Origin of the sequence: Duganella sp. 1224, from assembly GCF_013408245.1 — a bacterium.
In the GTDB taxonomy this organism is placed as follows: Bacteria; Pseudomonadota; Gammaproteobacteria; order Burkholderiales; family Burkholderiaceae_D; genus Rugamonas.
In genome coordinates this window covers 2,394,686-2,449,733 of sequence record NZ_JACBYS010000001.1, presented here as the reverse complement: position 1 = coordinate 2,449,733, position 55,048 = coordinate 2,394,686, and the positions used below count along the sequence as shown (strand labels likewise).

Here is a 55,048-nt window from a genome sequence, read left to right as displayed (position 1 = left end):
ATCAAGGGCCCGGCCATCTTCCTGGCGCAATTCATGGGCGATGACGTCCCGTTCGACAACCTGGCCAACCTCGTCGGCTGGGCGGCCGGGCTGGGCTACAAGGGCATCCAGCTGCCATGCGATCCGCGCCTGTTCGACCTGGAGCTGGCGGCCGACAGCCAGGCCTATTGCGACGACATCCGCGGCCTGCTGGCCTCGCACGGCTTGCAGGTTTCCGAGCTGTCCACGCATTTGCAGGGGCAACTGGTGGCGGTGCATCCGGCCTACGACGCGCTGTTCGACGGCTTCGCCGCGCCGCGGGTGCGCGGCAACCCGGCAGCGCGCCAGGCCTGGGCCACCGACCAGCTACAACGCGCCGCGCGCGCTTCGCGCCGTTTGGGACTGACGGCGCACGCCAGCTTTTCCGGTGCGCTGGCCTGGCCTTATTTATATCCGTGGCCGCAGCGCCCGGCCGGCCTGGTGGAGGAGGCGTTTGCCGAACTGGCCCGCCGTTGGCTGCCGATCCTCAACGCCTTCGAGGATGCCGGCATTGATCTGTGCTACGAACTGCATCCGGGCGAAGACCTGCACGATGGCGTCACGTTCGAACGTTTTCTCGACGCGGTCGGCGGCCATCCGCGCGCCAGCATCCTGTACGACCCCAGCCACTTCGTGCTGCAGCAGCTGGATTACCTGGCCTTTATCGACATCTACCACGCGCGCATCAAGGCCTTCCACGTCAAGGACGCGGAGTTCCGGCCGGACGGGCGGCAGGGGGTGTACGGCGGCTACCAGGGCTGGACCCAGCGGGCAGGGCGCTTCCGCTCGCTGGGCGACGGCCAGATCGACTTCAAGGCAATCTTCTCGAAGATGGCGCAATACGATTATCCGGGCTGGGCGGTGCTGGAATGGGAATGCGCGCTCAAGCATCCCGAGGATGGCGCGCGCGAGGGCGCCGACTTCATCCGCAGCCACATCATCCGCGTGGCCGAGCGCGCGTTTGACGATTTCGCCGGCAGCGGCGCCAACCTGCGCCAGGTGCGCGCGCTGATGGGACTGGAGAACTGAGATGGCCACACCACGACGACTGAGACTGGGCATGGTGGGCGGCGGCGAAGGCGCTTTCATCGGTGCCGTGCACCGCATCGCCGGCCGGCTGGACGATTGCTACGAACTGGTGGCGGCCAACCTGTCCGGCAACGCCGAGCGGGCGGCGGCCAGCGCCGCCGGCCTGCGGCTGGACCCGGCGCGCAGCTATGCCGACTACCAGACCATGGCGCGCGCCGAAGCGCAACGGCCGGACGGCATCGACGTGGTGGCCATCGTCACGCCCAACTACCTGCACGCGCCGATGGCGACCGCCTTCCTGGACGCCGGCATCCACGTCATCTGCGACAAGCCGCTGGCCATTTCGCTGGCCGAGGGCGAGACGCTGGCGGCACTGGCGCGTCACCATAACAAGGTATTCGCGCTAACCCACGTCTACGCCGGCTATCCGATGGTGCGCCACGCGCGCGCCATGGTGGCGGCCGGCGAGATCGGCGAGGTGCGGCTGGTGCAGGTCGAATACGCGCAGGACTGGCTGGCCGAACCCGCCAACCAAAGCGCGGAATTCCAGCGCACCAACTGGCACAACGATCCGCGCCGCGCCGGCCCCAACGGCTGCCTGGGCGATATCGGCAGCCATGCCTACCATCTGGCCGGCTACGTCAGCGGCATGCTGCCGGACGAAGTGCTGGCCGAACTGCACGCTTTCACGCCCGGCCGCGTGCTGGACGACCACGTGCAGGTCATGCTGCGCTACCCCAACGGCGCGCGCGGCATGCTGTGGAGCAGCCAGATGGCAACCGGCTGCGAAAACGGCCTGCGCCTGCGCGTGTTCGGCAGCAAGGCCAGCCTGGCGTTTTCACAGGAGGAGCCGAACGAGCTGTGGCTGACGCCGCAGGGCGGTTGCGCCCAGCGGCTGACGCGCGGCCGGGTGCGCAGCGAGGCCGCGCTGGCGGCCACCCGCGTGCCGTCCGGCCATCCGGAAGGCTACCTGGAGGCGTTCGCGCAGCTGTACCGCGACGCCGCCGCGCACATCCACGCGCTGGACGCCGGCCAGGCGCCGCCCGCGCTGGCCTGCGCCATGCCGGACGTGAACGATGGCGTCGCCGGCCTGCGCTTCATGGCGGCCGTGATGGAAAGCCATCGCCAGGGCTCGCGCTGGCTGCGGTTTGCGTAAGCCAGGCATTTGCAATTTTTGTCAACCCCGGCCAGCCGTGCGACAATAGACATCTTTTGTCCAACTTTCTCACGGCAGTCATGAGCAATCCCGAATACATCCTGACTCTCTCTTGCCTGGATCAGCGCGGCATCGTGCATCGCGTGTCGGGCTTCCTCGCCGACCACGGTTGCAACATCATCGACTCGGCCCAGTTTGGCGACAGCGAATCGAAGCTGTTCTTCATGCGCGTGCATTTCGCGGCCGAAGACCAGAACATCAACGATGATCTGCTGCGCGCCGACTTCAGCCTGCTGGCCGCCGACATGAAGCTGGACTGGGAACTGCGCGACGCCCACTACAAGCCGCGCGTGATGCTGATGGTGTCCAGGATCGGCCACTGCCTGAACGACCTGCTGTTCCGCTACAAGAGCGGGCTGCTGCCGGTGGAGATTCCGGCGATCGTGTCGAACCACATGGACTTCTACCAGCTGGCTGCCAGCTACAACATCCCGTTCCACCACCTGCCGCTGGCCGCCGGCGCGCCGCTGCAGGACAAGCTGGCGCAGGAAGCCAAAATCATTGAGCTGATGAACACGCACAAGATCGACCTGGTGGTGCTGGCGCGCTACATGCAGATCCTGTCGCCGGGCCTGTGCGCGGCGCTGAAGGGCAAGGCGATCAATATCCACCACTCGTTCCTGCCGAGTTTCAAGGGCGCCAAGCCGTACGCGCAGGCGCACCAGCGCGGCGTCAAGCTGATCGGCGCCACCGCGCACTTCGTCACCGGCGACCTGGATGAAGGCCCGATCATCGAGCAGGACGTCGAGCGCGTCGATCACGCGATGGACGCGGAAACCCTGTCGGCGATCGGCCGCGACGTCGAGTGCGTGGTGCTGGCGCGCGCGGTCAAATGGTTTGTCGAACACCGCATTTTGCAGAACGGCGAGAAAACCGTCGTATTCAAGTAATTCAAGAGATTCACATGGCACTCAAAGCAACCATCTACAAAGCAGAACTGTCGATTGCGGACATGGACCGCAATTACTACGAAACGCATCAGCTGACGCTGGCGCGCCATCCGTCCGAAACCGACGAGCGCATGATGGTGCGCCTGCTGGCCTTCGCCATTCACGCCAACGAGGCGCTGACGTTCACCAAGGGCCTGTTCGATGTCGAAGAGCCGGACCTGTGGCAGAAAGACCTGACCGGCGCCATCGAACTGTCGATCGAAGTCGGCCAGCCGGATGAGAAAGTGATCCTGAAAGCCTGCGGCCGCTCCGAGCACGTCTACGTGTACAGCTACGCCGCCACCAGCCACATCTGGTGGAAGGGCCTGGCCAACAAGGTCGAGCGCTGCAAGAACCTGACCGTGGTGGACCTGGACGCCGCCGCCACCGAGCAACTGGCCGCCATGGCGCAACGCACGATGCAGCTGCAATGCACCATCCAGGACGGCCAGATCTGGCTGACGGACGGCGCCAGCACCGTCGAAATCGCCCGCACCGTGCTCAAAGCTGAGCGTTAACGAAGCGTTTTCAATTATCGTGATTTTTCGTTAGTTTTCCCCAAGGAACTTTGGTTATAATCATCTCAAGTTTCTTTTGGGGAATAATGAGGATTATGGCAAAGGCGCTCACTGAAGGCAAAATTATGGCGGCCCTCGATTGGGCTTACGATAAGGCGGTCAACGGCGTAGCCGGTCTGGATTCGGCCGACGAGCTGGCGAACGATTATCTAAAACAGGACGGCACGCTGGAGGATCAGGTTAATTCGCTGATCCGCTGGCAAAACACCAAGGCCGGAACCTCCGGCTTCCTCAGCGGTCTTGGCGGCGTGCTCACCATGCCAATCACCATCCCTGCCAATATCACCAGCGTTATGTATGTCCAGATTCGCATGATCGCCGCCATCGCCAAGATGGGCGGGCACGATCTGCAGCAAGACCAGGTTAAGTCGCTGGTCTATGTCTGCCTGCTTGGGAATGGCGCCAAGGATGTGTTGAAGGATATCGGCATTGTGGTAGGGCGCAAGCTGACCGAAAACGCGATCAAGAATATCAGCGGCAAGACTATTACCGCGATCAACCAGAAAGTCGGCTTCCGGCTGTTAACCAAGTTCGGGGAGAAGGGGGCCATCAACTTGGGCAAAGCGGTCCCGTTGTTGGGCGGCCTGATCGGCGCCACGTTCGACTCGGTTACCACCAACACCATCGGTAATGTTGCGCGTAATACGTTCATTCCATCTCACCCTGCGGAAACCATCAAATGAAAAAAGATTCGATCAATATTCTTGAGCTGTTGCAAGAGCTAGACAGTGGCTTCACAGACGAACAGAAAAAACGCATCGAGAAAAAAATCGACGAGCTGCTCTCGTATACCCCTCGTATCGGTGTGTTCGGCAAGACGGGCGTAGGCAAGTCTTCCTTGTGCAACGCGCTATTTGGCGAGGACATCTGTGAGGTGTCGGACGTCGAGGCTTGCACGCGTAGCACACAGGACGTGATCCTGAAGATGGGTAAGGGGAAGGGCATCACGCTGATTGATGTGCCAGGCGTCGGCGAAGATCAGCGACGCGACGAGGAATATTCGGCGCTCTACCAGAAATTGCTGCCAGAGCTGGATGCCGTGCTGTGGGTGCTAAAAGCGGACGACCGCGCCAATTCGGTTGATCTTGAGTTCTACAACAATGTTGTCAAACCTCAGTTACAACAAGGTAAGCCCTTTATCGTGGTGCTGAATCAGGTCGATAAAATAGAACCGTTCCGTGAGTGGGATGAAGCAGCGCGGCGCCCTGGTCCCAAGCAGGCTAGCAATATAGACGCCAAGATCTCGGTGGTGGCGGCCAATTTTGGCTTGAAAAAATCGCAGATCATGGCCGTCTCGGCCGAAGAGAAATTTGGTTTGAGTGGCCTAGTCGATGAAATTATCTTCTCGCTGCCAGACGATAAGAAGCTGGCGGTGGCGCGCGAGGTAGCGGCTGAAAACCTGTCAGCAGCTGCGCGCGCGGAAGTTAAAGAATCCACCACCAAGGTAATTGGCCGGGTGATTTCCGGTGCGACCAAGGGGGCGGCCCTCGGTGCCAAATTTGGCGTCCCCGGCGCCATCGTCGGCGGCCTGATCGGCGGTATTGGCGGATTCTTCGGTATCTGGTGATGAAGCCCGCGCTGGCGTGCACCGTCAAGCTTATCCGTTCGATTGACGACCTGGTGTCCCACTGCGACGCCTTCAATTTTTTGCAGGACGGGCTGCCGATGCCGGCCTCTGCGTCTCGATGGCGTCGCGGCCGCGAAGTGTCGGAAGATCTGCAGGTGATCGTGATGGGTAAATCCGGCTATGGCAAGTCGACCACACTCAATAGTCTGATTGGCGAGGTTGCCTTTGATACCAGCGATACCGAGGGCTGTACCCGCATCATGCAGTCGGTGGAATTCAAATTCCCCTCTGCTGTGGGCCTGCATTATTTTTCGTTGGCCGATTTGCCCGGTATCGGAGAGAATCCGCAGCTCGACGCGGAATACATTGAACTCTATCGCGCCGCGCTGGAGAAAGCCCATGCGGTGATTTACTTTATGCGGGCCGACCAGCGCGACTACGCTGTCGACGAGTGGGTTTTCGGCGAACTGTTTCAACAGCGCGCTGAACGCGCCAAAGTGATCGTCGCGTTGAACGCGATCGACAAAGTCGAGCCGTTGAATCGTCGGCAACCTGTGGAAATCAGCGTGGATCAGTGGAACAACGTCGACCTGCGCATCGCCGGTATCAGCAAGAAGCTGAAACTGGCGACGACAGCGATTGTTCCTATCTCGGCAACAGCACAGATCAATACGCACCGGCTCGTGGCAAGGTTAAGTAAATTGTTGCTGCCGCACATGCAGCCCGGGTAACGCTACTTACTTCACCACCGCGCCGCCCTTCATCACCCACTGGACCTGTTCCAGTGCGCGCACATCCTTCAGCGGCTCGCCGTCCACGGCGATGAGGTCGGCGTACTTGCCGGCCTCGATGCTGCCCACCTTGTCGCTCCAGCCCAGCAGATCGGCCGCGTTGACGGTGGCGGTGCGGATCGCCTGCGCCGGTGTCATGCCCAGTTTGACCAGCACGGCGAATTCGCGCGCGTTGAGGCCGTGCGGGTAGACGGCGGCGTCGGTGCCGAAGGCGATCGGCACGCCGGCCTTGATGGCCTTGCCGATGTTGATGCGCGCCTGCGGCAGCACCACCTTGGCCTTGTCCAGCAGCGGCTTGGGCAGCTTGATCGCCTCGGCGTTGTCGATCAGCCAGTCGCCCAGGTACAGCGTGGGCACCAGGTAGGTCTTGTGTTCCTTCATCAGCTTGATGCCTTCGTCGTCGATGTAAGAGCCGTGCTCGATCGAGTCGATGCCGGCCAGCACCGACAGGCGGATGCCGTCGCCGCCGTGCGCGTGGGCGGCGGCCTTGCGGCCGAGGCGGTGGGCGTCGCCGATGATGGCTTTCAGTTCTTCCAGCGTGTATTGCGAGGTGCGCGGGTCGTCGCCGAAGGACAGCACGCCGCCGGTGGCGCAGATCTTGATGACGTCGGCGCCGTACTTGATGTTGCGGCGCGTGACCTTGAGCGCCTCGTCAACGCCGTCGGCCACGCCGAGCGCGCTGGTCTTGTATTCCGGCGCATGCATGGTGTCGTCGCAGTGGCCGCCGGTGATGCCGAGCGGCGGGCCGGAGGCGAGGATGCGCGGGCCGGGCACCTCGCCGTCGTTGATGGCGTCGCGCAGGCCGATGTCGGTATAGCCGTCGGCGCCGACGTCGCGGATGGTGGTGAAGCCGGCGCGCAGCGTGGTCAGGGCGTTGTGGGCGCCGGTCAGCGTGATGCGCGGGATCGATTTGGCGATGATGCCGTAGCCGGCATCTTCCGGGCGGCCGGTGATGTGGGTGTGGCTGTCGATCAGGCCGGGCAGCAGGGTCTTGTTGCCGAGGTCGATGATGGTGGCGCCGGCCGGGATGGCGAGGTTGCCACCGGCGGCGGTGATGCGCTCGCCGTCGATCAGCACCACGGCGTTGTCGATCAACGTGCCGTTGCGCACGTCGACCATGTGCGCGGCCTTGACGGCGGTGATGCCGGCGGCGCTGGCCGTGGCGGCGCAGGCGAACAGGAGGACGGATGAAACGATCGCTTTCAAGTGTATTTCTCCTTCTTGTGAGGTTTTGTTGAGGAGCGCCAAACCAGGCCCGTCACCAAGCGTACTCGGCAACGGGGGCGAAAGCTAGAATATTTTTCATGAACGCCCGCGCCGACAATCTGTACAAGCAGTTATTCGCCCATCCGGAAATCGTGCGCGACCTGGTGGCCGGTTTTCTCAGCGCAGATTGGGCGCGGGGCTTGACGGTGGAGGCGCTGGAACGCGTCAACGCCAGCTATGCCAGCGATCACGGCCAGGCGCGCCATGACGATGTGGTGTGGCGGGCGCGGATTGGCGGCGAGTGGGTGTATGTCTACATTCTGCTGGAATTCCAGGCGCGGCCGGATAAGTGGATGGCCTTGCGCATGCAGGTCTACGTGGGCTTGCTCTACCAGGATCTGGTGGCGCAGCATAAGCTCAGCAAGCATGGCAAGCTGCCGCCGGTGCTGCCGCTCGTGCTGTATCACGGCCGCAGTCCCTGGCGCGCCGCCACCAGCTTGACCTCGCTGATGTTGCCGGCGCCATTTGGGCTGGAGCGCTTTCAGCCGGGCCAGCAATATCTGCTGATCGACCAGCACCACGGTACCGCGCGGGCCGATGTCGTCAGCCTGTTGTTCCGCTTGCTGGATGCCGCCACGGATCCGGAACTGCGCGAGGCGCTGGATCTGCTGGCGGAGCGCATACGGGAGCGTGACATGGACGCGGTCCGTGACCGCCTGACGCGCTGGATTCAGTTCACCTTGCAGGACGCCGCAGTGGAGACTAGCATGGATCTTGAGGAGGCATTCACCATGAAAATGCGCAGAAAATTCTCATACGACGAAATGTTCGACCCCGGAATGTTTGAACGTCCGATCGCCAAGGCACGCGAAAAAGCAATTGTGGAAGGACTGCAGCAAGGGCGGGAAGAGGGATTGAAGCAGGGACTGCAGGAAGGCCTGGAGCAAGGCTTGGAGCAAGGCTTGGAGCAAGGCCTGCAACAAGGTTTGGAGCAAGGCCTGCAACAAGGTTTGGAGCAAGGTCTGGAACGTGGCCTGGAGCAGGGGCTTGAACGTGGCCTGGAGCAGGGACGCCGCGAAGGGCAGCGGCTGGCGCTGCGGAGTTTGGTGTGTAGCTTGATTGGTGACGCGATGCCACCCGAAGTGGCGTCGCGTGTTGCAGTCGCCGATGTGGATCAGCTGAACCGCTGGATCAGGGCGCTATTTGATGGCGCCAGCCCCCGGCAGTTGTTTGCCGAGGGCTGAGACAAAAGCTTACACGCCCAGCAGCGATACCGACTTGGTGTTCAGATACGCTTCCAGCGCCTCCGGGCCGCCTTCCGAGCCATAGCCCGAATCCTTCACGCCGCCAAACGGCATCTCGGCGCTCGGGGTGGCGGGCTGGTTCAGCCACAGCATGCCCACCTCCACATTGTGCATCAGCTGATGCGCGTTCTTGATCGACCGGGTGAACGCATAGCCGGCCAGGCCAAACGGCAACCGGTTGGACTCGGCAATCGCCTCATCCAGCGTATCGAAACCGCGTATCGCCGCCACCGGGCCAAACGGCTCGTCGTTGAACACGCTGGCGTTCAGCGGCACATCGGCCAGAATGGTCGGCGCGAAGAAGTTGCCCTCGCTGCCCACGCGCAAACCACCGGTCGCCACATTGGCGCCCTTGGCGCGCGCATCCTCCACGAACTGCGTCATGGCCGCCACGCGGCGCGGATTGGCCAGCGGCCCCAGCGTCGTGCCTTCCACCAGGCCGTTGCCCAACTGCAGACGCTCGGCGTGCGCCACCATCGCGCGGGTGAATTCCTCCTTGATGCTGTTATGCACCAGGAAGCGGGTCGGCGAGATGCACACCTGGCCGGCATTGCGGAACTTGGCGCCGCCGGCTGCTTCCACCGCCAGCGCCACGTCGGCGTCTTCCGCCACGATCACCGGCGCGTGGCCGCCCAGCTCCATCGTCACGCGCTTCATGTGCGCGCCGGCCAGCGCGGCCAGCTGCTTGCCCACCGGCGTCGAACCGGTGAAGGTCACCTTGCGGATCACCGGGTGCGGAATCAGGTAGTTGGAAATCTCGGCCGGATTGCCGAACACCAGGCCTACCGTGCCGGCCGGCACGCCGGCATCGATGAAGCACTGGAACAGCGCGGCCGGCGAGGCCGGGGTTTCCTCCGGCGCCTTGCACAGGAAGGAGCAGCCGGTGGTCAGCGCCGCGGCCAGCTTGCGCACCACCTGGTTGATCGGGAAGTTCCACGGCGTGAACGCCGCCACCGGGCCGACCGGCTCCTTCAGCACCAGCTGCTGCGCCGCCGGATTACGCGACGGCACGATGCGGCCATAGACGCGCATGCCCTCGGCCGCGAACCAGTCGATGATGTCGGCGCCAGCCATCGCCTCGGCGCGCGCCTGGGCCAGCGGCTTGCCCTGTTCCTGGGTCAGCAGGCGGGCGATCTCGTCGGCGCGGTCGCGCAGCAGGGCCGCGGCGCGGCGCAGCGTGGCGGTGCGCTCGAAGGCCGGCACCTTGCGCCAGGCCTCGAAACCTTTCTGCGCCGCGGCCAACGCGCGGTCCAGGTCGGCGATGCTGGCGTGCGCCACGGTGCCGATTTCCTTGCCGGTGGCCGGATTGACGACCGGAAGGGTCTTGCCGCCGACGGCGTCGGTCCACTCGTTGGCGATCAGGAGGCGGACGTTAGGGTAGTTGGTCGTAGTCATGCGAAATCTCCGGTAATGTCTGTCAAGGGCGCCCGTGCCGGCGCCGAATACCCGCTACTTTGCCAGAAAAACGATTACCCCGTGCGACCGCAGCCAATTTCCCTCTTCGCAATGATATATTTCATGCCATGAAAAAACATCTGTTCCAGGCCTGTGTGGCCCTTGCCATGCTGGCCGGCGCTGGCGCCCGCGCTGAACCGCCGGCCGGCCAAAATGCCCTGGCCGGGCCGCAAGTGCGGGTTGACGTCGGCGGCCGCAAGCTCAACCTGTATTGCACCGGCAAAGGATCGCCGACCGTGTTGTTCGAGGCCGATGCTGGCCGCGCTGGCTGGGACTGGTCGGCGGTGCTGCCAGCGGTGGCGGCGCGCACCCGCGCCTGCGTCTACGACCGCGCCGGCCTGGGCGCCAGCGATCCCATCATCCGCGCCGCCACGGTCGCCAACGCCAGCAAGGACTTGAGTTTTCTGGTCAGGAACACCCACCTGGAGGCGCCGTTCGTGCTGGTGGGCGCCGGCTATGGCGCGCTGGTGGCGCAGCAGTTCACCTGGCGCGCGCGCGGCGCGGTGGCCGGCCTGGTGCTGGTCGACCCGCTGCATGAAGACGCGCTGCCGGCCGACCGTGCCGCCCGCCTGGCGGGCGTGCTGGCCTGCCTGAACGCGGTGGAACAGGGCCAGACCGCCGACGGCTGCGCCTATCCGGCCAGCGGCATCAACGGCGAGATCGGCGCGGCGCTGGCGGCGGCCCAAGCCGCGCAAGCGCGCAAGCCCACCTACTGGCGCGCCCGCGCTTCCGAACTGGACAGTCTGGACACCAGCGCGGCCCAGGTGCGCAGCGCCCGCAAGCCGTTTGGCGATTTGCCGGTGGTGGAAGTGGCGCAAGCGCAAGCGCAAGCGGCGGCGATTACCGCCGCCGTGCAGCAATTGCTCGACAAGCTCAACTGATCAGAGCGGGGCGCCACCCAGGCGCTGGATGCTGCCGGAGCCCATGACGCTCTTGCTGATCTGCGGGTCGCCGTAGTAATGGATGTCGCCGGAACCGGCCACGCTCAGGTTCAGCGATTTTTTGGCCCACACGGTGGCCTGGCCGGAGCCGCCGATGCTGACCACGGCGTCGCGCGACTGCAGCTGGCCGACCTGCACCTTGCCCGAGCCGCCGATCGACACCTGCAGGCGCTCGGTGTTGCCGGCCGCCTTCAGGCTGCCGCTGCCGCCCAGTGCGATGGACACCGATTCGCTGTCCATCTGACCGATGTTGACCGAGCCCGAGCCGCCGACGTCGATGGTCAGCTTTTCGCCGCGCAGCTTGTCGGCGCTGACGTTGCCGGAGCCGCCGATGGACAGCTTGTCCAGCGTGCGCGCCATGACGATGATCTTCATGTTGCGGGTGTCGACCCGCAGGTTGTTCTTCGCCGGGCGGATCCGCAGCGTGCCGTCCTCGACCCGGGTTTCGATCAGCGGCTGGAGGTTGTCGTCGGTTTCAACGATCACGCCTTCGGTGTTGCCGAGGCGGATGTCGACGTCGCTGCTGATGCCGATCGACAGCGCGCTGAAGTGGCCGACCTCGCGGTTCTGCTTGACGATCTTGCCGCTGCCTTGCACGCGCTCGCCGCCGCCGAGCCAACTGAGCGGTCCGGCCTGGGCGACCATGACGGGGGCGGCGGCCAGCAGGCCGGCGGAGAGCAGCAGGGAAGTCAGGATGCGGCGGCGGATCATGGTGTTTCTCCTCAAAATCAGTTGTCTTGAGTATGCATGGTACGCAGCCGTGCCGGCGCGCGACACCGCGCTGCGACGGATTGCAGCCTGCGCGGCGCAGAATGCATGCAGCCGGGCCTGGGCTGCGCATGAGGTATCATTCGGCCTATGCTTACCATCACCATCAAACAGGGCAAGGAAAAACGCCTGCTGGCCGGCGACCTGCTGGTCTACGCCACCGCCATCGAGCGCGTCGACGGCCGCCCGCAAGAAAAGAACCAGCCCGGCGCCACCGCCGTGCTCCAGACCTCGTCGCGCCAGTTCATCGCGCGCGCCGCCTGGAACCCGAAATCCGACATCCGCGCGCGCGTCTGGAGCTACCAGCAGGACGAGCCGGTCGACCACGCGATGATGAAGCGCCGCGTGCGCGCCGCCATCGCCAAGCGCGCCGGCAGCGTGCGCGCCGCCGCCCCGACCGACCTGGTGCCGGTGATCCGCGGCGACGAGGACGGCCTGCCGGGCCTGCTGGTGGACAGCTGGGGCGGCACCGCCGGCTACCTGATCTGCCAGTTCCAGTCGGCCGGCGTCGACGCCTGGAAGGTGCCGATCGTGCAGGCCCTGCTGGCCGACACCGGCTGCCCCAACGTCTACGAGCGCTGCGACGAGCTGGTGCGCAAGGCCGAGGGCCTGCCGGTGTTCTACCGGCCACTGGCGGGCGAGGAACCGCCCGAGCATGTGCTGGTCACCGCCAACGGCGAACGCTTCAGTATGGATTTGCGCAACGGTTTCCGCTATCCCAAGCGGCGGGACTGAAAAAGTTTCGGTGTTGCAAGTTTTTCTCTTATAATCATCCGGCATCCACGGAGATTTGAGCAGAGATGGAACACTACCAATCGTCGCAAATTCGCACCCTGAGCTATATCGAGAACGAAGACCATCCGGTGTTCGGCACGCTCGTCGAGCAGATCCTGCACCTGCTGAACTCCAAGCTGATTTTCAGCGATATCCTGATCCACCAGAACAGCCCGTTGATGCTGCGCCAGCCCAAGGGGCTGGTGGCCGTCACCGACTCGCCCATCACGCGCGAGGAGTTGCAGGAATTCTTCGAGGTGGTGGAACCGAACTGGGCGGAGCGCATCCAGGACCGCGCCTTCGACCGCGCGGTCGACCTGCACACGGCGCGCATCCGCGCCAACTGCTTCAGCTTCCAGGGCCGCAAGCGGCTCGGTTGCGTGATCCGCCGCTTCCCCAAGGAACCGATGCCGCTGGCCAAGCTGGGCCTGGGTCAGCACGAGCAGAACTTCGCCAAGCTGACCAGTGGGCTGGTGCTGATCATCGGCGACACCTGCCAGGGCAAGTCGACCACCATCGCCTCCATGCTGGACGAGATCAACAAGCACCGCTCCGGCCACATCATCACCATCGAGGACCCGGTGGAAACCCTGATCCCGCAGCGCCAGTGCGTGATCACCCAGCGCGAGGTGGGCGCCGACGGCGACGTCGAGAGCTTTTATCTGGGCGCGCTGGATGCGCTGCGCGAGCGGCCGGACGTGATCGTCATCGGCGAAATCCGCGACGCCCAGACCGCGCAGGAGGCGCTGGCGCTGGCCGAAGCCGGTCCCCTGGTGCTGGCCTCGCTGCACGCGCGCTCGACCGAGCTGGGCTTGCAGAAGATGTTGCGCCTGCTGGGCAACACCGAGGCGCAGGCCCAGGCGCTGGCCCACGCGCTGCGCGGGGTGCTGTGCCAGGCGCTGCTGCCGGCCGTCAAGGGCGAGCGCTACTACCTGGCCACCGAGTGCCTGACCAATAATCCGCAGGTGACCGAGATGATCGCCAATGGCAAGATTTCCAACCTGCGCATCTGGATGGAAGACCAGCCGGGCGAGGGCTGCCACACGATGAACACGGCGCTGCACGCGTTGCTGGCCGAGGGCAAGATCTCGGTGCAGGACGCGCGCAACGCCACCACCGACCGCATCGGCTTCGTCGAGCCTTAATCGAGCGGCACGGCGCGGTAGCGGTTGACGTCTTTGCCGCTGACCGGCGGCGCATTGTTGCCCCACGCGCTGCGCAGGTAGGAGACGATCTGCGCCACTTCGGTGTCGTTCAGCGCGTGGCCGAACGGCGGCATGCTGTGCGGACGCGGATTGCCGGCGGTGGCGGGCGCGAAGCCGCCATTCAGCACGATGCGGATCGGATTGACGGCGTTGGTCATGGTCAGCGCCTGGTTGCCGGCCAGCGGCGGGTCGACCGGCGGCTTGCCGGCGCCGTCCGCGCCGTGGCATGCGGCGCAATGCTTTTCATACAGCTTGCCGCCGGCGGCCAGGAAGCCCACCGCTTCCGGCGCGCTGTCGCGCTCGAATGTCGCCGGCCTGGGCGCGGCCGGCAGCGCTTTCAGGTAGACGGTGATGGCGTGGATGTCGCTGTCGTCCAGGTATTGCAGGCTCTCCCTCACCACTTCCGCCATCGGCCCGAACACCGCCGCGCGCGGCGAGACGCCGGTTTTCAGCAGCGCGGCCAGATGGACTGGCTCCCAGTCGGCGCGCGTGTTGAGCGCCGGCGCGTACCAGCCTTGCGCCGGGATCATGCCGCCGGACAGGGTTTCACCCTCGGTCGCGCCGAGCGGGTTGCGCGCGCTGTGGCAGGCGCTGCAATGTCCCAGCCCTTGCACCAGGTAGGCACCGCGATTCCAGTCCAGCGATTGGCCGGTTTCGGGCAGGAACACTGCCGGCTTGAAGTACAGCACGCGCCAGGCGGCCAGCGCGATTTGCAGGTTGTAGGGGAAGCGCAGCTGGTGCGGCTGGTTGGCCTGGATGACGGCGGGCACCGTTTGCAAATAGGCGTAGAGGGCGTCGGCGTCGTCGCGCGTGATACGGGTGTAGTTGGTGTAGGGGAAGGCCGGGTACAGCAGGCGGCCGTCGCGCGACTGGCCATGGTGCAGGGCGCGCCAGAAGTCGTCGCGGGTCCAGGCGCCGATGCCGGTGTGCTGGTCGGCGGTGATGTTGGGGGCGATGACGGCGCCAAACGGCGTCTGCAGCGCGCGGCCGCCGGCGTAGGGCTGGCCGCCGCGCGCCGTATGGCAGCTCATGCAGTCGCCGGCCTTGGCCAGGTAGGCGCCACGGGCGATGCGCTCGTCGGCCGGGAGCGCGGCGGTGGCGGCCGACGGCGTGCTGGCGGGCGGGCGGCGGAACTGCAGGGCCAGCAGAACGAGGGCGGCGGCGGCGGCGAGCAGCGCGGCGGCAACAACGGCATAAACGATTTTCCTCATTTCGCGCCCCCGCTTGCGTCTCCGCGGGCGCCCGGTGCGCCGGTGGCGGGTGGGTAGCTGCCGCAGGCGATCGGCAGCGGCGTGGGGATGGTGGCGGCGGGGCGGGCGTTGGCGTCCGGGATCTGCTTGCTGAGCCAGGCGGAGAGGGCGGCCACGTCGCTGTCGCTCAGGCGCGCGGCGATGGTGGCCATGCAGTCAGGCGCGGTGGCGCGGCGCGTCTTGTTCTTCCAGTTGCCGAACTGGGCGTTGATGTAGTCGCTGGGCAGGCCCAGCAGGCCAGGTAGCGCCGGCTCGACGCCGGTCAGCGCCGCGCCATGGCAGCTGACGCACGCGGGAATCTGCCGCGCCGCGTCGCCCTGATGCACCAGCAGGTCGCCGCGCGCCACCTGCGCCGCCGACGCGCTGCTGCCGCTGCCGGGCGGTGGCGGCGGATAGGGCGGATGCTGCGCCGCGAAGTAGTCGGCAATCTCGCGCAGATAATCGTCCGACAGGTTGGCGACCATGTAGGTCATCATCGGATAATGCCGGTGGCCGTCACGGAAATGGCGCAACTGGTTGTACAGATAGCCGGCCGGCTTGCCGGCGATGCGCGGAAAGTAGGCGTCGCCGCGCTCCTTGACGCCATGGCAGGACAGGCAGGCGGCGATGCGCTGCGCCAGCGTGTCTGGCGGTGGCGGTGGCGGCGGCGGCGTGGCGGCCAGCGCAGCGGCGAGACCCAGTGCGGCAAAAATCGGCATACCCCTCCTTGTGCAGGCGGCGCATGGCGGCCGCTTGCCTAGGATATACCGGTTTTAGGCGGCTTTGGTAATTTGACAGCCTTGAGTGGCGGCAACTTGTTGCCCTGGCCTATCCAGTGGCGATAGACGCGCAAGGCCACCTGGGCATCGTCGGCCGCGTACAGGATCTGCTTTTCGTTCAGGCGCGGCAGCGCCCAGTTGGTGGTCGAAATCTTCTTTGACTTCTGCAGCTTGAGGCCGAAGAACTTGGCCACTGCTGTTTTCGCGCCCAGGTCGTTGCGCTGGCCCGGCGTGCGCAGCGCCACCGACATGTCGACGATGCCGGCGCAGCGGATATCCAGCTTGGCGTGCAGGCGCTTGACGTCGTCCGACAGGCCAAAGCCAATCTTCAGCGGCAGCGGCCGCTCCAGCACGGCGATCAGCATGGCGCGGATGTGCGGCTCGGTGCTGTCGCCGATCTGCAGCAGGTAGGCCTGCCTGTCGGTGGCGAACTGGATCAGGTGTGGCCCGGTCGAGGTTTCGCCGCGGGTGAAGGTGGGCTTGGATTCGGTATCGAAGCCGATGGCGTCGCACGCCAGCAGGGCGTCGCGCGCGGCGACGGCCTGTTCCGGCGTGACCACCATGCGCACGTCGGCGATGTCGATGCCGATGTACGGCGGCAGATCGTCTTCTGCCGCTGCCGCGGGCTGACGATCCAACTCAGCCCTTCTTGGAGAACTTCGCGGCCAGCTGGTTCAGCTTGTCGGCGCGCACGCGCGCGGCTTCCTCGGCGGCCTTGGCCTCGCGCTCGGCCTTCTTGCGCTCGGCTTCTTTCTTGAAACGCTCCTGCAGCACCTGGGTGGCGTGGGCGCGGTGGGTGTCGGTGACTTCGGCGCCCGGTTTGCCGTCGAGGTCGTGGCGCACCTTGGCTTTTTCCATGACTTTCAGATAACGCAGCGACCCGGTGTGGATGCCCAGCGCGGTGCGCATGGTTTTGCGGTCCAGGTCGGGCATGACCGCCAGCAGCTGCTTGTCGATCCCGATGGCCAGTGGCAGGAAATCGCGGAAAGCAGGGAACTGGGTTTGCAATTGTTTCAGCAGGCTGCGCGGGGTGTGGGCGGCAGGTGCCGGCGCGGAGGCAGCGGTAGCTGGCTCGTCGGCCGGAGGCTGGGGGGTAAGGCTAGTGTTCATCGACTTCATAGGTTAAGCAACAACCGTCAGCATATCATGCGGCCCATCGGATTGCAGTGCCTTTTAGACCACTGTAGCACTTTGCTCATGCTTAGGAAGGGGTTAAGCGCACGCGCGGACGTGCGTCGGCGGCGCAAAACGTGTATAATGCTCGACGCACCAACGGCAGGACGGTGTAATTCAGTTTGGTACAGGATGCGATTCGGATGGTCTGAACTAGGGCTTAGGCCCTTCTCATTTGCCCTTCTCATTCTTCCCTGAAAAGAGAAACAAGCCCGTGGCTGGATGCGGGCTTTTTTTATTCCGCAGAAATTCGTCAGCTAAATTACAACATTTCCACCCATGCGCACCGCTCGCGGTCGGCGCGGGGCGCGCTTTTTTGTCATTTTCCTGACGTATAGCATTGAGAGATTTCTAATGACAAAACCGAAAACTTTAACGTTGTCCGTCAAAAAGCCCGCCGCCCGCGCCAGCGCCGCGCCACTGGTGGTGCCGAAGACGACTCTATCTTATGTGATCGATAATGAAGAGGCAGCGAGCAAAGTTACGGTAGTCAAAAAGAAAACCCGTCTGAGCGCCGCCGCCGACGCCGCCGTGGCCGACGTGCAGAGCGCCGAGCTGGCCGACGCGCCGGCCAAGGCCGTCAAGGTGGCGCGCAAGAGCGCCGCCAGCGCCGTCGCCGACGAGGCGCCGGCGGTGACCGTCAAGGCCGCGCCGAAGTCCAAGCTGGTCAAGGCCAAGGCCGAGCCGGCGCCGGTGCTCGTCACCACCGCGCCGGCCGCGCCGGCCGTCAGCCAGGTGACCGACGCCGCCGCGCTGGCCGCGATCGACACCTCGGGCTACCTGCTGCCGGGCGTCAAGGTGCCGGGCCGCCGCGGCCGCAAGCCGTCCGAATTCACGCCGGAAAACGATGAGGTGGCGGCGCTGAACGCGGTCGAGCGCGCCGAGCTGAAGGCGGTGTCCAAGGCGCGCGAGCGCAAGGCCAAGGGCGACATCCTGGGCATCGATCCGAAGGCCAGCGCCGAGGAGCTGGAGAAGCGCCGTGCCCAGATCAAGAACCTGATCAACATGGGCAAGGAGCGCGGCTTCCTGACCTATGCCGAGATCAACGACCAGCTGCCGGAAAACATCATCGATCCGGAAGCGATCGAAGGCATCATCGCCACCTTCAACGACATGGGCATCGCCATCTACGAGCGCGCGCCGGACGCCGAGGCGCTGCTGCTGAGCGATAACGTGGCCACCGTGACCTCGGACGACGAGGTTGAGGCCGCCGCCGCCACCGCGCTGTCGACCGTCGATTCGGACTTTGGCCGCACCACCGACCCGGTCCGCATGTACATGCGCGAGATGGGCGCCGTGGCGCTGCTGACGCGCGAGGGCGAGATCGAGATCGCCAAGCGCATCGAGGAAGGCCTGAAGGACATGATCCAGGCGATTTCCGCCTGCCCGACCACCATCGCTGAAATCATCGCGCTGGCGGACAAGATCGAATCCGACGAAATGAAGGTCGACGACGTGGTCGACGGCTTTGTCGATCCGAACGAGGCCGCCGCCGCGCCGGCCGTCAGCGCCGCCGCCGAGGACGAGGACGAAGAGGACGTCGAGGACGAGGTCGAGGAAGAAGACGGCGACGCCGGCGGCGGCGCGGCCGGCTACTCGACCGAGCAACTGGCGCAGCTGAAAATCGCCGCGCTGGACAAGTTCGCCTTCATCTCGGCCCAGTTCGAAAAAATGCGCAAGGCCAGCGGCGGCTACGGCTCCAAGGCCTACGTGGCCGCGCAGGAAGCCATCTCGGCCGAACTGCTGGGCATCCGCTTCACCGCCAAGGTGGTCGAGAAGCTGTGCGACACGCTGCGCGGCCAGATGGAAGAAGTGCGTTCGATCGAACGCGCGGTGCTGGACCTGTGCGTCAACCGCTGCGGCATGCCGCGCGCCCACTTCATCAAGGTGTTCCCGGGCAACGAGACGGACCTGGACTGGGTCGATGGCGAAGTCGACGCCGGTTACCCGTACAGCACCGTGCTGGGCCGTAACGTGCCGGCCGTGAAAGAGCTGCAGCGCAAGATGATCGACCTGCAGGTGCGCGTGGCGCTGCCGCTGGCCGACCTGCGCAAGATCAACAAGCAGATGGCGGCCGGCGAGAAGCGCGCCCGCCAGGCCAAGCGCGAGATGACGGTGGCCAACCTGCGCCTGGTGATCTCGATCGCCAAGAAGTACATCAACCGCGGCCTGCAGTTCCTCGATCTGATCCAGGAAGGCAATATCGGTCTGCTGAAGGCGGTGGACAAGTTCGAATACCGTCGCGGCTACAAGTTCTCGACCTACGCGACGTGGTGGATCCGCCAGGCCATTACCCGTTCGATCGCCGACATGGCGCGCACCATCCGCGTGCCGGTGCACATGATCGAGACGATCAACAAGATGAACCGCATCTCGCGCCAGATCATGCAGGAAACCGGCAGCGAGCCGGACCTGGCGACCTTGGCGGTCAAGATGGAAATGCCGGAGAACAAGGTCCGCGAAATCATGAAGATCGCCAAGGAGCCGATCTCGATGGAAACGCCGATGGGCGAGGATGGCGATTCGCAGCTGGGCGACTTCATCGAAGACAACACCACGCTGGCGCCGCTGGACGCCGCGCTGCACGCCTCGATGCGCAACGTCATCAAGGAAGTGCTGGACTCGCTGACGCCGCGCGAAGCCAAGGTGCTGCGCATGCGCTACGGCGTGGAGATGTCGAACGACCACACGCTGGAAGAAGTGGGCAAGCAGTTCGACGTGACGCGCGAGCGTATCCGCCAGATCGAAGCCAAGGCGATGAGCAAGCTGCGCCAGCCGTCGCGCTCGGACAAGCTGAAAACCTTCCTGACGCAGAACTAAGGTGCAGCGAAGTTAAACGAAGCGAAAGGGAGGCCACGTGCCTCCCTTTTTTTCGTGTTAATATTGTAAAATTTAAAACTTTCCATGGCGGAATAATGGATGAGCCACAAGCGCCGCAGCCGCGTCACCGACGCATCCGCGCTGGCGTCATGAGGCGCGTATTGCTGGCGCTGTGCCTGTTGGCGCCGCTGCGCGCCCTGTGCGCGGACGACGCTTGTGCGCGCGGCGAGTCGGCGCCGGTGTTCGGCGAGCGCCAGCAGGGCGTTCAGCATCATCGTTTCACGCGCATTTCCAGCCACGAGGCGCGGGAGACATTGCAACTGACGTCGGGCGAGGCGCTGGAGATCCTGCACGGCGGGTGCGAGTACCTGGTGACAACGTTCCGCTTCAGCGGCGCGGCCGTTCTGGACAAGGGGGCCTCGCGCAAGGAGGCGTACGTGATGGCCGGCCGGTTGATGCGCAGGCTCATCCAACTGAAGGCGGCATCCTGCTTCGATCTTGCGCTGACGGCGCGGGCGCTCGACAACGCCGACGTCCCGTACGAAGCGTCGCTCGATGTGGCGGGCGATGGCGCCGATTTCCTGCTGACACAAGTGCAAGTCAACGCCGCCCGGCGCGGCTTCATCGAAGTGATGTTGTTCAAGGGGCCGCTATGACGATATTAATCGATCAGGAGAGCATGATGAGCGACAGTGGAGAGTTGCACGGAAGCTGCTTATGCGGTGGTATCCGCTATCGGGCGGCGTTGCCGGTCTTGCACGCGAGTCACTGCTATTGCACCATGTGCCAAAAGCAGCATGGCGCCGGGGCGGGCTCGTATGCCAACGTGGCCAGCGCCGGCTTCGTGATTGAGCAAGGCGCGGACCTGGTCACCGAGTATGCCTCTTCAGATGAGGGGCGTCGTGGTTTCTGCCGCGTGTGCGGCTCGAATATCTTCTGGCGCAGCACGCGCGCGCCCGACCGCATCGCCGTCACGCTCGGCACGTTGGAGCCGGAATACGCCGGCCACGTGGAGCGTGAACTGTACACCGACACCAAACCCGCCTGGCTGCCGCACGCATGAGCAACTGCGCCAGTGCGTGGTCGCTGAAGCGAGCGGTGCCGGCACCAGTTTAAGTCGGGAGCTGAATTTCCAGTGTGCCGTCGCGGAAGGCGAGTTCGCCGTTGATGGCGGCCAGGTGCGCACGCATCGGCGTCAGGTCGGGCGGGGCGCCGCGGTGGCCGCTGTGGATGGCGACCGTGGTGCGCGGGTGGCGCAAGTCGAGCGTGATGGCCAGCAGGCTGGCGCTGTCCTTGAGCTGGCTCAGCGCCGCCTGCACGGCGTGAAACAGCGCCGACGTGCGGGGCGCATCGAGCGTGGCGCTGTCGTTCAGTATCCGCAACTGGTAGGGCAGGCCATGACGCTGCTTGATTTGCTGCAGTTGCCATTCGATGGCGGCCGCCAGGCCCAATTCCAGCGTGGCCGGATGCAATTCGTTGATGACCTCGCGCACGGCGGCGATGCTGGTGTTGAGCGTCTCCAGCGCCTGCGCCGCGCGCGCGTGCAGCCGCGGCTGGTGGGCGCGGGTGCGGCCGTGCAGCAGGTCGATGTCCAGCTTGAGGGCCAGCAGGTTCTGCGCCAGGTCGTTCTGGATGCCGAGGGCGATGCGGCGGTGCTGGTGGGTGGTGGCGTCCTGCTGCTGCAGCACGGCCGCCAGGGCGGTTTCGCTGCGCTTGCGCCCGGTGATGTCGATGCAGCTGGCGATCAGCAGGTGCGGCCGGCCGTGCGCGTCATAAGTCGGCCGCTTGTGGATCAGCAGCCAGCGCATTTCCGCGCGCCCGCAGTTCCACACCTGCGCCTCGTCGATCCGCGTGGCGCCGTCGCTGAACGCTTGCCGGTCATGTTCGCGCAGCATCGCGACCTGATCGTCCGGCAGCTTGCCGCTGCCATCGGTGCCGGCCACGTCGGCAAAGCGCACGCCCCACAAGGCCTCACAGGCCGGATTCATCATCACCAGCTGTGAACGGGCATTCTTGATGAACAGCGGATGCGGCATCAACGCGATGATGTTGCGCAGTTCGGCCTCGCCGCTCAGCAACGGCTCGCCGGTTTCGGCCTGCAGCCAGCCCATGACCTGGCTAATCTCGACGTACGGTGGGAACGCAAACGGATTCATTTCCGAATTGTAATGTAATTTTGCTACGTGTTGCAATTTTTAAAATAAAACGCCCCGGCGTCCTTGCGGAGGCCGGGGCGTTGGTACAGGGCGGTGTAGCTTAACCGGTGTTGCGCAAGCCGGCCGCCACGCCGTTGATCGACAGGTGGATGCCGCGGTGGACACGCTCGTCGGCCTTGCTTTCCGCCGATAGCGCGCGGTGGCGCTTGATCAGTTCGACCTGCAGGTGGTTCAGCGGATCCAGGTACGCAAAGCGGTTCTGGATCGAGCGCGCCAGCAGCGGATTGCCGGCCAGGCGCTCGCTGGCGCCGGTGATGCTTTGCAGGATCTCCAGCGTGTTGGCATGCTCCTCGGTGATGCGCTTGAAGATGCGCTCGCGCAGTTCCTTGTCCTGCACCAGCTCGGCGTAGCGCGAGGCGATTGCCAGGTCGGTCTTGGCCAGCACCATGTCCATATTGGACAGCAGCGTGGCGAACAGCGGCCAGTGCTGGAACATGGCTTGCAGCTGCGCCAGGCGCGCGGCCTGGTCGCCATCCGCGATCCAGCCGCCGATGGCGCTGGCGAAGCCGTACCAGCCCGGCAGCAGCAATCGGCACTGGCCCCACGAGAAGCCCCAGGGAATCGCGCGCAGGTCTTCGATCCGCTTGGTCGACTTGCGCGAGGCCGGGCGCGAACCCAGGTTCAGCTCGGCGATCTCGGCAATCGGCGTGGCGGTGAAGAAGTAGTCGGTGAAGCCGGGCGTTTCATAGACCAGGTTGCGGTAGGCCTTGTAGGCGCGGTCCGAAATCTCGGCCATGATGGTCTCGAACTGGTGCAGTTGCTTGCTGTGTTCGGCGTCTTCCGGCTGCGGCAGCAGGCTGGCTTCCAGCGTGGCCGCGACCAGCAGTTCCAGGTTGCGGCGGCCGATGTCCTTGTTGGAGAACTTGGAGGCGATGATCTCGCCCTGTTCGGTCAGGCGGATCTGGCCGTTCACGGTGCCGTGCGGCTGCGCCAGGATGGCGTCGTACGACGGACCGCCGCCGCGGCCGACCGTGCCGCCGCGGCCGTGGAACAGGCGCAGCTTGACGCCGGCTTTTTCAAACACCTTGACCAGGTTGGTTTCGGCCTTGTACAGCTCCCAGTTGGAGGTGAGGAAGCCGCCGTCCTTGTTGGAGTCCGAATAGCCGAGCATGACTTCCTGGATCTGGCCCTGCTTGCCGATCAGTTCCTTCACCAGCGGAATCGCCATCACCGCTTCCATGATGCCGGCGGCGCGCTGCAGGTCGGGAATGGTTTCGAACAGCGGGATCACCATCAGGTCCAGCTCCGGGCCGGCGTCGCCGGCGGCGATGCGCAGCAGGCCCAGCTCTTTTTGCAGCAGCAGCACTTCCAGCAGGTCGGACACGGTTTCGGTGTGCGAGATGATGTAGTTGCGGATGGCGCGCGCGCCGTAGCGGGCGCGGATCTCGCGCGCGGCGCGCAGCACGCCCAGTTCGGACACGGTTTCGTCCGAGTAGGTCACGTACGGCGAATTCAGCAGGCGCGGCTGGGCCAGTTCGCTCAGCAGCAGCCGCACCTTGGCGTCCTCGTCCAGCGCGGCGTAGTCGGCCTGCACGCCGGACTTGGCGAACAGCTCGGCCAGCACGCGCTCGTGGATGTCGGACGACTGGCGCATGTCCAGCGAGGCCAGGTGGAAGCCGAAGATGTCGGCCGCGCGCTTCAGCGTGGACAGGCGCGGCTGCACCAGCACCGCGCCGTGGTGGGCGTTGAGGGAGTCGATCAGCACCTGCAGGTCGGCCGAGAAGGCGCGGGCGTCGGCGTACGGCTCGGCGTGGCCGACTTCCTTGCGCAGGATGTTGGTGGCGCCCAGCGCGCGCGCGGTCGCGGCCAGGCGGGCGTAGATGCCGATCAGCGCGCGGCGGTACGGCTCGTCGGCGCGGTGGTCGGAGGTGTCGGGCGACTGGTCGGCCAGCGCTTGCAGTTCGGGCGTGCAGGCCACCATCAGGGTCGAGATCGACAGTTCGGCGCCCAGCGTGTGCGCCTCCTCCAGGTAGAAGTCGAGGATGGTGGTGGCCTGGCGCGTCAGCGCGTGCGACATGGTGTTGCCGTTGACATTGGGATTGCCGTCGCGGTCGCCGCCGATCCAGCTGCCCATCTGCACATACGGCGCGTCGATCGGCACCTGCTGGCCGTAGTGGTGGGCGATGTCCTGCTCGATGTCGTCGTACAAGCCCGGCAGTTCGCGCAGGAAGGTGATGCGGTAGTAGGACAGGGCGTTCTCGATTTCGTCGGCCACGGTCAGCTTGGTGTAACGCAGCATGCGGGTCTGCCACAGCGTGGCGATGCGGGCGCGCAGCAGGTGCAGGTTGGCGGCGCGTTCCTTGGGCGTCAGCGGCAGGTCGCGTTCGGCCAGCAGGCGGGCGATGTCGTGCTCGGCGTCGAGGATGGACTTGCGCTGCACCTCGGTCGGGTGGGCGGTCAGCACCGGCGAAATCAGCGCTTCCTGGAAGAAGGTTGACACCGTTTCCTGGGCGACGCCGGCCTCCTTCAGCTTGCACAGCGCGTAGTCGACGCTGCCGCGCTGCGGCCTGGAGCCGGCCAGCAGGTGGGCGCGGCGGCGGCGGATGTGGTGCTGGTCCTCGGCGATGTTGGCCAGGTGCGAGAAGTAGGAAAAGGCGCGCACCACCGAAATGGTCTGCTCCTTGGTCAGGATCTTCAGCATGCCGTCCAGTTCCTTGGCGGCGCCGGCGTCGGCCTCGCGGCGGAAGCGCACGGCGGTCTGGCGGATGGTTTCGACCACGGCGTAGACTTCCTCGCCCTCCTGGTCGCGCAGCACGTCGCCCAGCAGGCGGCCTAATAAGCGTATGTCTTCCTTCAGCGGCGCGTCTTTGTCGGCGCCCGGTTGTTCAGCAGCTTGTTCGTTCAATGCACTAGATGGATTGGCCATGTGTTTTAAGTCACGAAAGGGTGAAATATGTGGTGCATGGGCTTATGGCCCGGTTCTGCGAGAAGGTGAGCATGCTAAAATTTGTGATCTTAAACACGCGCGTGGTACTGGCTTGCGCCGGTTAGCGTCAGCTACAGCGAAAGAACTGGTTTTGAAAACATCCGAATTGGTACAAAACTCCCCGTCCAGATTGGTCATTGCGTCGCGCGAGAGCCGTCTGGCCATGTGGCAAGCCGAGCACGTCCGCGATCGCTTGGCATTATTATATCCTCAGTGCGATGTCAAAATTGTGGGAATGACGACCCGTGGCGATCAAATTTTGGATCGCACCCTGTCCAAGGTCGGTGGCAAGGGCCTGTTCGTGAAAGAACTGGAAGTGGCGATGGCCGAGGGCCGCGCCGACCTGGCGGTGCACTGCCTGAAGGATATGCCGATGGAGTTGCCGGAAGGCTTCAGCATGGCCGCCGTGCTGGAGCGCGAGGACGCGCGCGACGCCTTCGTCTCCAACGACTATGCGTCGCTGGCCGACCTGCCGGCCGGCGCCATTGTCGGCACCAGCAGCCTGCGCCGCCAGGCGCTGATCGCCGCGCGCTATCCGCACCTGGTGATCAAGCCGCTGCGCGGCAACCTGGATACCCGCCTGGCCAAGCTGGACCGCGGCGAGTACGCCGCCATCATCCTGGCCGCCGCCGGTCTCAAGCGCCTGGGCCTGGCGTCGCGCATCCGCGCCGTGCTGGATGCCGACCTCAGCCTGCCGGCGCCGGGGCAGGGCACGCTGGCGCTGGAAATCCCCCAGCGTGACGACGGCCTCGACCTGGCCTCGGTCCTGGCGCCGCTGCACCACGAGCCGAGCGCGCTGGTGTCGATCGCCGAACGCAAGGTGTCGCAGGTGTTTGGCGGCAGCTGCCAGGTGCCGCTGGCGTCGTACGCCACCATTACCGGCGACCAGATGCATCTGCGCGCGCTGGTGGCCACGCCGGACGGCACGCGCATGATCAGCGCCGAGGCGCGCGGCGCGGCCGCCGACGCCGAGGCGCTGGGCGTGCAAGTGGCCGAGCTGCTGCGCGCGCAGGACGCCGAGGGCATCCTGGCCGCCTGCCTGAGCGAGGCGGCGCAGGCCGACGACGACGCGCGCTCGGCCGAACTGGCCGCCAGCGCCCACGGCAAGCCTGCCGCCTGATAGACGGATGGCCGGCGCCGTCGTCATCACCCGTCCGCTGGCGCAGGCTGCGCCGCTGGCGGCCCGCGTGGCCGCCCTGGGCCGCGCGGTCGAAGTGCTGCCGCTGCTGGAAATCGCGCCGCTGGCCGACCCGCGCGCGCTGCAAGCGACGCTGGCGCGGCTGGACGAGTATGCGCTGGTGGCCTTCGTCTCGCCCAACGCCATCGACGCCGCCTTCGCCCACATCGCTGCGTGGCCGCCGCGGGTGGCCCTGGCCGTGGTGGGCGAGGGCAGCCGCGGCGCGCTGGCCGCGCACGGCGTCACGCCCGAGCGCTACCGCATTGCCTGTCCGCCGGACCACGTGCCAAGCGACTCCGAACACCTGCTGCAAGCGCTCGACCTGGCCGCACTGAAAGGCCGGCGCGTCTTGATCATCCGCGGCGAAAGCGGTCGCGAGCTGATGGCCGATGGCCTGCGCGACGCTGGCGCCGTGGTTGACGTGCAGCCGGCCTACCGCCGCTCGGTGCCGGCGCTGACGCCGGCGCTGGCCGCCACGCTGCGCCGTTTGCTGGCGCAGCAAAACGACTGGATCATCACCAGTTCCGAGGCCCTGCGCGGCCTGTGCGGCCTGCTCGCGCAAATGGACTTGCGGCACCCTGACGCGATGCAGCACAATAGCGTTGTAGCAATGCAACAACAGCATCTGATCGTGCCCCATGCCCGGATTGCCGAAACGGCAAATAATTTAGGATTTTCCAAGCTGACGCTCACAGGATCAGGCGACGAACGCCTTCTGGCCGCGTTACAATCATGCCCATGAACGATTTGCCTACTTTACCTGACCCAGCCGTCTCGTCCGCCAAGGCCGGCGAGACCCCGCCGCCGGCCACCCCGCCCGTGCAGTCCGAACCGAGCCTGCTCGACACCCTGCAACAGCCGCAAATGCTGGCCGTGGGGATCATCGTGCTGGCCATCCTGCTGGCCGGCCAGACCTGGTCGTCGCATGCGCGGGTCAACAAGCTGCGCGAGGAAATGGCGCTGCGCCTGCAAAAGGGCGACGCCGTCAACGCCGACACCGGCAACCTGGTGCGCAGCGTGCAGGAAAGCACCAAGGAGCTGCAGGCCAAGGTGGCGCTGCTGGAAAGCAAACAGCAGGAGGCGCAGAGCCAGCAACTGGCGCTGGAGCAGCTGTACCAGGATCTGTCCAAGAACCGCGACGAATGGGCGCTGACCGAGATCGAGCAGGTGCTGTCGACGGCGTCGCAGCAGCTGCAGCTGGCCGGCAATGTGCCGGGCGCGCTGATCGCGCTGCAGAACGCCGACCGCAGCCTGTCGCGCTCGGACAAGCCGCAATTCATCACCATCCGCCGCGCCATCGCGCGTGACACCGACAAGCTGAAGGCGCTGCCAAGCGTCGATTCGGTTGGCGTGGCGCTGCGCCTGGACAACGCCATCGCGCAGATCGACACGCTGCCGATGCTGGCCGACGAAAAGCCGGCGCTGCCGGCGGCGCCGGAGAAGAAGGTCAAGACCAAGGTCGTGCATGGCAAGGACGGCAAGCCGGTGGTGGTCGAGCAGACCACCAGCCCGTGGCTGCAGGCGCTGCAGGACGGCTGGAACGGCTGGAGCAGCGAGATGTGGACCGACGTGCGCCAGCTGGTGCGGGTGCGCAACGTCGACACGCCGGACGCGCTGATGCTGTCGCCGACCCAGGCCTATTTCCTGCGCGAGAACCTCAAGCTGCGCCTGCTGAACGCGCGCATGGCGCTGCTGTCGCGTAACGAAGGCGCCTTCCGCGCCGACCTGATCGCGGCGCAGGACGCGCTGGTCAAGTATTTCGACACCCGCGCCCGTTCCACCCAGACTGTGCAGGCGCTGCTGCGCCAGGTCCAGAGCAGCAATCTCGCGATCGAGATGCCGACGCTGGCCGACAGCCTGAACGCCGTGCGCAACTACAAAGCGAAGCCATAGTCATGCGTTTATTCCTCTGGTTAGTCGCCATGATGGCCGCCGCCATCGGCATTGCCGTGACGGCGCGGTTCAATCCGGGCAATGTGGTGCTGTTCTACCCGCCGCACCGCATCGACCTGTCGCTGAACTTCTTCGTGGTGCTGGAAGTGGCGCTGTTTGCCTTCCTGTACATCGTCATCCGCGCCTTCCGCGCCACGGTCAAGATGCCGGGCAAGGTGGCCGCCTACCGCCAGCAAAAGCGCGAGCGCGACGGCAACAAGGGCCTGCGCGAGGCGCTGAAAGCGCTGTTCGAAGGCCGCTTCGGCCACGCGGAAAAGGCCGCGCTGCGCGCCGCCGAGTTGGCGGAAAACGCCGGCGTGGCAGCGCTGATCGGCGCCCGCGCCGCGCACCGCATGCGGCAGTCGGCGCGCCGCGACCAGTGGCTGAACAAGCTGGTCGACGACAACACGATGAAAACCGCGCGCCTGATGACCATGACCGAACTGCTGGTCGACGACCATCAGCCGGAGGCGGCGCTGGAAGCGGTGCGCGAGCTCAACGCCAGCGGCACGCGGCACATCCACGCGCTGCAGATGTCGCTGAAAGCGCAGCAGCAGGCCAAGAACTGGCCGGAAGTGCTGCGCCTGGTGCGCTCGCTGGACAAGCACCGCGCGCTGCATCCGGCGCTGTCATCGCGCCTGCGCGAGCTGGCCTACGACGACCTGCTGTCCGACCCCACGCACGACGCCGAATCGCTGCTGCGCGTGTGGTCGACGGTACCGACCGCCGACCGCATCAAGCCCTACGTGGCGTGCCGCGCCGCCAGCGCGCTGAACGCGCGCGGCCTGCACGACGAAGCGCGCCTGGTGGCGGAGGAATCGCTGGCGGCCGACTGGGACGACCGCGTGGTGCGCACCTACCGCGAAGCCGCCGCGCCGGCCGGCTCGGCCGCGCTGCTGATGCAGATCGAGCATTGCGAGAACTGGGCCAACGCCCGCCCGACCGACGCCGAACTGGCGCTGACGCTGGGTTCCCTGTGCCTGAAGCAGAAACTGTGGGGCAAGGCGCAGCGCTACCTGGAGCAGGCGTTGTCGGACGCCGGCGATCCGCGCATGGTGCGTGAATCGCACCTCAAACTGGCGCAGATGCACGAAGCGCTGGGCCAGGAAGCGGAAGCCGCCAACCACTACCGCCAGTGCGCACTGGCAACAATCCTCTAAACCCAACACCGGGGTCAGTGCCGACATTCGGACATTTCGCGCGCGAAATGTCCGAATGTCGGCACTGACCCCGGTGTTTTTTTCAGGCGGGGTCGCACTCGGCGGGGAGGCCTTCGAGTTTCCAGCGCAGCATGCCGCCGGCCAGGTTGGCGACTTTGCCGAAGCCGGCCTTGGTCAGCAGTACGCTGGCCTGGGCCGAGCGCACGCCGGAGCGGCAGACGGCGACGATCGGCCGCTCGCGGTCGAACTCGTCCACGCGGCCGGTCAGCTGCGATAGCGGCACCAGCGTGGCGCCCGGCAGGTGGCCCAGCTGGTCGATGAATTCCGGCGCCTCGCGCACGTCGACGATCTGGACCTTGCCCAGCCGCTCCAGCAGCGCCATCGGTTCGATTTCCCACACGCCGCTGAAACGCAGCGTCAGCGGCGCCCAGCCCGGGGTGTCGGTCGGCACGTCGCCGTCGGGCTTGCCGCAGCGCAGGTTGGCCGGCACCGCCACCGCCATCAGCTTCGGATGCGGCAGGTTGAGGTTGTTCATGTGGCCGGTGAAATCGCCGACGTCGACGTCGCCGCCCAGGCGCGGGTTGTAGCGCCGCTCTTCCGCCACGCTGGTGACGGTGATGCCGCGATAGTCGTGCGCCGGATACAGCAGGCAGCCGGCCGGCAGGCTGAGGATCTGCTCGTGCACCGACGCGAATAGTTGCTGCGGGCTGCCCTGCTGGAAGTCGGTGCGGCCGCAGCCGCGAATCAGCAGGCTGTCGCCGGTGAAGGCCATGCTGTCGTCGTCCAGCACATAGGTCAGGCAGCCGCTGGTGTGGCCGGGCGTGGCGCGCACGCTCAGGTGGCGCCTGCCGAAGCTGATGCGGTCGCCGTGGCGCAGCGTGGTGTCGGCCTCGGCGGCGCCGGCGGCGGCGGAGACGGCGATGCGGCTGCCGGTGCGCTGGCGCAGCCGCCAGGCGCCGGTGACGTGGTCGGCGTGGACGTGGGTGTCCAGCGTGGCCAGCAGCGTCAGGCCCAGCTCCTGCACCAGCGCCAGGTCGCGCGGCACCTGTTCGTAGACCGGGTCGATCAGCACCGCCTCGCCGCCATCTCCCAGCAGGTAGGTGTAGGTGGAGGAGGTGGGATCGAACAGTTGGCGGAAGATCATCATGCGGTATCCGGATAAGAACAGCCGACATCATAACAAACGTTCAACGGTGTTGCGCCGCACAAGCTGGCTCTACTTCGATATAATGACGCGGTTAAACACCGCCCGCTTATAAACAGAGGAAAATCCATGAGCTTGAACAAAGTGTCTTCCGGTAAAGACGTGCCGAACGATTTCAACGTCATCATCGAAATCCCGATGAACGCTGATCCGATCAAATACGAAGTCGATAAAGAGTCGGGCGCGATCTTCGTGGACCGTTTCATGGGCACCGCCATGCACTACCCATGCAACTACGGCTACGTGCCGAACACCCTGTCGGCTGACGGCGATCCGGTGGACGTGCTGGTCATCACCCCGTTCCCGCTGATTCCAGGCGTGGTGGTGCGCTGCCGCCCGATCGGCGTGCTGAAGATGACCGACGAAGCCGGTGAAGACGCCAAGGTGCTGGCCGTGCCGGTCGACAAGGTACTGTCGATCTACAGCCACTGGCAGAAGCCGGAAGACCTGAACGAACTGCGCCTGCGCCAGATCCAGCACTTCTTCGAGCACTACAAGGACCTGGAAAAGGGCAAGTGGGTCAAGGTCGAAGGCTGGCACGGTCCGGAAGTGGCCAAGGAAGAAATCCTGACCGGCGTCGCCAACTACCAGAAGCAGTCGGCCTGATTTTCCCGCCGTCCGCCGAACGCCCCGTGACCCGTAGCGCCGAACAGCGCCACGGGTCACGGGGTTTTTTTATTGGTGCCGCTCGGCGCCGGTGGCGGCGTCGTCGATGCTGCCTTCCGCCTCGGCCTCGCGGCGCAGACGCGACATGTATTGCGGCGTGATGCCCAGGTAGGAGGCGATCGCGCGCTGCGAGATGCGCGCCTCCAGGCCCGGATACTCTTCGCGGAAGGCCGCCAGCCGTTCCTGCGCCGAGGTTTCGCCGCTGCTGTAGGCGCGCTGGGCCATGCTTTGCAGGCCGGCCATGGCGATGTTCAGGTGGTAGTGCTGCATCACCTCGTGCTGGGCGCGCAGCTCGGAGGCCATCTTCCAGTCCAGCGTAAAGCCGTGGATCGGCGTTTCGGCGATCAGGAACTGCACCGCCGGCTGGCCGCTTTCGCCGCTGATCAGGTCGGTCAGCGTGGTGGCCGATTCGCCCTCGCGGTGGAAGCGCAGCGTCACCTCGACGCCTTCGCGATTGAAAAAGCCGCTGCGGGCGACGCCGCTGGCCAGCCAGTGCACCTGCGTGGCCGGCACGCCGGCGCGTTGCAGGTATTCTCCCTTGCGCACATGAAACGGTTTGGCGATGGTCGCCAGGATGTTGGTCACATGGTTGTACGACTCTTCGCTGACATCAATCCGCTTCATGGTGGCGGATTTAAAGCGGTTACGTTGTTTTATAAAATCTGCATTCATGCTGTATTTGCCACGTTCCTAGAAAACTTTCCAAGGGGGGCGCCAAGTAGAGGCCCGAATGAATTGCTGTAAAGCAAATTGCTTTCATTCCGGGGCATTGTACTCCCTTACGTAAATTCCCGTACATCTAATCCTTGTTCTGGCATGCGCCGTCAGTCGGCTTTGAAGGGGATGTGTTCGGACAGTTCGTCGATATAGTCGTTCATGGCGGCGGTTTCCTGGGCCAGGAAGTCGGCGATGGCGTCGGCGAAGCGTGCATCGGCCACCCAGTGCGCCGACCAGGTGGGCGTCGGCACCAGCCCGCGCGACATCTTGTGCACGCCCTGTGCGCCGCCCTCGAAGCGGGCGATGCCGTGGCGGATGCAGTAGTCGATCGACTGCACGTAGCAGGTTTCGAAGTGCAGGCCGGAGACGAACTCGGTCGTGCCCCAGTAGCGCCCGTACATGACGTTGCCGCCGACCAGGTTGAGCGCCACCGCCACCGGCGCCGCGCCGCGCTTGGCCAGCACGATCATCAGGCTGTCCGGCGTTTCCGCCAGCAGGCGCTGGAAGAAGGCCAGCGACAGATAGGGCTTGGAGTAGTGGGCGGCGTAGGTGGCGACGTAGCACTGGTAGAAAAACCGCAGCACCTCGTCGGTGATGGCGCGGCCGGCCAGGTGCGCGAAGCGGATGCCGGCGTCGTCCACGCGGCGGCGGTCCTGGCGGAGTTTCTTGCGCTTCTCCATCTTCATGCTGGCGAGGAAGGCGTCGAAGTCGGCGTAGTCCTGGTTCTCCCAGTGGAATTGCACGCCTTCGCGCAGCATGAAGCCGGCGTCGGCCAGCGCCTGCCGGTCCTGCTCGTCGGGGAACAGGATGTGCAGCGACGACGTCTCCAGCTGCCGCGCCACCTGCACGGCGGCGCGCGCCAGCAGCCGGCGGTCGTCGGCGTTGTGCGCCAGCAGCCGGCTGCCGGTCACCGGCGTGAACGGCACCGCCGACAGCAGCTTGGGGTAATAGGGGATGCCGTGGCGGTGAAAGGCGTCGGCCCAGGCGTGGTCGAACACGTATTCGCCGCGGCTGTGGTCCTTCAGGTAGAGCGGCATGGCGGCCTGCAGCGCGCCGTCGCGGTGCAGCACCAGGTAGCGCGGTGTCCAGCCGGTGCGCTCCGAGGCGCATTGCGATGCGTGCAGCGCGTGCAGAAACGTGTAGCTCAGCGTGGGATTGTCGCCGGCCAGCGCCTGCCACTGCGCCGGATCGATGTCCGCCAACGAGTCGATGATCGTAAACTCTGCTTCTGCCACACTGCCTCCTTGCACGTTGATGTGCCAGTCTAGCGCATGCGGGCGCGCTTTGCCCGTGCGATAATCGGATTTTGCGTACGCGAAAGACCCAACATGGCTTCGAATTTCTTCAATCTGTACACCCATGATTTCGCCCGCGTGGCGGTGGCCGCGCCGGTGTGCCGCATTGCCGATCCGGCCTACAACGCCGAACAGACCATCGCGCTGGCCGAACAGGCGGCGGCCCAGGGCGCGGCGCTGGTAGCGTTTCCCGAGCTGGGACTGGCGGCCTACACCTGCGACGACCTGTTCCACCAGCGCGCCTTGCTGGACGGTGTGCTGGACGGCCTGGCCGCCATCCTCGACGCCTCGCTGAACTGGAAGATGGCGCTGGTGGTGGGCGCGCCGCTGCGCGTCGACCATCAGCTATACAACTGCGCGGTGGTCATCGCCAACGGCCAGATCCAGGGCGTGGTGCCGAAGAGCTACCTGCCCAACTACGGCGAGTTCTACGAGGCGCGCCAGTTCAGCAGCGGCGACTACGCGGTGGCCACCGAGATCGACCTGCTGGGCGAACGGGTGCAGTTCGGCTCCGGCCTGCTGTTCGAGGTGGCCGACCAGCCGCTGCTGAAATTCCACGTCGAGATCTGCGAGGACGTGTGGGTGCCGGTGCCGCCGTCGTCGTTCGCGGCGCTGGCCGGCGCCACGGTGCTGGTCAACCTGTCGGCCTCGAACGCCCTGGTAGGCAAGGCCAATTACCGCAACCAGCTGGTGGGCCAGCAGTCGGCGCGCTGCATCGCCGCCTACCTGTACACCTCGGCCGGTGCCGGCGAATCCAGCACCGACATGGCGTGGGACGGGCAGGGCGTGATCTTTGAAAACGGCGAACTGCTGGGCGAGGCCAAGCGCTTCGCCGACGAGCCGACGCTGACCTTCGCCGACATCGACCTGGAGCGCCTGTCGCGCGAGCGCATGCGCATGAACACCTTTGCCCAGTCGGTGCAGCGCCACGCGGCCGAGGTGGGCAAGTTCCGCACCGTGTTCTTCCAGCTCGACCTCGACCGCGAACAGCCGCTGGCGCTGAAGCGCTGCGTCGAACGCTTCCCCTACGTGCCGGCCGACGCCCGTCGCCGCGACGAGCGCTGCAACGAGGTCTACAACATCCAGGTGCAGGCGCTGGCGCAGCGCCTGGTCACCAGCGGCCTGCAAAAGGTGGTGATCGGCATTTCCGGCGGCCTCGACTCGACCCACGCGCTGCTGGTCTGCGCGCGCGTGATGGACAAGCTGAAACTGCCGCGCACCAACATCCTGGCCTACACCATGCCCGGCTTTGCCACCAGCGAGCGCACGCTGAAGCAGGCGCACGCGCTGATGAAGCTGGTCGGCTGCGCGGCGCAGGAAATCGATATCCGCCCGAGCTGCATCCAGATGCTGAGGGACCTTGGCCACCCGTACGCGGAGGGCAAGGAGCAGTATGACATCACGTTTGAAAACGTCCAGGCCGGCGAGCGCACCAACCACCTGTTCCGCCTGGCCAACCACCATGGCGGCCTGGTGATCGGCACCGGCGACCTCAGCGAACTGGCGCTGGGCTGGTGCACCTACGGCGTGGGCGACCACATGTCGCACTACAACGTCAACGCCAGCGTGCCGAAGACCTTGATCTCGCACCTGGTGCGCTGGGTGGCGGAGTCCGGCGTGATCGGCCGCAACGACGCCCAGGTGCTGCTGGACATCCTGGCCACCGAGATCAGCCCCGAGCTGGTGCCCGGCACCGCCGGCGGCCAGCCCGAGCAGCGCACCGAGCGCACCATCGGCCCCTACGAGCTGCAGGACTTCAACCTGTACTACGTGCTGCGCTTCGGCTTCAATCCATCCAAGGTGGCGTTCCTGGCGCACACCGCGTGGAAGGACCGGGAGCAGGGCCGCTGGCCGGACGGCGACCACGTCACGCGCAACCAGTACGACCTGGCGGCGATCAAGCACAACCTGGGCATCTTCCTCGACCGTTTCTTCCGCACCAGCCAGTTCAAGCGCAGCTGCGTGCCGAACGCACCGAAGGTGGGCAGCGGCGGTTCGCTGTCGCCGCGCGGCGACTGGCGCGCACCAAGTGATGGCCAAAGCGTTGTTTGGATGGAAGAACTGCGCGCCATTCCGGTGCATGTGTAAAGAATAAGCTTATGTGCATGGACAGTGCGCGGTGGTCGATTACAATACAACCAAAGTACGCAGTCTGCTGCGCCCGGATTTTCGATTTGGATATAAGGAGAAGTCATGAAACAGATTACCGCAGTGATCAAGCCATTCAAGCTGGACGAGGTGCGCGAAGCGCTGGCTGAGGTCAACGTCACCGGCTTGACCGTCACCGAGGTGAAAGGCTTTGGCCGCCAGAAGGGCCATACCGAACTGTATCGCGGCGCCGAATACGTCGTCGACTTCCTGCCGAAAGTCAAGGTCGAGGTGGTGGTCGATGACGGCGTGGCCGAGCAGGTGGTGGATTCCATCATCAAGGCGGCCCGCACCGGCAAGATCGGCGATGGCAAGATCTTCGTGCAGAACGTTGAGCAGGTGATCCGCATCCGCACCGGCGAAACCGGCCCGGACGCCGTCTGAGTCGTTTTTCCGACACACTCCACATGCCGGCCTAGCCGGCATTTTTTTTGCGTCAGCTTGCCATTTGATAGCGCTATCGCGATTTGGGGAAGCGCTACCAGGTTGAATGAAATTTTTTCATGGTCCGTTTTGCCGTATTTTTGTTTGGTTGATCCGCAGCGGCGGCGCAGCTTGCACAGCCGGGCCAGCACCGGAAATATTTGTTCGGTGTTCGCATTAATGTTAGCTTGCCATCACCGGTCCTTGCGCCGGATACAAAAAATACGGGAGACTACATTGAACACCACACCTGCATCCGCGCTGGCGGCGGCCGTGGCCGCACGCGCCCTTGATCCCGCCACTCATGAAAACGTTGTCATAACTGGTCCGCTCTGAGGAGCCGGCGATGAGCAGCCATGACATGCAGTGCGGCGCGGTGCGCCGCATCGTCATTGTTGGCGGCGGCACGGCCGGCTGGATGACGGCGGCGCCGCTGGCCCAACGCCTGGCCGGCCATCCGACGCAGCCGTGCGACATCACGCTGGTGGAGTCGCCCGAGATCGGCACCATCGGCGTCGGTGAGGCGACGCTGCCGACCATCCGCGTCTACAACGCGGCGCTGGGGCTGGACGCCGACGACTTCGTCGCCCGCACCCAGGCCAGCTACAAGCTGGGCATCGAATTCAAGGACTGGGGCCACGTCGGCAACCGCTTCTTCCACGGTTTTGGCGATTTTGGCCCGGCGCTGGCCGGCATCGGCGCGCATCACCACTGGCTGCGCCTGGCCCAGGCCTTCAACCAGATGCCGGCGCTGGAGCACTGGTCGATGCCGTCGGTGATGGCGCGCGACGGCAAGTTCGTGCCGCCCAACGAGCAAACGCCGGGCATGACCGACGCGTATTCCTACGGCTACCACTTCGACGCCGGCCTGTACGCCGCCTACCTGCGCGAGTACGCGGTGGCGCGCGGCGTGCGCCGCATCGAGGGCATGATCGTGGCGGTCGAGCAGCATCCGCAGAGCGGCTTCGTCACCGCCGTCACGCTGCGCGACGGCCGCCGCGTCGAGGGCGACCTGTTCATCGACTGCTCGGGCTTCCGCGGCCTGCTGATCGAGGGCACGTTGCAGGCCGGCTACGAGGACTGGAGCAACTACCTGCCGTGCAACAGCGCGCTGGCGGTGCCGTGCGCCTCGGCGCCGAAGCTGACGCCGTTCACGCGCTCCACCGCCAAGGACGCCGGCTGGCTGTGGCGCATTCCGCTGCAGCACCGCACCGGCAACGGCCACGTGTACAGCAACGGCTTCACCAGCGACGAGCAGGCGCGCCGCACGCTGCTCGATGGCCTGGACGGCACCGCGCTGGACGAGCCGCGTCAGCTGCGTTTCGTCACCGGCCGCCGGCGCAAGTCGTGGGTCAAGAACGTGGTGGCGATTGGCCTGTCGGCCGGCTTCGTCGAGCCGCTGGAGTCGACCAGCATCAACCTGATCGAAACGGCGGTGGGCAAGCTGCTGGAGCTGTTCCCCGACCGCGATTGCAGCCCGGCGCTGGCCGACGAGTTCAACCGCGTGATGGGCCAGCGCTACGAGTCGGTGCGCGACTTCATCGTGCTGCACTACAAGCTGACCGCGCGCGACGATTCCGAATTCTGGCGCTACTGCGCTCACATGGCCATCCCGGACTCGCTGGCGCACCAGATCGCGCTGTTCCGCGACACCGGCCGCGTGGCCATCGTCGACCGCGGCGGCTTCGCCGAGCCGTCGTTCGTGGCCATGATGATGGGCCTGGGCGTGACGCCCCGACGCTACGACCCGCTGGCCGAGCGCGTCGACCTGCGCGTGGTACACGGCCACTTTGCCCAGTTGCGCGACATGATCGCCCAGGCGGTGGCGCGCATGCCGGCGCACGGCGCCTATGTCGCGCAGCAGGCCGCCGCCGGCATGGCCGCGCGCGCGGCCGCCTGACCAATCACCCAACTGACGGAGGAGCGCACTTTTTATCGACATCTGCACCGCTGAGTGAAATACAAAAACCTACAAAGGGAGAGAGACAATTGAGTAAGTTACAGAAAACTGCGATCGCCGCCGCGGTCGCGCAGGTGGCCATGCTGCACGCCAGCCCGGCCTGGGCGCAGACCACCGACACCACCGGCCCCGGCACCACCGTGGTGGTGAGCGGCCAGCGCGCCGCGCTGCAATCGGCGCAAAAGCTCAAGCAGGATGCCGACGAGGTGGTCGATTCCATCGTCGCCGAGGACATCGGCAAGCTGCCGGACCGCTCGGTGACCGAGGTGCTGCAACGCATCGCCGGCGTCACCATCGACCGCAACATGGCGGGCGATCCCAACCGCCAGTCGGTCGAGGGCTCGGGCGTGTCGGTGCGCGGCCTGACCTATGTGCGCTCGGAAATCAACGGCCGCGACGCCTTCTCGGCCGGCGGCGGCCGCTCGCTCGGCTTCGCCGACGTGGCGCCGGAGCTGATGGCTGGCGTGGACGTGTACAAGAATCCGTCCGCCGAGCAGGTGGAGGGCGCGGTGGCCGGCCTGGTCAACCTGCGCACTGCCATGCCGTTCGACTACAAGGGCTTCAAGGGCACGGTGGGCGTGTCGGAATCGTATTCGACGCTGCGCAAGGGGCGGCCGTCGCCGACCGTCACCGTGCTGCTGTCGGACCGCTGGAAAACCGACTTCGGCGAATTCGGCGCGCTGATCGACTTCGCCCACGCCAAGAGCCCGAGCCGCTCGGATGGCGTCGGCGTCGACCCGTACTTCCCGCACGTGAACTCGACCGATCCGGCCAAGTACGATCCGACCAAGACGCAATGGATTCCGCTGGGCGTGGGCTACCGCTCGCAGGACTTCGACCGCACCCGCCGCGGCGACTACGCGGCCTTCCAGTGGAAGCCGAACAAGGACCTGAGCGCCGCGCTGACCTACTTCAAGACGCGCTACAAGGAAGACCTGGACGAGCACGTGGTGGCCTCGTCGGAAGACAAGTGGTACCAGCAGGTGGCCAGCGCCAACTCGGTGTTCGACAGCAAGGGGGCGTTCCAGAGCGGCACCATCTCGAACCCGACCTACGGCGGCTCGCCGTTCAACAGCTCGCAGCGCATCAACACGCGCGAGTCCGGCACGCGCGACATCTCGCTCAACGTGCAATGGCGGGTGGCGCCGGACCTGACCTGGACCAACGACTTCCAGCACGTGCGCTCGACCACCGAGGGCTTCGACGCCGACGTCTCGACCGGCTTCATCCTGCCCAACCAGACCATGGACATGACCGGCAAGGTGCCGCAGATCAGCCTGGGCTCGGCGGCCTACATGGCCGATCCGCACAACTACTACTGGGCCTACACCCAGGAAGCGCTGGACCGCGCGCACGCGACGCAGAAGGCGTGGAAGTCCGACCTCAAGTATTCGTTCGACGACCCGGTGCTGCGCGATATCCGCTTTGGCGTGCGCCTGGCCGACCGCGACGGCGTCAACAACAAGGCGCAGAAGTTCTACAACTGGCAGGCGATCACCTTCCCGTGGATGGAGGGCTGGCAGATTCCGGGCGTGGCGCGGCTGGACGACCCGCGCTTCGCCGGCGGCGCCTCGCTGCAGAAGATCGACAACTTCTTCGACGGTAAATACAACCTGCCGCCGATGCTGTTTGCCGATGCCGCCACGGTGCGCGGCTTCCCTGAGCAATGGAGCAAGATCCACGCTTACCACGACGTGCTGTGCGCGCAGCAGGGCTCGACCTGCGATCCGTGGAAGCCGGCCACTTACAAAGACCCGGCCGCCACCAACACGCAGAGCGAGAAAACGCGCGCCGCCTACGCCCAGCTGCGCTTCGGCTGGGATGACCTGAAGTACCCGGTCGACGGCAATGTCGGCCTGCGCTATGTGCGCACGCGCGGCACCGGCAGCGGCTACGTCGCCTTCACGCCGCCGTCGGCGCCGACCGTGGGCGCCGGCATTCCGGTCAGCGGCCAGGACAAGCTGATCAACATCGCCCAGTTTGCCGAACAGCAGTCGTACAGCAATGCGTACAACAACTGGCTGCCGAGCCTGAACCTGCGCCTGAAAGCCACGCAGCAGCTGCAGTTCCGCCTGGCGGTGGCCAAGGCCATGGCGCGGCCGGACTTCAACCAGTTGCAAGTACAGACCACGCTCAACGCCCAGCACCTGCAGACGGTGACCCGCGACGCCTCCGGCAACACCACTTCGGTGCGTTTCGACGGCACCAGCCTGACCGGCACCAGCGACGGCAACCCGATGCTGAAGCCGACCACCGCCACCAACGTCGACGTCACCGCCGAGTGGTACTTCGCCAAGGCCGGCTCGCTGACCTTCTCGGCCTTCAACAAGGACCTGAAGGACATCATCGTCACGCAGAACTACGCGTACACCGCCAAGGACGTGAGCGGCAAGCCGCAGACCTTCGTGGTCACCGGTCCGGTCAACGGCGCCAAGGGCTACGCGCGCGGCTTCGAGCTGGCCCACCAGCAGTACTACGACTTCGTGCCGGACTGGTTGCGCGGCATCGGCACGCAGGCCAGCTGGACCTACGTGGACAGCGAGCGCACGCTGAAGAATCCGGTGTTCGAGGCCTGGTGCTCGGGCAATGACGCCTCGTCCAACTACAACCTCAACATCAACGGTTGCGACACCGACGCGCGCGCGTTCGGCAAGACGCCGCTGCAGGGCTTGTCGCGCCACACCATCAACCTGGCGCTGATGTACGAGCAGAACGGGCTGTCGATGCGGCTGGCGTACAACTGGCGCTCGCGTTACCTGCTGGGCGTGAACCAGTGGGGCAGCCGCGGCAACAACGGCCTGAACACCAATCCGGCCTCGGGCGCGGACCGCTTCCTGATTCCGACCACCAACAACGACCAGGCCTACGGCCTGCCGTTGTACCAGGCGGCGTATGGCCAGGTGGACGCGTCGATCTTCTATGACTTCACGGACAAGTTCCGGGTCGGCCTGGAGGGCACCAACCTGACCAACTCGTACACGCGCCAGATCATGCAGCAGCACGCGGGCGATTTCACCCGCCAGGTGTTCATGAGCGGGCCGCGTTACACGCTGTTGGCGCAGTACTCGTTCTGACGATTCGTCATTCCAGCGCAGGAACGACGGCGGGCTTGATCTGGCGGCATGGGCTCAATGGTGGCTGCGGAGGTTGAGGTCGAACTTCCAGGTCACCAGCCGCAGGATGGCGATGAAGGCGGCGCTGGTCCACAGCGCCGCGTCGTCGGAGACAAGGTCGGCGTATTGCAGGCCGATGTAGAGCCAGGTGCCGAAGAAGGCACAGATGGCGTAGGGCTTGCCGTCGCGCAGCACCATCGGCACCTCGTTGCAGACGATGTCGCGCAGCACGCCGCCGAAGATGCCGGTGATCACGCCCATCATCGAGGCGATGAAGATCGGCATGTGGGCGGCCTGGGCCTGGGCCACGCCGGCCACGGCGAACAGGCCGAGGCCGACGGCGTCGGCCACCACGATCACCCGTTCCGAGATAATCTGGCGCACGGTTTTCATCAGCGGCGTGGCGACCAGCGTCAGCACGAAGATCAGGATCACGTATTCCTGGTGCATGACCCAGAACAGCGGGCGCTTGTCGAGCAGGATGTCGCGCAGCGTGCCGCCGCCGAACGCGGCGATGAAGGCGACCGTGAACACGCCGACGATGTCCATGCGCTTGCGGCGCGCCTCCACGAACCCCGATAGCGCGCCGACCAGTATCGCCATGACTTCAATGATGGTGATCAGGGAGACGTGTACCGGGACGTGCTTCATGTGGGCAGATGGGCAAGGTTGCAATGCCCGTAGGCTAACATGGCCGTCTGAGAAGGGGTAGGGGTGTTGCAGTCTGCCAACCCGCACTACGGTAAGAGGGGTCAGACCCCGTACGGGGTCTGACCCCGCGGCGGCGCGCCGTGCGGGTCTAGCGCGCCGGCTGCAGGGCGGCGCGCAGCAGCACGATCAGCGCGCCTTCGCCCCCTTCATGGTTGCGCGCCTGGCAGAACGCCACCACGCCTTTTTGCACCAGCCAGCTGTGCACCATCGACTTCAGCACCGGCTCCTGGCCGCGCGAGCCAAAGCCGCGCCCGTGAATCACGCACACGCAGCGCTGGTTGCGCTGCCCGGCCCTGGTGAGGAAGGCCCCCAGCGCGTCGCGCGCCTGGTCGCGGTTCATGCCGTGCAGGTCCAGTTCGTCCTGGATCGGCCAGTGGCCCTTGCGCAGCTTCTTCATCACGTCCGGACCCACGCCCGGCGCCGAATAATTCAACGCCGGATCGTCCTCCAGGTAATGATCGACCTCAAACAGGTCCGACAGCGACTCCCGCAGCACCGCCGCGTCGTCCTCGGCCTGGGTCAGCTTGCGCGCCGGCGCCTGGGCCGGGGCCACCGGCCCAGGCACCGTCGGCGGCACGTAGCGGTCCGGGGCCGGCATGCGCTGCACGCCGCCCAGCGCGGTCTGGAACAGGTTGGCTTCCACCGCCTGCTTCTTCTCCTGCTTGACGCGCTCCGCCTCCTTGACGGCGCGCGTCTCCGCCTGCTCCCTGAGCTGCTTGCCCAGGGACTTGAGGTCGGCGAAGTCCTTCATCGCCACGGTCTTACTCCTGGCCTTCCAGGTAGCGCTGGGCGTCCAGCGCGGCCATGCAGCCGGTGCCGGCGCTGGTGATGGCCTGGCGGTAGATGTGGTCCTGGACGTCGCCGGCGGCAAACACGCCCGGCACGCTGGTGGCGGTGAACATGCCATCCGAGCCGGTCTTGGTCTTGATGTAGCCGTTGTGCATCTCCAGCTGGCCCTCGAAGATGCCGGTGTTCGGCTTGTGGCCGATCGCCACGAACAGGCCGTGCACGGCGATCTCGGTCAGCGCGCCGGTCTCGGTCGACTGCAGCTTGACGCCGGTGACGCCGCCTTCATTGCCCAGCACTTCCTGCAGCGTGTGGTTGTACTTGATCTCCACCTTGCCTTCGGCCACCTTGGCGTTGAGGCGGTCGATCAGGATGGCCTCGGCGCGGAACTTGTCGCGGCGGTGCACCAGCGTGACCTTCTTGGCGATGTTGGACAGGTACAGCGCTTCCTCGACGGCGGTGTTGCCGCCGCCGATGACCGCCACTTCCTGGTTGCGGTAGAAAAAGCCGTCGCAGGTGGCGCAGGCCGACACGCCCTTGCCCATGAATTCCTGCTCCGACGGCAGGCCCAGGTACTGGGCCGAGGCGCCGGTGGCGATGATCAGCGTGTCGCAGGTGTATTCATGGCTGTCGCCGATCAGGCGGATCGGCTTTTCCTGCAACTTCACGGTGTGGATGTGGTCAAACACGATTTGCGTGTTGAAACGCTCGGCGTGCTGCAGGAAACGCTGCATCAGGTCCGGACCGGTCACGCCCATCGGGTCGGCCGGCCAGTTTTCCACGTCGGTGGTGGTCATCAGCTGGCCGCCTTGCTCGACGCCGGTCACCAGCATCGGGTTCAGGTTGGCGCGGGCCGCGTAGATGGCGGCGCTGTAGCCGGCGGGGCCGGAGCCGAGAATCAGTACGCGGGCGTGTTTAGGAGTGGTCATGGCAGGCTTCTTTAAGAATGTTGGATTAATCCGAATGTGGGGGCGCGCACAAGGGCGGCAAGGGCATGCCGCTATTGCAATTGCGCAAGCAATACAAGATTATAGTGCAAGCAGGGAATCAGGATGAATCGTGGGGCCGGTTGTTGCCCTTATGCCTTAGAATACCGCTGTAGGAAAATTTCCTGACCGCCAACATTGCAACACCTTAATACCTATGAGCAGTAAAAAAGTTCAGGAACGGACGCCGCGCGCCGCCGCGGCCACCGCTTCCGCCGCCGGCTACACCCGCACGCCGACCGAGCGCCAGCCCCTGCCGAACCGGCTGGTGCGGCTGCTGTCGGAGGCGCGCTGGCTGGCGCTGGCCGTGCTGGGCGTGTATTTCGTCCTCATTCTGGCCACCTACGACAAGACCGATCCGGGCTGGTCGCACGAGGCCAAGGTGCAGATGGTGCACAACCTGGGCGGGCGCACCGGCGCCTGGCTGTCCGACCTGCTGCTGTACATCTTTGGCCTGTCGGCCTGGTGGTGGGCGTTTTGCGTGCTGCGGCTGGTGTGGAAGGGCTACAAGGGGCTGACGCAGAAGTACGTGCTGTCGTCGCGCGAAACCGAGCCCGAGCACGAGCAGGAACCGCTGATCCGGGCGATCGGCTTCGTGCTGCTGTTTATCGGCAGCGTCGGCCTGGAGTACCTGCGGCTGCGCACGCTGACCGGCCACGCGCAGCTGCCGCTGGTGTCGGGCGGCGTGCTGGGTCAGACCATCGGCCACTCCAGCCACGTGGCGTTCGGCTTCACCGGCGCCACCTTGCTGCTGTTGCTGCTGTTCGGGCTGGGCTTCAGCCTGTTCTTCCACGTGTCGTGGATGGCGGTGGCCGAGCGCCTGGGTGGCGCGGTCGAGAACGCCATCGACTGGTTCATCCAGCGCTACCAGTACCGCGAAGACCGCCGCCAGGGCGAGGTGGCAGCCGTCAAGCGCGAGGAAGTGGTGGTGCACGAGCGCGCCAAGCATGTCGAGAAGCATCCGGTGGCGGCGCCGCCGATCAAGGTCGAGCCGCAGGTGACCACCGTGGTCAAGTCCGAGCGGGTCGAGAAGGAGCGCCAGGCCAGCCTGTTCCAGGATCTGCCGCGCACCGGCAACAGCGACGAGGCGCTGCCGGCGCTGTCGCTGCTGGACGACGCGCCGGAAACGCAGGAAACCATTTCCATCGAGACGCTGGAATTCACCAGCCGCCTGATCGAGAAGAAGCTGTCCGACTTCGGCGTCGAGGCCAAGGTGGTGGCGGCCTATCCGGGCCCGGTGGTCACGCGCTACGAGATCGAGCCGGCCACCGGCGTCAAGGGCAGCCAGATCGTCAACCTGGCGCGCGACCTGGCGCGCTCGCTGTCGCTGACCTCGATCCGCGTGGTCGAGACCATCCCGGGCAAGAATTACATGGCGCTGGAGCTGCCGAATCCGAAGCGCCAGATCGTGCGCCTGACCGAGATCCTCGGTTCCAAGGTGTACAACGACAGCGCCTCGCCGCTGACGGTGGCGCTGGGCAAGGACATCGGCGGCAAGCCGGTGGTGGCCGACCTGGCCAAGATGCCGCACCTGCTGGTGGCCGGTACCACCGGTTCGGGTAAATCGGTGGGCATCAACGCCACCATCCTGTCGCTGCTGTACAAGGCCGATCCGCGCGACGTGCGCATGATCCTGATCGATCCGAAGATGCTGGAGATGTCGGTGTACGAGGGCATTCCGCACCTGCTGGCGCCGGTGGTGACCGACATGCGCCAGGCCGGCCACGCGCTGAACTGGGCGGTCAACGAGATGGAGCGCCGCTACAAGCTGATGTCCAAGCTGGGCGTGCGCAACCTGGCCGGCTACAACGCCAAGATCGCCGAGGCCAAGAAGAAAGAGGAGCACATTCCGAACCCGTTCAGCCTGACGCCGGACGCGCCGGAGCCGCTGGAGAAACTGCCGACCATCGTCATCATCATCGACGAGCTGGCCGACCTGATGATGGTGGTCGGCAAGAAGGTGGAGGAGCTGATTGCCCGTATCGCGCAAAAGGCGCGCGCGGCCGGCCTGCACTTGATTCTGGCGACGCAGCGCCCATCTGTGGATGTGATTACCGGCTTGATCAAGGCGAACATTCCGACCCGGATCGCGTTCCAGGTGTCGTCCAAGATCGACTCGCGCACCATTCTGGACCAGATGGGCGCGGAAACGCTGCTGGGCATGGGTGACATGCTGTACATGCCGCCGGGTACCGGCCTGCCGGTGCGCGTGCACGGCGCCTTCGTGTCGGACGACGAGGTGCACCGCGTGGTCAAGCACCTCAAGACCACCGGCGAGCCGGACTACATCGAGGGCATCCTCGAAGGCGGCACGCTGGAGGGCGAGGGCGGCGGCGCCGAGGGCGCGGCGGCCGGCGAGGGCGGCGGCGAGGCCGATCCGATGTACGATCAGGCGGTGCAGGTGGTGCTGAAGAACCGCCGGGCGTCGATCTCGCTGGTGCAGCGCCACTTGCGGATTGGTTACAACCGCGCGGCGCGCCTGCTGGAACAAATGGAACATAGCGGCGTGGTGTCCGCCATGCAATCGAACGGCAACCGCGACATTCTCGTGCCGGCGGCCAGTGCAGAATAAAAGGAAAAAGATGATGCGTGTGAAATCGTTGGCGGCGCTGAGCGCCGGCCTGCTGCTGGCGGGCCTGGCCCAGGCCGGCGCGCTGGACCAGTTCAAATCGTTCGTGGCGTCGACCAAGGCGGCCAAGGGCGAGTTCGTGCAGACCCAGGTCAAGAGCGGCAGCGAGGCGCCCAAGGCCGGCAAGACGTCCAGCGGCACGTTTGTGTTTGCCCGTCCCGGCAAGTTCATCTGGACGTACTCCAAGCCGTATGACCAGGTGCTGCAGGCCGACGGCGAGCAGCTGTTCGTCTACGACAAGGACCTGAACCAGGTGACGGTCAAGAAGCTGGGCGACGCGCTGGGCTCGTCGCCGGCGGCGATCCTGTTCGGCAGCAACGACCTGGAGAAGAATTTCACGCTGTCCGAAGGCGGCAGCAGCGACGGCCTGGAGTGGCTGAAGGCAGTGCCCAAGGCCAAGGACACCAGCTTCGAGCAGATCAGCATCGGCCTCAAGGACGGCCTGCCGGCGGCGATGGAGCTGAAGGATTCGTTCGGCCAGACCTCGGTGCTGAAGTTCAGCAAGATCGAAAAAAATCCGGCGCTGGGCGCCAGCAGTTTTAAATTCGTCATCCCGAAGGGCGCCGACGTATTCAATAATTGACTCTCTGAGTTATCCTCTCCGTCATTCCGGCGCAGGCCGGAATCCATACTGCGCCGACCGGCATGCGTTCTATGGATTCCGGCCTGCGCCGGAATGACGGGCTATTCGAGACCATGGCAGACTTGTTTTCCACCGAACCGCGCCAGCCGCTGGCCGAGGCCCTGCGGCCCAAGACGCTCGACGACGTCATCGGCCAGCGCCACCTGCTGGGACCGGGCAAGCCGCTGCGCCTGGCGTTCGAGTCGGGCCAGCCGCATTCGATGATTTTGTGGGGGCCGCCCGGCGTCGGCAAGACCACGCTGGCGCGCCTGACCGCGCAAGCCTATGACTGCGCGTTCATCGCGCTGTCGGCGGTGTTTTCCGGCGTCAAGGACATCCGCGCCGCGATGGAGCAGGCGCAGCACAACCTGGACCTGGGCAAGCACACCATCCTGTTCGTCGACGAGATCCACCGCTTCAACAAGTCGCAGCAGGACGCCTTGCTGCCGTACGCCGAGTCCGGCCTGGTGACGCTGATCGGCGCCACCACCGAGAACCCGTCGTTCGAGGTCAACTCGGCCTTGCTGTCGCGCGCCCAGGTCTACGTGCTGAAGTCGTTCGACGAGGGCGAGCTGCGGCAGATGGTCGACCGCGCGCGCGCCAAGGTGCTGACCCAGCTGGAATTCGACGAGGCCGCCATCGACACGCTGATCGGCTACGCCGACGGCGACGGCCGCCGCCTGCTGAACCTGCTGGAAGTGACCAACACCGCCGCCCACGCGGCCAAGACCAACCAGATCACCACCGAATTCATCACCAACGCGCTGACGCTCAACGCGCGCCGCTTCGACAAGGGCGGCGACAATTTCTACGACCAGATCTCAGCGCTGCACAAGTCGGTGCGCGGTTCCAATCCGGACGCCGCGCTGTACTGGCTGTGCCGCATGCTGGACGGCGGCGCCGACGCCCGCTACCTGTCGCGCCGCATCGTCCGCATGGCGTGGGAGGACATCGGCCTGGCCGATCCGCGCGCGATGCAGATCGCCAACGACGCCGCCACCACCTACGAGCGCCTGGGCTCGCCGGAGGGCGAACTGGCGCTGGGCCAGGCGGTGGTCTACCTGGCCATCGCCGCCAAGAGCAATGCCGGCTACAACGCCTTCAACGAGGCCATGGCCTTCGTGCGCAAGGACAAGTCGCGCGAGGTGCCGGTCCACCTGCGCAACGCCCCGACCAAGCTGATGAAGGAACTCGGCTACGGCCACGAATACCGCTACGCCCACGACGAGCCGCATGCCTATGCCGCCGGCGAGCACTACTTCCCGGACGACATGCGCGCGCCCGGCTGGTATCAGCCGGTGCCGCGCGGCCTGGAAAGCAAGATCGCCGACAAGCTGGCCTTCCTGCGCCAGCTGGACGCGGACGCCGGCAAGGCGTAATGTTGTAAAATAAGACAGTCAATTCGTTCGCGGGCAGGGGAGCAGCATGCAGCAGATGGTGGTCGACGGCGTCGACATTTATATCGAGGGCGAGGGGCCGGAGACGATCGTCATGCTCCACGGCTGGCCCGATACCTACCGCGTGTGGGATGCCCAGGTGGCCGAGCTGCGCCAGCGCTACCGCTGCGTGCGCTTCACGCTGCCGGGCTTCGACATCAGCAAGCCGCGCCGCTCCTACTCGCTGGACGCGATGATCCGCGTGCTGCTGCACATCGTCAATAGCGTCAACAAGAAGGAAAAAGTCATCCTGATGTTGCATGACTGGGGCTGCGTGTTCGGCTACGAGTTCTATATGCGCAACAAGGCGCTGGTGTCGGCCATCGTTGGCGTCGACATCGGCGACGCGCAGTCGCGCGCGTTGCAGCGTTCGCGCTCGGTGGGGCAGAAGCTGATGGTCAGCGGCTACCAGAGCACGCTGGCGCTGGCGTGGGCGATCGGCGGACCGGTCGGTAATCTGCTGACCAGGGCCACCGCCAGCGTGCTGGGCGTGCCGTCGCCGCGCCAGTACATCAGCTCGGCGATGAATTTCCCGTATTACATCCTCACCGCCGGCGCGGCCGGCTCTTACAGTTCGCTGGTGCCGTTTGATCCCAAGGTGCCGATGCTGTACATCTATGGCGCGCGCAAGCCGTTCATGTTCCACTCGCCGCAGTGGACCGAGCAATTGGCGGCCCGGCAGGGCTGCAAGGTGGTGGCGATGGAAACCGATCACTGGCCGATGCTGCGCCAGCCGGAACGCTTCAATGACATCGTCATCAACTGGCTGGAGCAGCCGGCCGTGAACGAGGAAGACGCGGAAGAGGACGCCGCCTGAGCGGCGGCGCCCTGGCGCGCGCTTAGCGCAGGCGGATCGGCTTCTGGTACGGCGCGAACGGCGGCGGCGGCAGTTGCGCGTCGGCGTAGGCCTGGCGGAAGCACTCGGCTTTCTTGCCCTCGACGTCGGTGGTGCTGCGCACCACCTTGCCGCTCGCGTCCAGCGTCAGCACAATCACCACCGGGTACTTGGACAGGTCGTGGCAGTTGCCGCGCTCGTCGAGCTTCTTGGCGTTGTTGTAGTTGAGCGAGATTTCCTCGTACTTGGTGGCCTTGTCGTTCGGGAACTGGGCGTTGAACTTGTTCATCTCGGCCGCGAAGTTGGGGTTGGCCGCTGGCGGCGGTTCGTTGGACGAGGCGCCGCCACCCATGGTCGAGCAGCCGGCGGCGGCCAGCAGGGCGGCGGTGGCCGCGGCGAGTTGCAGGATGTTGGTCTTCATTTCTTCTCCTTTGTGTTTTGTACTGTTGAGTACATAGTACAAATTCCCGGCGCCGCGCGGCGCACGATTAGTTGCGTAGGAGAAATCCTACAGTGCCGCGGCGGTGGCGCGCCGCCCGCCCGCGCCGGCTGCATTTCAGGCGCCGTTTCGTGCGCTTCGTCGCATCCCCGTGGTGGGCCAGAACGCCTTTAGGTACAGTACAACCATACCGCAGCACTTCACTGACTTACCCCAAGGAGCGCATCATGAACATCGCCAAACACATGGAAATCATCTTCGTCGCCGCCGCCGTGATCGCCGGTGCCACCACCTACGCCAGCGCCGCCAGCGACTACGCGCACGCCATCGCCGCGCCAGCCGCCAGCGTGGTCGTGGCCGACCCGGCCGCCAGCGCCATGCCGACCGTGACGGTGAGCGCCAAGCGCCTGACCGCCGCCGAAAAAGCCGCGCTGTAATGGCGGCAGCCGGCGGGCTGCGCAAAACTCGCTAGCAGCGGGCTTGGTCTTGGTACAATGGACGTTTTCGATACACAAACGGCTTTGTTCCCATGATTGATATCCAACTGCTCCGTAAAGATATAGCCACCGTCGCCGCGCGCCTGGCGACCCGCAAGTTCCAGCTCGATGTGGACGCGTTCAGCGCGCTCGAAGCGGAACGCAAAGCGATCCAGACGCGCACCGAAGAGCTGCAGGGCAAGCGCAATTCGCAGTCCAAGCTGATCGGCATGATGAAGGGCAAGGGCGAGGACACCACCGCGCTGATGGCGGAAGTGGCCGGCCTGGGCGACGAGCTCAAGGCCAACGAAGCAACACTGGGCGAACTGCAGGCCAAGCTGTCGGAGTTCCTGCAAACCATTCCCAACCTGCCGCACGAGTCGGTGCCGGTGGGCACGGACGAAAACGGCAACGTGGAAGTGCGCAAGGTCGGCACGCCGCGCAGCTTCGATTTCGAGATCAAGGACCACGTCGACATCGGCGCGCCGCTGGGCCTGGACTTCGACACCGCGACCAAGCTGACCGGCTCGCGCTTCTCGGTGATGAAGGGCGGCATCGCCCGCCTGCACCGCGCGCTGGCGCAGTTCATGCTGAACACCCACACCGACGAGCACGGCTACACCGAGTGCTACACGCCGTACATGGTCAACGCCGATTCGCTGCGCGGCACCGGCCAGTTGCCGAAGTTCGAGGCCGACCTGTTCTCGGTGAAGAAGGGCGGCGCCGAGGGCGAGGGCGAGAACTTCTACCTGATCCCGACCTCGGAAGTATCGCTGACCAACATCGTGCGTGACGAGATCGTCGCGGCTGAAACGCTGCCGCTGAAGATGACCGCCCACACGCCGTGCTTCCGCTCGGAGGCCGGCAGCTACGGCCGCGACACGCGCGGCATGATCCGCCAGCACCAGTTCGACAAGGTCGAGATGGTGCAGGTGGTGCATCCGGACCATTCCTACGCCGCGCTGGACGAGATGGTCGGCCACGCCGAAACCATCTTGCAGCGCCTCGGCCTGCCATACCGCGTGATGGCGCTGTGCACCGGCGACATGGGCTTTGGCGCCACCAAGACCTATGACCTGGAAGTGTGGCTGCCGGCGCAGAACACCTACCGCGAGATTTCGTCGCTGTCCAACTGCGAGGCGTTCCAGGCGCGCCGCATGCAGGCGCGGTTCCGCAACGCCGCCGGCAAGCCGGAACTGCTGCACACGCTGAACGGCTCCGGCCTGGCGGTGGGCCGCACGCTGGTCGCGGTGCTGGAGAATTACCAGCAGGCTGACGGCTCGGTGGAGATCCCGGCCGTGCTGCGTCCGTACATGGGCGGACAGACGCATTTAAAAGCGTAAAAATTGTCCTTCCATTTTCCCAGGCACCTGCTATAATCTTGCCTTCTCGCAGCAGCAGGTGGGAAAACGGAGAGGTGGCAGAGTGGTCGATTGTACTTGACTCGAAATCAAGCGATGGTGCAAACCATCCGTGGGTTCGAATCCCACCCTCTCCGCCAACTGTGCGGTTGTAGAGAAATTAGCGTCACCAGGAGAGGTGGCAGAGTGGTCGATTGTACTTGACTCGAAATCAAGCGATGGTGCAAACCATCCGTGGGTTCGAATCCCACCCTCTCCGCCAATATTCAGCGAAAAAGCTCCCGAAAGGGAGCTTTTTTGTTTTTGGGCTAGAATGCGGAAAAATTTTTCAGGAGCTCCCATGAAGTTTGCCGCTTTCGTTGCCGCCGCCCTGCTGGCCGGCGCCGCCCATGCCGCCACGCCCAATCCCACGCCCGACGACATCAAGGCCGCGCACGACCTGCTGGCCTCGATGCAGGCCGAGAAGATGATGCGCATGACGGCCGGCATGAGCAAGTACGCGTCGCCCGAGCAGCGCAAGCAGGTGATGGACAAGGTGATCAAGCTGCAGCCGGAATTCGTCTACACGCGGCTGGCGACGCCGGTGGCCAAGCTGCTGAGCAGGCAGACCGCGCTGGAGATGACCCGGTTCTACCAGTCCAGCTATGGCCAGAAGGTGCTGCACGATACTTACAACAGCAGCGCGCAGATGTATCCGAGTGCGCCCAAGCCGACGCCGGCCGAGGCTGCCGAGCTGAAGAAGCCGGCCTATATCAAGGCCGACCAGGAATTCAAGGCCAATGAATCGGCCATCCACCACGAAACCTTTGTGCTGCTGAAGGAAATCATCAACGGCAAGTAAGCCGGTGCCGGCGGACGGGCAAGATGGCCGGCTGCGGCCAGATCACCGGTGCGCTGCTGGACCGCCCGAGATGGCCCGAGGCGGCAGCCGGGATTCAGGCGCCGCAGCACTTCTTGTGTTTCTGGCCGCTGCCGCACGGGCAGGGGTCGTTGCGGCCGACCTTGGCCGCCTTCGGCTGCGGCGCGTGGAAGAAGGCGTTGATCTGCACCACGGCCGGCGCCACCTTGGCGCCATTGGCCGGCGGCTGGAACGGCGCCAGCAGCCCCGGCTGGCTGGCGCGCAGCGGCGCCCAGGCCTCGTGGCTCAGCTGCACGCCGGCCAGGAAGCCGGCGCACCAGGCCTCGGCGGTCCAGCTGCCGCCGCAGTCGTAGATCGGCTCGAAGCTGGCCGGGTCTTTGCGCATCCACTCGCGCATGTAGGCGTGATGGCGCAGCATCAGCGCCCGCGCGTCGGCGTTGGCGTCGGCCGCGCCGCCGCCCCACACCAGCGGCAGCCAGGCATCCGGCGCCGGCTCGGCGGCGGCCGGGCCGATCACCAGCGCGGTCAGCAAGCCCTCCACGCCGGCGACGTCCAGCGTCTGCGGGCCGAGCGCGGCCAGCAGGTCGTCGAGTTGATCGTATTCGTCGTCGTTCAGGGGCGTGCTGGTGCTCATGGCGGCTGTGCGGGAAGGCTGAAAGCCGCCATTGTACCTATTTGGCCTTGGGCGGCGCCGGTTTGTTTTTCGCCGTCTCGACGATCAGCACGTGCTTGTCGACGGCGCCGGTCTTTTCCTGCTTGACCACCTGCACCGCCACCGGCTTGTGGTCGACCACCGAACGCGGGCGTTTTGGCACCAGCATGTTGTTCCCCTGAAGTTGTTGTTGAAACCGCAAATAGGAGCGGTTTTTGTTTTTACAAGTATACAAAGATGTCTACTTGGTGCATGCTGTGGCTTCCTCAACCACGGAATCACACCATGCTGAAGACATTTGCGCTGGCGCTGCTGTTGGCGCCGCTGGCGGCGCAGGCCGCCAACCTGCCGGACTACCCCTTCATCCACGCCAGCGGCGAGGGCATGCAGCGCATCGTGCCGGACCTTGGCGAGATCGATTTTGACATCAGCGCCTACGATCCGGACCCGGCCGCCGCCAGCGCGCTGGTGGCCGAGCGCGCCGGGCAGATCCAGGCGCTGCTGGCCGCCACCGACGCGGCCGCCGTCGTCGAGATCGGCAGCCTGCGCAAGGAGATGCGCAAGCCGGGGCCGGGCGAGGCCGTTCCGGCCGACGGCGCCCCGGCCTACGAACTCCGCGGCGCGGTGCACATCGCCGTGCGCGACCTGAGCCAGTGGCGGCCGATCATGCAGGGCTTGCTGGCCATGCCCCACCTCGATCATTTCGCCACCACCTTTGGCCGCAGCGACCGCGAGGCGACCGAGCGCGAGCTGACGGCGGCGGCGGTGCGGGATGCGCAGCGCCGCGCCGAAGCCATGGCGGCCGGCCTGGGCCGCAAGCTGGGCGCGGTGACCGCCATCTCGTCCGGCCAGTTGCGTAATCTGACCGGGGCGATCGGCCTGGCGCCGGCCGACCTGTATTTCCGCCGCGATCCGCGGCCGGCGCCGGCCGCGCAGCCGGCCGACAAGGATTTCCTGGCCACCGGCCTGCTGACCTGGACGCAGACGGTGGACGTGATCTTCCGCATCAAGTGAGGCCACGCCGGCGGCGGAGGTGCGGCAACACACGCCGGCGCGCCACGCCGCCTTGCGCGCCGGCGCGCGCGCGCCGACACTGACAGCATGTTCCCAGCCACAGGAGGCCAGCATGCTGCACGCCCATACCACGCCGGACCCGGAAGTGCCGCCGCCACCGCCGGAAAAGGACCCGCCGCCGGACAACACGCCGGTGCCCGACCAGGCGCCGATCGAGGAACCGACGCCGCCCAAGCCGCCGCTGAAAACCTGAGTTTTCCCTGCGCATGTGTGCGCCAGCGCACCGTCCGTTGCGTGGAGCCGACGGTATGCTGGTTCCACGCTCGTCCATGCCGTGAGAATGTGTGAGAGTCGTTGCTTTGTGGATACATATTTGTGGTTTTGTGTCCGGCGTCACACTGGGGTCATGAAGGAGTTTCTATAATTTAGGCATGTCGTCAGGTTTCGTTCACGCACGGAGAGCAATCATGGGTAACTCGTTACACAACAAAATCTACCTCGGCCGCCGCAATGCCGCCCTGAGCGCGAAGCGTGTGCCGGCCATGATTTGCCTGGCGGCGTTTGCCAGCATCGGCCTGGTGTGGCTGGCCATCCGCGCCTTCCAGTAAGCGCCGCCTTGCCGCCGCGCCGCCGGGCGCGTACCATGAGGGCCGCAGCAGTCTCTTATGGAAAAAATGGCAATGAAGAACGACAAATTCACGCAGGACGAGTATGACGCCCTGTACGAAATCCAGCGCGGCCTCAAGGGCGATCGCGTCAGCGCCTGCGTGGGCCGCAACAGCAAGCGCCTGTCCGGCCTCAAGCTGATCAGCATCGCCCGCAACGGCCGCATTGCGCTCACCGACAAGGGCGAGCAAACCCTGTTCCTGCACCGCTGCGTGCTGGGCCTGCGCGCCGTGGCGGCGCAGCCGGGCAGCGCGCTGGACGCCGATGTGGCGCTGTTCCTCGGCAAAAAATCCCATGTGGCCGCGCACGACGCCGGCGGCTACGCGCTGACCGACAAGGGCCGCGAATCGCTGGCCGACATCACCAGCCAGGGCTGGTAAGCCGCATGCCCGACTAAAACGCTCCGTCCGGAGCGTTTTTTTTGCGGTACAGTATGCTGACACGGCAACAAGGGATGCGCTTCTGATATGACCACCGCCACGCTGTACAAGTTCCGCAAGCTGTTCCGCGTGCTGGTCACGGCGGTGCTGGTGGTGCTGCTGCTGGTGGTGCTGCTGGTGGGCCACGTGCTCAACCAGAGCCGCAAGCGCTACTACGCGGCGGCCGAGGAGACCTCGCACAACCTGGCGGTGTCGCTGGAAAACTACCTGCACGGGCATTTCCAGGAGGCCGAGCTGGCGCTGCGCCGCGCCGACCAGGAGTTCCGCGACCGGCACGCGGCCGGCCGCTTCGACGATGCCGGCTTCAGCGCCTATCTGCGCAGCCTGAAGGAGCGCTTGCCGCACGCGCAGGCGATCCGCGGCGCCGACGCCGCCGGCCGCGTGGTCTACGGCGAGCAGATCGACCTGCGCCGGCCG

The 55,048-nt window shown here is 65.5% G+C and carries 53 protein-coding genes and 2 tRNA genes (2 of these 55 cut by a window edge); 37 read left to right on the top strand and 18 right to left on the bottom strand.

What is annotated here, in order from left to right:
* The 7 genes from FHW58_RS10895 to FHW58_RS10865 form a co-directional block, all read left to right on the top strand.
* A protein-coding gene (locus tag FHW58_RS10895; protein ID WP_179673015.1) for a sugar phosphate isomerase/epimerase crosses the window boundary here: on the top strand, positions 1 to 1,047 show its 3' portion. The gene continues 9 nt to the left of window position 1, outside the view; 1,047 of the gene's 1,056 nt are visible here — the last part of the coding sequence; its start codon lies beyond the left edge, outside the window; it ends in the stop codon at positions 1,045 to 1,047.
* Position 1,048: 1 nt separating this feature from the next.
* Positions 1,049 to 2,203: a Gfo/Idh/MocA family protein gene (locus tag FHW58_RS10890; protein ID WP_229265127.1), complete on the top strand. Its 1,155-nt coding sequence runs from the start codon at positions 1,049 to 1,051 to the stop codon at positions 2,201 to 2,203.
* A gap of 80 nt (positions 2,204 to 2,283) precedes the next feature.
* Positions 2,284 to 3,153, top strand: a complete 870-nt coding sequence (gene purU / locus FHW58_RS10885; protein WP_179673014.1) for a formyltetrahydrofolate deformylase — start codon at positions 2,284 to 2,286, stop codon at positions 3,151 to 3,153.
* Between the two features lie 14 nt (positions 3,154 to 3,167).
* A complete protein-coding gene (locus FHW58_RS10880) occupies positions 3,168 to 3,710 on the top strand; it encodes a YaeQ family protein (RefSeq protein WP_179673013.1) in 543 nt (180 codons plus the stop codon).
* Between the two features lie 95 nt (positions 3,711 to 3,805).
* Entirely contained in the window at positions 3,806 to 4,453 is a 648-nt protein-coding gene (locus FHW58_RS10875; protein ID WP_179673012.1) for an EcsC family protein, read from the top strand.
* Positions 4,450 to 5,337 (top strand): GTPase family protein, encoded by an 888-nt coding sequence (locus tag FHW58_RS10870; protein WP_179673011.1) that lies wholly within the window; start codon positions 4,450 to 4,452, stop codon positions 5,335 to 5,337. Before FHW58_RS10875 ends, FHW58_RS10870 begins: the two co-directional genes overlap by 4 nt.
* Positions 5,337 to 6,068, top strand: a complete 732-nt coding sequence (locus tag FHW58_RS10865) for a GTPase family protein (protein ID WP_179673010.1) — start codon at positions 5,337 to 5,339, stop codon at positions 6,066 to 6,068. The genes FHW58_RS10870 and FHW58_RS10865 overlap by 1 nt, the downstream gene beginning before the upstream one ends.
* Positions 6,069 to 6,074: 6 nt before the next feature.
* Here FHW58_RS10865 and FHW58_RS10860 read toward each other — a convergent pair whose 3' ends face one another.
* Complete coding sequence (locus FHW58_RS10860) at positions 6,075 to 7,334, bottom strand: amidohydrolase family protein (RefSeq protein WP_179673009.1); 1,260 nt, start codon at positions 7,332 to 7,334, stop codon at positions 6,075 to 6,077.
* A gap of 98 nt (positions 7,335 to 7,432) precedes the next feature.
* Here FHW58_RS10860 and FHW58_RS10855 point away from each other — a divergent pair, with 98 nt between their 5' ends.
* Positions 7,433 to 8,578 carry an Rpn family recombination-promoting nuclease/putative transposase gene (locus FHW58_RS10855; RefSeq protein WP_179673008.1) on the top strand — a complete coding sequence of 382 codons (1,146 nt, stop codon included), beginning with the start codon at positions 7,433 to 7,435 and terminating at the stop codon, positions 8,576 to 8,578.
* 9 nt (positions 8,579 to 8,587) lie between these two features.
* Here the strand turns inward: FHW58_RS10855 and FHW58_RS10850 are convergent, their stop codons facing one another.
* Entirely contained in the window at positions 8,588 to 10,033 is a 1,446-nt protein-coding gene (locus tag FHW58_RS10850; RefSeq protein ID WP_179673007.1) for an NAD-dependent succinate-semialdehyde dehydrogenase, read from the bottom strand.
* Positions 10,034 to 10,161: 128 nt separating this feature from the next.
* Here FHW58_RS10850 and FHW58_RS10845 point away from each other — a divergent pair, with 128 nt between their 5' ends.
* Positions 10,162 to 10,974 (top strand): alpha/beta fold hydrolase, encoded by an 813-nt coding sequence (locus tag FHW58_RS10845; RefSeq protein WP_229265126.1) that lies wholly within the window; start codon positions 10,162 to 10,164, stop codon positions 10,972 to 10,974.
* Here the strand turns inward: FHW58_RS10845 and FHW58_RS10840 are convergent, their stop codons facing one another.
* Entirely contained in the window at positions 10,975 to 11,745 is a 771-nt protein-coding gene (locus FHW58_RS10840) for a head GIN domain-containing protein (RefSeq protein WP_179673006.1), read from the bottom strand.
* A gap of 147 nt (positions 11,746 to 11,892) precedes the next feature.
* Here FHW58_RS10840 and FHW58_RS10835 point away from each other — a divergent pair, with 147 nt between their 5' ends.
* Together FHW58_RS10835 and FHW58_RS10830 are read left to right on the top strand one after the other, a co-directional pair.
* On the top strand, positions 11,893 to 12,537 hold the full coding sequence (locus FHW58_RS10835) for an SAM-dependent methyltransferase (protein WP_179673005.1): 645 nt from the start codon (positions 11,893 to 11,895) through the stop codon (positions 12,535 to 12,537).
* Positions 12,538 to 12,602: 65 nt separating this feature from the next.
* The gene (locus FHW58_RS10830) at positions 12,603 to 13,721 is read left to right on the top strand and encodes a type IV pilus twitching motility protein PilT (protein WP_179673004.1); all 1,119 of its coding nucleotides are present in this window, start codon (positions 12,603 to 12,605) and stop codon (positions 13,719 to 13,721) included.
* On the opposite strand, the gene FHW58_RS10825 is transcribed toward FHW58_RS10830, so the two are convergent.
* From FHW58_RS10825 to FHW58_RS10810, 4 genes are all read right to left on the bottom strand, one after another.
* Positions 13,718 to 14,992, bottom strand: a complete 1,275-nt coding sequence (locus tag FHW58_RS10825) for a cytochrome c (protein WP_179673003.1) — start codon at positions 14,990 to 14,992, stop codon at positions 13,718 to 13,720. The two genes, FHW58_RS10830 and FHW58_RS10825, sit on opposite strands and share 4 nt — an antisense overlap.
* Entirely contained in the window at positions 14,989 to 15,729 is a 741-nt protein-coding gene (locus tag FHW58_RS10820) for a c-type cytochrome (RefSeq protein ID WP_179673002.1), read from the bottom strand. The genes FHW58_RS10825 and FHW58_RS10820 overlap by 4 nt, the downstream gene beginning before the upstream one ends.
* A gap of 38 nt (positions 15,730 to 15,767) precedes the next feature.
* Entirely contained in the window at positions 15,768 to 16,352 is a 585-nt protein-coding gene (locus FHW58_RS10815; protein WP_179673378.1) for a 3'-5' exonuclease, read from the bottom strand.
* Positions 16,353 to 16,428: 76 nt separating this feature from the next.
* Entirely contained in the window at positions 16,429 to 16,908 is a 480-nt protein-coding gene (locus FHW58_RS10810; protein ID WP_179673001.1) for a ProQ/FINO family protein, read from the bottom strand.
* A gap of 408 nt (positions 16,909 to 17,316) precedes the next feature.
* Here FHW58_RS10810 and rpoD point away from each other — a divergent pair, with 408 nt between their 5' ends.
* The 3 genes from rpoD (at position 17,317) to FHW58_RS10795 (ending at position 20,845) form a co-directional block, all read left to right on the top strand.
* Entirely contained in the window at positions 17,317 to 19,782 is a 2,466-nt protein-coding gene (gene rpoD / locus FHW58_RS10805) for an RNA polymerase sigma factor RpoD (RefSeq protein ID WP_179673000.1), read from the top strand.
* Between the two features lie 95 nt (positions 19,783 to 19,877).
* The gene (locus FHW58_RS10800) at positions 19,878 to 20,438 is read left to right on the top strand and encodes a hypothetical protein (protein WP_179672999.1); all 561 of its coding nucleotides are present in this window, start codon (positions 19,878 to 19,880) and stop codon (positions 20,436 to 20,438) included.
* Complete coding sequence (locus FHW58_RS10795; RefSeq protein ID WP_308937270.1) at positions 20,435 to 20,845, top strand: GFA family protein; 411 nt, start codon at positions 20,435 to 20,437, stop codon at positions 20,843 to 20,845. Before FHW58_RS10800 ends, FHW58_RS10795 begins: the two co-directional genes overlap by 4 nt.
* 49 nt (positions 20,846 to 20,894) lie before the next feature.
* On the opposite strand, the gene FHW58_RS10790 is transcribed toward FHW58_RS10795, so the two are convergent.
* Together FHW58_RS10790 and ppc are read right to left on the bottom strand one after the other, a co-directional pair.
* A complete protein-coding gene (locus FHW58_RS10790; RefSeq protein ID WP_179672997.1) occupies positions 20,895 to 21,938 on the bottom strand; it encodes a PAS domain-containing protein in 1,044 nt (347 codons plus the stop codon).
* A 100-nt stretch (positions 21,939 to 22,038) separates the two neighbouring features.
* Complete coding sequence (gene ppc, locus FHW58_RS10785) at positions 22,039 to 24,864, bottom strand: phosphoenolpyruvate carboxylase (protein ID WP_179672996.1); 2,826 nt, start codon at positions 24,862 to 24,864, stop codon at positions 22,039 to 22,041.
* 166 nt (positions 24,865 to 25,030) lie between these two features.
* Here ppc and hemC point away from each other — a divergent pair, with 166 nt between their 5' ends.
* Genes hemC through FHW58_RS10765 form a run of 4 tightly spaced genes read left to right on the top strand, consistent with a single transcriptional unit; the run spans position 25,031 to position 29,193 of the window.
* The gene (gene hemC, locus FHW58_RS10780) at positions 25,031 to 26,044 is read left to right on the top strand and encodes a hydroxymethylbilane synthase (RefSeq protein WP_179672995.1); all 1,014 of its coding nucleotides are present in this window, start codon (positions 25,031 to 25,033) and stop codon (positions 26,042 to 26,044) included.
* A gap of 7 nt (positions 26,045 to 26,051) precedes the next feature.
* Complete coding sequence (locus tag FHW58_RS10775; protein ID WP_179672994.1) at positions 26,052 to 26,843, top strand: uroporphyrinogen-III synthase; 792 nt, start codon at positions 26,052 to 26,054, stop codon at positions 26,841 to 26,843.
* The gene (locus FHW58_RS10770; protein WP_179672993.1) at positions 26,840 to 27,994 is read left to right on the top strand and encodes a uroporphyrinogen-III C-methyltransferase; all 1,155 of its coding nucleotides are present in this window, start codon (positions 26,840 to 26,842) and stop codon (positions 27,992 to 27,994) included. The genes FHW58_RS10775 and FHW58_RS10770 overlap by 4 nt, the downstream gene beginning before the upstream one ends.
* Before the next feature lie 2 nt (positions 27,995 to 27,996).
* Entirely contained in the window at positions 27,997 to 29,193 is a 1,197-nt protein-coding gene (locus tag FHW58_RS10765; RefSeq protein ID WP_179672992.1) for a heme biosynthesis protein HemY, read from the top strand.
* Positions 29,194 to 29,275: 82 nt separating this feature from the next.
* Here FHW58_RS10765 and FHW58_RS10760 read toward each other — a convergent pair whose 3' ends face one another.
* Complete coding sequence (locus tag FHW58_RS10760; RefSeq protein WP_179673377.1) at positions 29,276 to 30,337, bottom strand: MBL fold metallo-hydrolase; 1,062 nt, start codon at positions 30,335 to 30,337, stop codon at positions 29,276 to 29,278.
* Between the two features lie 129 nt (positions 30,338 to 30,466).
* Between FHW58_RS10760 and ppa the strand changes: the two genes are divergently transcribed.
* Complete coding sequence (gene ppa, locus FHW58_RS10755) at positions 30,467 to 31,003, top strand: inorganic diphosphatase (protein ID WP_179672991.1); 537 nt, start codon at positions 30,467 to 30,469, stop codon at positions 31,001 to 31,003.
* A gap of 69 nt (positions 31,004 to 31,072) precedes the next feature.
* Here ppa and FHW58_RS10750 read toward each other — a convergent pair whose 3' ends face one another.
* Both FHW58_RS10750 and FHW58_RS10745 read right to left on the bottom strand, forming a co-directional pair.
* Positions 31,073 to 31,687 carry a Crp/Fnr family transcriptional regulator gene (locus FHW58_RS10750; protein WP_179672990.1) on the bottom strand — a complete coding sequence of 205 codons (615 nt, stop codon included), beginning with the start codon at positions 31,685 to 31,687 and terminating at the stop codon, positions 31,073 to 31,075.
* Between the two features lie 200 nt (positions 31,688 to 31,887).
* Complete coding sequence (locus FHW58_RS10745) at positions 31,888 to 33,015, bottom strand: GNAT family N-acetyltransferase (RefSeq protein ID WP_373996653.1); 1,128 nt, start codon at positions 33,013 to 33,015, stop codon at positions 31,888 to 31,890.
* Positions 33,016 to 33,108: 93 nt separating this feature from the next.
* Between FHW58_RS10745 and FHW58_RS10740 the strand changes: the two genes are divergently transcribed.
* The 4 genes from FHW58_RS10740 (at position 33,109) to FHW58_RS10725 (ending at position 40,680) form a co-directional block, all read left to right on the top strand.
* Entirely contained in the window at positions 33,109 to 35,163 is a 2,055-nt protein-coding gene (locus FHW58_RS10740) for an NAD(+) synthase (protein ID WP_179672988.1), read from the top strand.
* Positions 35,164 to 35,268: 105 nt separating this feature from the next.
* Positions 35,269 to 35,607 (top strand): P-II family nitrogen regulator, encoded by a 339-nt coding sequence (locus tag FHW58_RS10735; protein WP_154380768.1) that lies wholly within the window; start codon positions 35,269 to 35,271, stop codon positions 35,605 to 35,607.
* Between the two features lie 385 nt (positions 35,608 to 35,992).
* The gene (locus tag FHW58_RS10730) at positions 35,993 to 37,546 is read left to right on the top strand and encodes a tryptophan halogenase family protein (protein WP_229265125.1); all 1,554 of its coding nucleotides are present in this window, start codon (positions 35,993 to 35,995) and stop codon (positions 37,544 to 37,546) included.
* Between the two features lie 89 nt (positions 37,547 to 37,635).
* Entirely contained in the window at positions 37,636 to 40,680 is a 3,045-nt protein-coding gene (locus tag FHW58_RS10725; protein ID WP_179672987.1) for a TonB-dependent receptor, read from the top strand.
* A 54-nt stretch (positions 40,681 to 40,734) separates the two neighbouring features.
* Here the strand turns inward: FHW58_RS10725 and FHW58_RS10720 are convergent, their stop codons facing one another.
* The 3 genes from FHW58_RS10720 to trxB all read right to left on the bottom strand — a co-directional run bounded on the left by FHW58_RS10720 (position 40,735) and on the right by trxB (position 43,145).
* A complete protein-coding gene (locus FHW58_RS10720) occupies positions 40,735 to 41,370 on the bottom strand; it encodes a trimeric intracellular cation channel family protein (protein ID WP_179672986.1) in 636 nt (211 codons plus the stop codon).
* A gap of 148 nt (positions 41,371 to 41,518) precedes the next feature.
* Positions 41,519 to 42,181: a Smr/MutS family protein gene (locus FHW58_RS10715; protein WP_179673375.1), complete on the bottom strand. Its 663-nt coding sequence runs from the start codon at positions 42,179 to 42,181 to the stop codon at positions 41,519 to 41,521.
* Positions 42,182 to 42,191: 10 nt separating this feature from the next.
* Positions 42,192 to 43,145: a thioredoxin-disulfide reductase gene (trxB, locus tag FHW58_RS10710; RefSeq protein ID WP_179672985.1), complete on the bottom strand. Its 954-nt coding sequence runs from the start codon at positions 43,143 to 43,145 to the stop codon at positions 42,192 to 42,194.
* 214 nt (positions 43,146 to 43,359) lie between these two features.
* Between trxB and FHW58_RS10705 the strand changes: the two genes are divergently transcribed.
* The 4 genes from FHW58_RS10705 (at position 43,360) to FHW58_RS10690 (ending at position 48,706) form a co-directional block, all read left to right on the top strand.
* On the top strand, positions 43,360 to 45,774 hold the full coding sequence (locus FHW58_RS10705; RefSeq protein WP_179672984.1) for a DNA translocase FtsK: 2,415 nt from the start codon (positions 43,360 to 43,362) through the stop codon (positions 45,772 to 45,774).
* A gap of 10 nt (positions 45,775 to 45,784) precedes the next feature.
* The gene (gene lolA, locus FHW58_RS10700) at positions 45,785 to 46,414 is read left to right on the top strand and encodes an outer membrane lipoprotein chaperone LolA (RefSeq protein ID WP_179672983.1); all 630 of its coding nucleotides are present in this window, start codon (positions 45,785 to 45,787) and stop codon (positions 46,412 to 46,414) included.
* A 113-nt stretch (positions 46,415 to 46,527) separates the two neighbouring features.
* Complete coding sequence (locus FHW58_RS10695) at positions 46,528 to 47,832, top strand: replication-associated recombination protein A (RefSeq protein ID WP_179672982.1); 1,305 nt, start codon at positions 46,528 to 46,530, stop codon at positions 47,830 to 47,832.
* Between the two features lie 46 nt (positions 47,833 to 47,878).
* On the top strand, positions 47,879 to 48,706 hold the full coding sequence (locus tag FHW58_RS10690; protein ID WP_179672981.1) for an alpha/beta fold hydrolase: 828 nt from the start codon (positions 47,879 to 47,881) through the stop codon (positions 48,704 to 48,706).
* A gap of 22 nt (positions 48,707 to 48,728) precedes the next feature.
* Here the strand turns inward: FHW58_RS10690 and FHW58_RS10685 are convergent, their stop codons facing one another.
* Positions 48,729 to 49,145, bottom strand: coding sequence for a hypothetical protein (locus FHW58_RS10685; RefSeq protein ID WP_179672980.1), 417 nt, complete (start codon positions 49,143 to 49,145; stop codon positions 48,729 to 48,731).
* A 245-nt stretch (positions 49,146 to 49,390) separates the two neighbouring features.
* Here FHW58_RS10685 and FHW58_RS10680 point away from each other — a divergent pair, with 245 nt between their 5' ends.
* The 5 genes from FHW58_RS10680 (at position 49,391) to FHW58_RS10660 (ending at position 51,841) form a co-directional block, all read left to right on the top strand.
* Positions 49,391 to 49,600 (top strand): hypothetical protein, encoded by a 210-nt coding sequence (locus FHW58_RS10680; RefSeq protein WP_179672979.1) that lies wholly within the window; start codon positions 49,391 to 49,393, stop codon positions 49,598 to 49,600.
* Positions 49,601 to 49,692: 92 nt separating this feature from the next.
* Positions 49,693 to 50,982 carry a serine--tRNA ligase gene (serS, locus tag FHW58_RS10675; RefSeq protein ID WP_179672978.1) on the top strand — a complete coding sequence of 430 codons (1,290 nt, stop codon included), beginning with the start codon at positions 49,693 to 49,695 and terminating at the stop codon, positions 50,980 to 50,982.
* A gap of 68 nt (positions 50,983 to 51,050) precedes the next feature.
* Positions 51,051 to 51,140: transfer RNA gene (locus FHW58_RS10670), tRNA-Ser, on the top strand.
* Between the two features lie 32 nt (positions 51,141 to 51,172).
* Positions 51,173 to 51,262, top strand: a tRNA-Ser gene (locus FHW58_RS10665).
* 78 nt (positions 51,263 to 51,340) lie between these two features.
* Positions 51,341 to 51,841, top strand: coding sequence for a hypothetical protein (locus tag FHW58_RS10660; RefSeq protein WP_179672977.1), 501 nt, complete (start codon positions 51,341 to 51,343; stop codon positions 51,839 to 51,841).
* Positions 51,842 to 51,935: 94 nt separating this feature from the next.
* On the opposite strand, the gene FHW58_RS10655 is transcribed toward FHW58_RS10660, so the two are convergent.
* Both FHW58_RS10655 and FHW58_RS10650 read right to left on the bottom strand, forming a co-directional pair.
* On the bottom strand, positions 51,936 to 52,493 hold the full coding sequence (locus tag FHW58_RS10655; protein ID WP_179672976.1) for a UPF0149 family protein: 558 nt from the start codon (positions 52,491 to 52,493) through the stop codon (positions 51,936 to 51,938).
* A gap of 37 nt (positions 52,494 to 52,530) precedes the next feature.
* The gene (locus FHW58_RS10650; protein ID WP_179672975.1) at positions 52,531 to 52,680 is read right to left on the bottom strand and encodes a hypothetical protein; all 150 of its coding nucleotides are present in this window, start codon (positions 52,678 to 52,680) and stop codon (positions 52,531 to 52,533) included.
* 116 nt (positions 52,681 to 52,796) lie between these two features.
* Here FHW58_RS10650 and FHW58_RS10645 point away from each other — a divergent pair, with 116 nt between their 5' ends.
* The 5 genes from FHW58_RS10645 to FHW58_RS10625 all read left to right on the top strand — a co-directional run.
* On the top strand, positions 52,797 to 53,525 hold the full coding sequence (locus tag FHW58_RS10645) for an SIMPL domain-containing protein (RefSeq protein ID WP_179672974.1): 729 nt from the start codon (positions 52,797 to 52,799) through the stop codon (positions 53,523 to 53,525).
* 112 nt (positions 53,526 to 53,637) lie between these two features.
* Complete coding sequence (locus tag FHW58_RS10640) at positions 53,638 to 53,778, top strand: hypothetical protein (protein WP_179672973.1); 141 nt, start codon at positions 53,638 to 53,640, stop codon at positions 53,776 to 53,778.
* A 214-nt stretch (positions 53,779 to 53,992) separates the two neighbouring features.
* Positions 53,993 to 54,133, top strand: a complete 141-nt coding sequence (locus tag FHW58_RS10635; RefSeq protein ID WP_179672972.1) for a hypothetical protein — start codon at positions 53,993 to 53,995, stop codon at positions 54,131 to 54,133.
* Between the two features lie 72 nt (positions 54,134 to 54,205).
* A complete protein-coding gene (locus FHW58_RS10630; RefSeq protein ID WP_179672971.1) occupies positions 54,206 to 54,571 on the top strand; it encodes a hypothetical protein in 366 nt (121 codons plus the stop codon).
* 87 nt (positions 54,572 to 54,658) lie between these two features.
* Positions 54,659 to 55,048: the 5' end (the start) of a response regulator gene (locus tag FHW58_RS10625; RefSeq protein WP_179672970.1), read on the top strand. The gene runs 3,084 nt beyond the window's last position; only the first 390 of its 3,474 coding nucleotides appear in the window; it begins with the start codon at positions 54,659 to 54,661; the stop codon falls past the right edge of the window.

What these genes read in the sequence shown, in the direction of transcription:
- FHW58_RS10890 (WP_229265127.1), top strand. Translation starts at nt 1,049, where the DNA reads ATGGCCACACCACGACGACTGAGACTGGGCATGGTGGGCGGCGGCGAA.
- purU (WP_179673014.1), top strand. Translation starts at nt 2,284, where the DNA reads ATGAGCAATCCCGAATACATCCTGACTCTCTCTTGCCTGGATCAGCGC.
- FHW58_RS10880 (WP_179673013.1), top strand. Translation starts at nt 3,168, where the DNA reads ATGGCACTCAAAGCAACCATCTACAAAGCAGAACTGTCGATTGCGGAC.
- FHW58_RS10875 (WP_179673012.1), top strand. Translation starts at nt 3,806, where the DNA reads ATGGCAAAGGCGCTCACTGAAGGCAAAATTATGGCGGCCCTCGATTGG.
- FHW58_RS10870 (WP_179673011.1), top strand. Translation starts at nt 4,450, where the DNA reads ATGAAAAAAGATTCGATCAATATTCTTGAGCTGTTGCAAGAGCTAGAC.
- FHW58_RS10865 (WP_179673010.1), top strand. Translation starts at nt 5,337, where the DNA reads ATGAAGCCCGCGCTGGCGTGCACCGTCAAGCTTATCCGTTCGATTGAC.
- FHW58_RS10855 (WP_179673008.1), top strand. Translation starts at nt 7,433, where the DNA reads ATGAACGCCCGCGCCGACAATCTGTACAAGCAGTTATTCGCCCATCCG.
- FHW58_RS10850 (WP_179673007.1), bottom strand. Translation starts at nt 10,033, where the DNA reads ATGACTACGACCAACTACCCTAACGTCCGCCTCCTGATCGCCAACGAG.
- FHW58_RS10845 (WP_229265126.1), top strand. Translation starts at nt 10,162, where the DNA reads ATGAAAAAACATCTGTTCCAGGCCTGTGTGGCCCTTGCCATGCTGGCC.
- FHW58_RS10840 (WP_179673006.1), bottom strand. Translation starts at nt 11,745, where the DNA reads ATGATCCGCCGCCGCATCCTGACTTCCCTGCTGCTCTCCGCCGGCCTG.
- FHW58_RS10835 (WP_179673005.1), top strand. Translation starts at nt 11,893, where the DNA reads ATGCTTACCATCACCATCAAACAGGGCAAGGAAAAACGCCTGCTGGCC.
- FHW58_RS10830 (WP_179673004.1), top strand. Translation starts at nt 12,603, where the DNA reads ATGGAACACTACCAATCGTCGCAAATTCGCACCCTGAGCTATATCGAG.
- FHW58_RS10825 (WP_179673003.1), bottom strand. Translation starts at nt 14,992, where the DNA reads ATGAGGAAAATCGTTTATGCCGTTGTTGCCGCCGCGCTGCTCGCCGCC.
- FHW58_RS10820 (WP_179673002.1), bottom strand. Translation starts at nt 15,729, where the DNA reads ATGCCGATTTTTGCCGCACTGGGTCTCGCCGCTGCGCTGGCCGCCACG.
- FHW58_RS10815 (WP_179673378.1), bottom strand. Translation starts at nt 16,352, where the DNA reads ATGGTGGTCACGCCGGAACAGGCCGTCGCCGCGCGCGACGCCCTGCTG.
- FHW58_RS10810 (WP_179673001.1), bottom strand. Translation starts at nt 16,908, where the DNA reads ATGAAGTCGATGAACACTAGCCTTACCCCCCAGCCTCCGGCCGACGAG.
- rpoD (WP_179673000.1), top strand. Translation starts at nt 17,317, where the DNA reads ATGACAAAACCGAAAACTTTAACGTTGTCCGTCAAAAAGCCCGCCGCC.
- FHW58_RS10800 (WP_179672999.1), top strand. Translation starts at nt 19,878, where the DNA reads ATGGATGAGCCACAAGCGCCGCAGCCGCGTCACCGACGCATCCGCGCT.
- FHW58_RS10795 (WP_308937270.1), top strand. Translation starts at nt 20,435, where the DNA reads ATGACGATATTAATCGATCAGGAGAGCATGATGAGCGACAGTGGAGAG.
- FHW58_RS10790 (WP_179672997.1), bottom strand. Translation starts at nt 21,938, where the DNA reads ATGAATCCGTTTGCGTTCCCACCGTACGTCGAGATTAGCCAGGTCATG.
- ppc (WP_179672996.1), bottom strand. Translation starts at nt 24,864, where the DNA reads ATGGCCAATCCATCTAGTGCATTGAACGAACAAGCTGCTGAACAACCG.
- FHW58_RS10775 (WP_179672994.1), top strand. Translation starts at nt 26,052, where the DNA reads ATGGCCGGCGCCGTCGTCATCACCCGTCCGCTGGCGCAGGCTGCGCCG.
- FHW58_RS10770 (WP_179672993.1), top strand. Translation starts at nt 26,840, where the DNA reads ATGAACGATTTGCCTACTTTACCTGACCCAGCCGTCTCGTCCGCCAAG.
- FHW58_RS10765 (WP_179672992.1), top strand. Translation starts at nt 27,997, where the DNA reads ATGCGTTTATTCCTCTGGTTAGTCGCCATGATGGCCGCCGCCATCGGC.
- FHW58_RS10760 (WP_179673377.1), bottom strand. Translation starts at nt 30,337, where the DNA reads ATGATCTTCCGCCAACTGTTCGATCCCACCTCCTCCACCTACACCTAC.
- ppa (WP_179672991.1), top strand. Translation starts at nt 30,467, where the DNA reads ATGAGCTTGAACAAAGTGTCTTCCGGTAAAGACGTGCCGAACGATTTC.
- FHW58_RS10750 (WP_179672990.1), bottom strand. Translation starts at nt 31,687, where the DNA reads ATGAAGCGGATTGATGTCAGCGAAGAGTCGTACAACCATGTGACCAAC.
- FHW58_RS10740 (WP_179672988.1), top strand. Translation starts at nt 33,109, where the DNA reads ATGGCTTCGAATTTCTTCAATCTGTACACCCATGATTTCGCCCGCGTG.
- FHW58_RS10735 (WP_154380768.1), top strand. Translation starts at nt 35,269, where the DNA reads ATGAAACAGATTACCGCAGTGATCAAGCCATTCAAGCTGGACGAGGTG.
- FHW58_RS10730 (WP_229265125.1), top strand. Translation starts at nt 35,993, where the DNA reads ATGAGCAGCCATGACATGCAGTGCGGCGCGGTGCGCCGCATCGTCATT.
- FHW58_RS10720 (WP_179672986.1), bottom strand. Translation starts at nt 41,370, where the DNA reads ATGAAGCACGTCCCGGTACACGTCTCCCTGATCACCATCATTGAAGTC.
- FHW58_RS10715 (WP_179673375.1), bottom strand. Translation starts at nt 42,181, where the DNA reads ATGAAGGACTTCGCCGACCTCAAGTCCCTGGGCAAGCAGCTCAGGGAG.
- trxB (WP_179672985.1), bottom strand. Translation starts at nt 43,145, where the DNA reads ATGACCACTCCTAAACACGCCCGCGTACTGATTCTCGGCTCCGGCCCC.
- FHW58_RS10705 (WP_179672984.1), top strand. Translation starts at nt 43,360, where the DNA reads ATGAGCAGTAAAAAAGTTCAGGAACGGACGCCGCGCGCCGCCGCGGCC.
- lolA (WP_179672983.1), top strand. Translation starts at nt 45,785, where the DNA reads ATGATGCGTGTGAAATCGTTGGCGGCGCTGAGCGCCGGCCTGCTGCTG.
- FHW58_RS10695 (WP_179672982.1), top strand. Translation starts at nt 46,528, where the DNA reads ATGGCAGACTTGTTTTCCACCGAACCGCGCCAGCCGCTGGCCGAGGCC.
- FHW58_RS10690 (WP_179672981.1), top strand. Translation starts at nt 47,879, where the DNA reads ATGCAGCAGATGGTGGTCGACGGCGTCGACATTTATATCGAGGGCGAG.
- FHW58_RS10685 (WP_179672980.1), bottom strand. Translation starts at nt 49,145, where the DNA reads ATGAAGACCAACATCCTGCAACTCGCCGCGGCCACCGCCGCCCTGCTG.
- FHW58_RS10680 (WP_179672979.1), top strand. Translation starts at nt 49,391, where the DNA reads ATGAACATCGCCAAACACATGGAAATCATCTTCGTCGCCGCCGCCGTG.
- serS (WP_179672978.1), top strand. Translation starts at nt 49,693, where the DNA reads ATGATTGATATCCAACTGCTCCGTAAAGATATAGCCACCGTCGCCGCG.
- FHW58_RS10660 (WP_179672977.1), top strand. Translation starts at nt 51,341, where the DNA reads ATGAAGTTTGCCGCTTTCGTTGCCGCCGCCCTGCTGGCCGGCGCCGCC.
- FHW58_RS10655 (WP_179672976.1), bottom strand. Translation starts at nt 52,493, where the DNA reads ATGAGCACCAGCACGCCCCTGAACGACGACGAATACGATCAACTCGAC.
- FHW58_RS10650 (WP_179672975.1), bottom strand. Translation starts at nt 52,680, where the DNA reads ATGCTGGTGCCAAAACGCCCGCGTTCGGTGGTCGACCACAAGCCGGTG.
- FHW58_RS10645 (WP_179672974.1), top strand. Translation starts at nt 52,797, where the DNA reads ATGCTGAAGACATTTGCGCTGGCGCTGCTGTTGGCGCCGCTGGCGGCG.
- FHW58_RS10640 (WP_179672973.1), top strand. Translation starts at nt 53,638, where the DNA reads ATGCTGCACGCCCATACCACGCCGGACCCGGAAGTGCCGCCGCCACCG.
- FHW58_RS10635 (WP_179672972.1), top strand. Translation starts at nt 53,993, where the DNA reads ATGGGTAACTCGTTACACAACAAAATCTACCTCGGCCGCCGCAATGCC.
- FHW58_RS10630 (WP_179672971.1), top strand. Translation starts at nt 54,206, where the DNA reads ATGAAGAACGACAAATTCACGCAGGACGAGTATGACGCCCTGTACGAA.